Origin of the sequence: Bacillus sp. DJP31 (genome assembly GCF_049310945.1) — a bacterium.
GTDB lineage: Bacteria > Bacillota > Bacilli > Bacillales > SA4 > Bacillus_BS.
Genome location: NZ_JBMERO010000015.1, coordinates 1 through 57,671 on the forward strand (window position 1 = coordinate 1; position 57,671 = coordinate 57,671).

General features: G+C 36.7%; 50 protein-coding genes and 2 riboswitches (1 of these 52 running past the window's edge). Of the genes, 12 read left to right on the forward strand and 38 right to left on the reverse strand.

Translation table 11 applies throughout. The features are described from left to right. Positions 1–574: 574 nt before the first annotated feature. The 14 genes from ACOI1C_RS14290 to ACOI1C_RS14355 form a co-directional block, all read right to left on the reverse strand. A complete protein-coding gene (locus ACOI1C_RS14290) occupies positions 575–1,822 on the reverse strand; it encodes a flagellin (RefSeq protein ID WP_422511176.1) in 1,248 nt (415 codons plus the stop codon). 192 nt (positions 1,823–2,014) lie between these two features. Further along, positions 2,015–2,230 carry a carbon storage regulator CsrA gene (gene csrA / locus ACOI1C_RS14295; RefSeq protein WP_422511177.1) on the reverse strand — a complete coding sequence of 72 codons (216 nt, stop codon included), beginning with the start codon at positions 2,228–2,230 and terminating at the stop codon, positions 2,015–2,017. 2 nt (positions 2,231–2,232) lie between these two features. Beyond that, a complete protein-coding gene (gene fliW, locus ACOI1C_RS14300) occupies positions 2,233–2,679 on the reverse strand; it encodes a flagellar assembly protein FliW (RefSeq protein WP_422511178.1) in 447 nt (148 codons plus the stop codon). Positions 2,680–2,692: 13 nt separating this feature from the next. Continuing rightward, positions 2,693–3,283: a DUF6470 family protein gene (locus ACOI1C_RS14305; protein WP_422511179.1), complete on the reverse strand. Its 591-nt coding sequence runs from the start codon at positions 3,281–3,283 to the stop codon at positions 2,693–2,695. Positions 3,284–3,344: 61 nt separating this feature from the next. After that, positions 3,345–4,427, reverse strand: coding sequence for a flagellar hook-associated protein FlgL (gene flgL / locus ACOI1C_RS14310; RefSeq protein ID WP_422511180.1), 1,083 nt, complete (start codon positions 4,425–4,427; stop codon positions 3,345–3,347). A gap of 9 nt (positions 4,428–4,436) precedes the next feature. After that, positions 4,437–5,981, reverse strand: coding sequence for a flagellar hook-associated protein FlgK (flgK, locus tag ACOI1C_RS14315; RefSeq protein WP_422511181.1), 1,545 nt, complete (start codon positions 5,979–5,981; stop codon positions 4,437–4,439). A gap of 18 nt (positions 5,982–5,999) precedes the next feature. Beyond that, positions 6,000–6,494: a flagellar protein FlgN gene (locus ACOI1C_RS14320; RefSeq protein ID WP_422511182.1), complete on the reverse strand. Its 495-nt coding sequence runs from the start codon at positions 6,492–6,494 to the stop codon at positions 6,000–6,002. 183 nt (positions 6,495–6,677) lie between these two features. Further along, on the reverse strand, positions 6,678–6,941 hold the full coding sequence (flgM, locus tag ACOI1C_RS14325) for a flagellar biosynthesis anti-sigma factor FlgM (RefSeq protein ID WP_422511183.1): 264 nt from the start codon (positions 6,939–6,941) through the stop codon (positions 6,678–6,680). A 94-nt stretch (positions 6,942–7,035) separates the two neighbouring features. After that, entirely contained in the window at positions 7,036–7,437 is a 402-nt protein-coding gene (locus tag ACOI1C_RS14330) for a TIGR03826 family flagellar region protein (protein ID WP_422511184.1), read from the reverse strand. An 82-nt stretch (positions 7,438–7,519) separates the two neighbouring features. Next, entirely contained in the window at positions 7,520–8,203 is a 684-nt protein-coding gene (locus ACOI1C_RS14335) for a ComF family protein (RefSeq protein ID WP_422511185.1), read from the reverse strand. Then, a complete protein-coding gene (locus tag ACOI1C_RS14340; RefSeq protein WP_422511186.1) occupies positions 8,196–9,692 on the reverse strand; it encodes a DEAD/DEAH box helicase in 1,497 nt (498 codons plus the stop codon). The genes ACOI1C_RS14335 and ACOI1C_RS14340 overlap by 8 nt, the downstream gene beginning before the upstream one ends. A gap of 296 nt (positions 9,693–9,988) precedes the next feature. Next, positions 9,989–10,831, reverse strand: coding sequence for a DegV family protein (locus ACOI1C_RS14345; RefSeq protein ID WP_422511187.1), 843 nt, complete (start codon positions 10,829–10,831; stop codon positions 9,989–9,991). Positions 10,832–11,790: 959 nt separating this feature from the next. Further along, on the reverse strand, positions 11,791–12,471 hold the full coding sequence (locus tag ACOI1C_RS14350) for a response regulator (RefSeq protein WP_422511188.1): 681 nt from the start codon (positions 12,469–12,471) through the stop codon (positions 11,791–11,793). 29 nt (positions 12,472–12,500) lie between these two features. Beyond that, positions 12,501–13,652 (reverse strand): sensor histidine kinase, encoded by a 1,152-nt coding sequence (locus tag ACOI1C_RS14355; RefSeq protein WP_422511189.1) that lies wholly within the window; start codon positions 13,650–13,652, stop codon positions 12,501–12,503. Between the two features lie 332 nt (positions 13,653–13,984). Between ACOI1C_RS14355 and ACOI1C_RS14360 the strand changes: the two genes are divergently transcribed. Further along, a complete protein-coding gene (locus tag ACOI1C_RS14360) occupies positions 13,985–14,620 on the forward strand; it encodes a YigZ family protein (protein WP_422511190.1) in 636 nt (211 codons plus the stop codon). A 47-nt stretch (positions 14,621–14,667) separates the two neighbouring features. Here the strand turns inward: ACOI1C_RS14360 and ACOI1C_RS14365 are convergent, their stop codons facing one another. Beyond that, the gene (locus ACOI1C_RS14365; RefSeq protein WP_422511191.1) at positions 14,668–15,732 is read right to left on the reverse strand and encodes a glycosyltransferase family 4 protein; all 1,065 of its coding nucleotides are present in this window, start codon (positions 15,730–15,732) and stop codon (positions 14,668–14,670) included. 141 nt (positions 15,733–15,873) lie between these two features. On the opposite strand from ACOI1C_RS14365, the gene ACOI1C_RS14370 reads away from it, so the two are divergent. Then, a complete protein-coding gene (locus tag ACOI1C_RS14370; protein WP_422511192.1) occupies positions 15,874–16,365 on the forward strand; it encodes a transposase in 492 nt (163 codons plus the stop codon). Further along, positions 16,328–16,591 (forward strand): transposase, encoded by a 264-nt coding sequence (locus ACOI1C_RS14375; RefSeq protein ID WP_422511193.1) that lies wholly within the window; start codon positions 16,328–16,330, stop codon positions 16,589–16,591. The genes ACOI1C_RS14370 and ACOI1C_RS14375 overlap by 38 nt, the downstream gene beginning before the upstream one ends. Positions 16,592–17,118: 527 nt before the next feature. On the opposite strand, the gene ACOI1C_RS14380 is transcribed toward ACOI1C_RS14375, so the two are convergent. Further along, positions 17,119–18,189 (reverse strand): acyltransferase family protein, encoded by a 1,071-nt coding sequence (locus tag ACOI1C_RS14380; protein ID WP_422511194.1) that lies wholly within the window; start codon positions 18,187–18,189, stop codon positions 17,119–17,121. Positions 18,190–18,634: 445 nt separating this feature from the next. Between ACOI1C_RS14380 and ACOI1C_RS14385 the strand changes: the two genes are divergently transcribed. Beyond that, positions 18,635–19,483 (forward strand): LCP family protein, encoded by an 849-nt coding sequence (locus ACOI1C_RS14385; RefSeq protein ID WP_422511195.1) that lies wholly within the window; start codon positions 18,635–18,637, stop codon positions 19,481–19,483. A 29-nt stretch (positions 19,484–19,512) separates the two neighbouring features. On the opposite strand, the gene ACOI1C_RS14390 is transcribed toward ACOI1C_RS14385, so the two are convergent. From ACOI1C_RS14390 to ACOI1C_RS14435, 10 genes are all read right to left on the reverse strand, one after another. Beyond that, on the reverse strand, positions 19,513–20,229 hold the full coding sequence (locus tag ACOI1C_RS14390; RefSeq protein WP_422511196.1) for a glycosyltransferase family 2 protein: 717 nt from the start codon (positions 20,227–20,229) through the stop codon (positions 19,513–19,515). A gap of 12 nt (positions 20,230–20,241) precedes the next feature. After that, complete coding sequence (locus ACOI1C_RS14395; RefSeq protein WP_422511197.1) at positions 20,242–21,276, reverse strand: lipopolysaccharide biosynthesis protein; 1,035 nt, start codon at positions 21,274–21,276, stop codon at positions 20,242–20,244. Continuing rightward, complete coding sequence (locus ACOI1C_RS14400) at positions 21,276–22,412, reverse strand: SDR family NAD(P)-dependent oxidoreductase (RefSeq protein WP_422511198.1); 1,137 nt, start codon at positions 22,410–22,412, stop codon at positions 21,276–21,278. The genes ACOI1C_RS14395 and ACOI1C_RS14400 overlap by 1 nt, the downstream gene beginning before the upstream one ends. A gap of 177 nt (positions 22,413–22,589) precedes the next feature. Further along, positions 22,590–24,041 carry an oligosaccharide flippase family protein gene (locus tag ACOI1C_RS14405; RefSeq protein ID WP_422511199.1) on the reverse strand — a complete coding sequence of 484 codons (1,452 nt, stop codon included), beginning with the start codon at positions 24,039–24,041 and terminating at the stop codon, positions 22,590–22,592. A 124-nt stretch (positions 24,042–24,165) separates the two neighbouring features. Next, positions 24,166–25,011, reverse strand: a complete 846-nt coding sequence (gene rfbD, locus ACOI1C_RS14410) for a dTDP-4-dehydrorhamnose reductase (RefSeq protein WP_422511200.1) — start codon at positions 25,009–25,011, stop codon at positions 24,166–24,168. Next, positions 25,011–26,033 carry a dTDP-glucose 4,6-dehydratase gene (gene rfbB, locus ACOI1C_RS14415; protein ID WP_422511201.1) on the reverse strand — a complete coding sequence of 341 codons (1,023 nt, stop codon included), beginning with the start codon at positions 26,031–26,033 and terminating at the stop codon, positions 25,011–25,013. The genes rfbD and rfbB overlap by 1 nt, the downstream gene beginning before the upstream one ends. Before the next feature lie 11 nt (positions 26,034–26,044). Then, on the reverse strand, positions 26,045–26,602 hold the full coding sequence (gene rfbC / locus ACOI1C_RS14420; protein ID WP_422511202.1) for a dTDP-4-dehydrorhamnose 3,5-epimerase: 558 nt from the start codon (positions 26,600–26,602) through the stop codon (positions 26,045–26,047). A gap of 20 nt (positions 26,603–26,622) precedes the next feature. Then, positions 26,623–27,495, reverse strand: a complete 873-nt coding sequence (rfbA, locus tag ACOI1C_RS14425; protein ID WP_422511203.1) for a glucose-1-phosphate thymidylyltransferase RfbA — start codon at positions 27,493–27,495, stop codon at positions 26,623–26,625. Between the two features lie 180 nt (positions 27,496–27,675). Next, positions 27,676–28,512 (reverse strand): glycosyltransferase, encoded by an 837-nt coding sequence (locus ACOI1C_RS14430; RefSeq protein WP_422511204.1) that lies wholly within the window; start codon positions 28,510–28,512, stop codon positions 27,676–27,678. Positions 28,513–28,524: 12 nt separating this feature from the next. Next, positions 28,525–29,883, reverse strand: coding sequence for an O-antigen ligase family protein (locus tag ACOI1C_RS14435; protein ID WP_422511205.1), 1,359 nt, complete (start codon positions 29,881–29,883; stop codon positions 28,525–28,527). Between the two features lie 470 nt (positions 29,884–30,353). Between ACOI1C_RS14435 and ACOI1C_RS14440 the strand changes: the two genes are divergently transcribed. Then, a complete protein-coding gene (locus ACOI1C_RS14440; RefSeq protein ID WP_422511206.1) occupies positions 30,354–31,337 on the forward strand; it encodes an LCP family protein in 984 nt (327 codons plus the stop codon). A 197-nt stretch (positions 31,338–31,534) separates the two neighbouring features. Here the strand turns inward: ACOI1C_RS14440 and ACOI1C_RS14445 are convergent, their stop codons facing one another. Next, positions 31,535–38,143: a PA14 domain-containing protein gene (locus ACOI1C_RS14445; protein WP_422511207.1), complete on the reverse strand. Its 6,609-nt coding sequence runs from the start codon at positions 38,141–38,143 to the stop codon at positions 31,535–31,537. A gap of 530 nt (positions 38,144–38,673) precedes the next feature. On the opposite strand from ACOI1C_RS14445, the gene ACOI1C_RS14450 reads away from it, so the two are divergent. The 4 genes from ACOI1C_RS14450 to ACOI1C_RS14465 are packed head-to-tail and all read left to right on the forward strand — an operon-like array spanning position 38,674 to position 42,181. Then, complete coding sequence (locus tag ACOI1C_RS14450; RefSeq protein ID WP_422511249.1) at positions 38,674–39,378, forward strand: glycosyltransferase family 2 protein; 705 nt, start codon at positions 38,674–38,676, stop codon at positions 39,376–39,378. Between the two features lie 29 nt (positions 39,379–39,407). Continuing rightward, a complete protein-coding gene (locus ACOI1C_RS14455) occupies positions 39,408–39,776 on the forward strand; it encodes a DUF2304 domain-containing protein (RefSeq protein ID WP_422511208.1) in 369 nt (122 codons plus the stop codon). Positions 39,777–39,786: 10 nt separating this feature from the next. Continuing rightward, entirely contained in the window at positions 39,787–40,134 is a 348-nt protein-coding gene (locus tag ACOI1C_RS14460) for an EamA family transporter (protein ID WP_422511209.1), read from the forward strand. Positions 40,135–40,150: 16 nt separating this feature from the next. Beyond that, positions 40,151–42,181, forward strand: a complete 2,031-nt coding sequence (locus tag ACOI1C_RS14465) for a DUF2142 domain-containing protein (protein ID WP_422511210.1) — start codon at positions 40,151–40,153, stop codon at positions 42,179–42,181. 92 nt (positions 42,182–42,273) lie between these two features. Here the strand turns inward: ACOI1C_RS14465 and ACOI1C_RS14470 are convergent, their stop codons facing one another. From ACOI1C_RS14470 to galU, 3 genes are all read right to left on the reverse strand, one after another. Then, on the reverse strand, positions 42,274–43,269 hold the full coding sequence (locus ACOI1C_RS14470; protein WP_422511211.1) for an LCP family protein: 996 nt from the start codon (positions 43,267–43,269) through the stop codon (positions 42,274–42,276). 213 nt (positions 43,270–43,482) lie between these two features. Continuing rightward, positions 43,483–44,823, reverse strand: coding sequence for a UDP-glucose dehydrogenase family protein (locus tag ACOI1C_RS14475; protein ID WP_422511212.1), 1,341 nt, complete (start codon positions 44,821–44,823; stop codon positions 43,483–43,485). Between the two features lie 281 nt (positions 44,824–45,104). Beyond that, a complete protein-coding gene (galU, locus tag ACOI1C_RS14480; RefSeq protein WP_422511213.1) occupies positions 45,105–45,995 on the reverse strand; it encodes a UTP--glucose-1-phosphate uridylyltransferase GalU in 891 nt (296 codons plus the stop codon). A 314-nt stretch (positions 45,996–46,309) separates the two neighbouring features. Between galU and ACOI1C_RS14485 the strand changes: the two genes are divergently transcribed. Together ACOI1C_RS14485 and ACOI1C_RS14490 are read left to right on the forward strand one after the other, a co-directional pair. Further along, positions 46,310–47,251: a LytR family transcriptional regulator gene (locus ACOI1C_RS14485; protein ID WP_422511214.1), complete on the forward strand. Its 942-nt coding sequence runs from the start codon at positions 46,310–46,312 to the stop codon at positions 47,249–47,251. A 230-nt stretch (positions 47,252–47,481) separates the two neighbouring features. Then, positions 47,482–47,874, forward strand: coding sequence for a VanZ family protein (locus tag ACOI1C_RS14490; RefSeq protein ID WP_422511215.1), 393 nt, complete (start codon positions 47,482–47,484; stop codon positions 47,872–47,874). Positions 47,875–48,257: 383 nt separating this feature from the next. Then, positions 48,258–48,340: riboswitch (cyclic di-GMP riboswitch) on the forward strand. A gap of 560 nt (positions 48,341–48,900) precedes the next feature. Here the strand turns inward: ACOI1C_RS14490 and ACOI1C_RS14495 are convergent. The 3 genes from ACOI1C_RS14495 to ACOI1C_RS14505 all read right to left on the reverse strand — a co-directional run bounded on the left by ACOI1C_RS14495 (position 48,901) and on the right by ACOI1C_RS14505 (position 53,016). Next, entirely contained in the window at positions 48,901–49,482 is a 582-nt protein-coding gene (locus ACOI1C_RS14495) for a hypothetical protein (protein WP_422511216.1), read from the reverse strand. A 146-nt stretch (positions 49,483–49,628) separates the two neighbouring features. Then, entirely contained in the window at positions 49,629–49,781 is a 153-nt protein-coding gene (locus tag ACOI1C_RS14500; protein WP_422511217.1) for a hypothetical protein, read from the reverse strand. A 53-nt stretch (positions 49,782–49,834) separates the two neighbouring features. Then, positions 49,835–49,919, reverse strand: a riboswitch (cyclic di-GMP riboswitch). Between the two features lie 664 nt (positions 49,920–50,583). Further along, positions 50,584–53,016, reverse strand: a complete 2,433-nt coding sequence (locus ACOI1C_RS14505; protein WP_422511218.1) for an N-acetylmuramoyl-L-alanine amidase — start codon at positions 53,014–53,016, stop codon at positions 50,584–50,586. A gap of 299 nt (positions 53,017–53,315) precedes the next feature. On the opposite strand from ACOI1C_RS14505, the gene ACOI1C_RS14510 reads away from it, so the two are divergent. After that, on the forward strand, positions 53,316–53,618 hold the full coding sequence (locus ACOI1C_RS14510) for a hypothetical protein (protein WP_422511219.1): 303 nt from the start codon (positions 53,316–53,318) through the stop codon (positions 53,616–53,618). Positions 53,619–53,919: 301 nt separating this feature from the next. On the opposite strand, the gene ACOI1C_RS14515 is transcribed toward ACOI1C_RS14510, so the two are convergent. The 5 genes from ACOI1C_RS14515 to ACOI1C_RS14535 all read right to left on the reverse strand — a co-directional run. Beyond that, complete coding sequence (locus ACOI1C_RS14515; protein WP_422511220.1) at positions 53,920–55,032, reverse strand: plasmid pRiA4b ORF-3 family protein; 1,113 nt, start codon at positions 55,030–55,032, stop codon at positions 53,920–53,922. Positions 55,033–55,421: 389 nt separating this feature from the next. Continuing rightward, positions 55,422–55,826: a hypothetical protein gene (locus ACOI1C_RS14520; protein ID WP_422511221.1), complete on the reverse strand. Its 405-nt coding sequence runs from the start codon at positions 55,824–55,826 to the stop codon at positions 55,422–55,424. A gap of 991 nt (positions 55,827–56,817) precedes the next feature. Continuing rightward, on the reverse strand, positions 56,818–57,030 hold the full coding sequence (locus ACOI1C_RS14525) for a hypothetical protein (RefSeq protein ID WP_422511222.1): 213 nt from the start codon (positions 57,028–57,030) through the stop codon (positions 56,818–56,820). A 31-nt stretch (positions 57,031–57,061) separates the two neighbouring features. Continuing rightward, a complete protein-coding gene (locus ACOI1C_RS14530; protein ID WP_422511223.1) occupies positions 57,062–57,190 on the reverse strand; it encodes a hypothetical protein in 129 nt (42 codons plus the stop codon). A gap of 224 nt (positions 57,191–57,414) precedes the next feature. Beyond that, positions 57,415–57,671: the 3' end of a chromate transporter gene (locus ACOI1C_RS14535; protein WP_422511224.1), read on the reverse strand. It continues 274 nt past the right edge of the window; the window shows 257 of its 531 coding nt (coding positions 275–531); the start codon falls outside the window, past its right edge; it ends in the stop codon at positions 57,415–57,417.

Below are 57,671 nucleotides of genomic sequence, written 5' to 3' on the forward strand. Positions count from 1 at the left end.
ACTCATATAAATCAGCAGCAAAGTATAATACAAACTCCTTAAATAAATCGTAAATCAACTTCTTCCATAGTCCATCATAATCAACCAAACCGTACTCACTCGACTTCTCCAGAACCCAGTTCGTTACCACTATTTTATCACACCTTTTCTCAATATTATACATTCATTATAACACGAACAGAACAAATGTTCCTTAGATATTTCGGATTTTATTTGCTACTTCAGCTAAACCTAGCAGACTTTGAGTGTTGCAGGTACTGACCAAAATACTAGACGGTGCCTGGGGGGGATTTGCCAATTTAGGGTGATTGGCACCTACCTAATATACTAAAAAGAAGCAATAGAACCGTCCCCATGCTTCCCCCGTGGAACAATTTTGTGAAACAAGATTAATCGGGTGGTGACAGGCACGGGGAGTCAACTTTTCCATTGATTTGGTAAAAGCGTTAGCTATCCTCTTCAAGGAAGCATGCGAACCGTCCCCGTGCTTCCTCCGTGCTTCCTTACATAGTGAAAAATACAATAAGAAAAGACTCTAGCAAAGAAGCCAGAGTCCCTTTCAAATAATCTAAAATTAACGAAGAAGTTGTAGAACCCCTTGTGGTTGTTGGTTAGCTTGAGCCAACATTGCTTGTGCTGCTTGTGCAAGAATAGAATTCTTAGTTTGTGTCATCATTTCTTTCGCCATGTCAACGTCACGAACACGTGATTCTGCAGCAGTTAAGTTTTCAGAAGATGTGTTCAAGTTGTTGATTGTGTGCTCTAAACGGTTTTGAGTTGCACCTAATTTAGAACGCTCAGCAGATACTTTTTGGATAGCACTGTCGATTACCTTAGCAGCTACGTTAGCTTGACCTTGGTTGCCGACTTTTATGTCTTTAAGACCAAGTGCCGCTGTACCCATGTCTTTAAAAGCCAATTGAATGTTTTGTCCTGTGTTTGAACCAATCTGGAATGTAGCTTGGCCATCGGTATTAACATTAGCAGCAGCTGTTGTTTCAGTGAAGCTTGACAATGCATTTGTTGCTGCTGCACGGACAGCACCATTGGAATCCTTAACAGTAATTGTCAAACCATTGATTGCCCCACCATGTCCAGCCACCGAAGCAGTAAAACCAAGGTTCTTATTTGCATCTGCTGCAAGAGCAGTGTTAGCATCGTCACTTGAGCCTTCTGTAGTACCAAGTGCTGCAACAGTCAAAGAACCTGCTGCGAAAGAGTTTGTTACGGTTGTGCCATCTTTTACGTAAGAAATTGTAATTGTATCTGTTGCTGTAATTCCTAGGTTATTGCCGTTTTTATCGGTTAATGCTGTTAAAGTATCAGACAGTGCACTTGCAGTAGCTGTTTTTACTTCTGTATTGCTACTTACGTTAGCCACTGCAGATGCTTGACCTTTATCCATTGAACCGTCCAAAAGGTTTTTAGTGTTGAATTGAGTTGTATTACGGATACGATCAATTTCTTTTCCTAATTGATCAACTTCATCTTGAATATTTTTTCTATCTCCATCGGTATTTGTATCATTAGCAGATTGTACTGATAGTTCACGCATACGTTGAAGAATATCATGGGTTTCGTTTAATGCACCTTCAGCAGTTGAAATCATTGAAATTCCATCTTGAGCGTTTTTAGACGCTTGGTCTAATCCGCGAATTTGTCCACGCATTTTTTCAGAGATTGCTAATCCAGCTGCATCGTCTCCAGCTTTGTTAATACGAAGACCTGAAGATAACTTTTCCATAGATTTTGATTGTGCAGTAGATGCACTGTTCAACTGACGATGTGTGTTAAGTGCTGCGATGTTGTGATTAATTCTCATTTTTAAAATCCTCCCTGATAGTTGGGGTCCACATCCTTGTGGTCCACTTATTTTTTTTGTAAGTTGTTGCTTACATATCTTATATCGACATGCTTCTACAATGTTTAATAGAGTTTTATACTTTTTTGCAAAAAAAGATCTACTTTTTTTAAAAGTAGATCTTAAAAGGGTATAGAAGGTATTTTCGCCTTATTACCGTTTAAGCTTTTCTAACAGATTACTAGGTAGCTTAGCTGCCACTTCATTTTCCGCTTTAATCGTCAGGAAGATTTCCTTCCTATGTATATCAACATTCCTAGGGGCACTTATCCCAATTTTAATTTGGTCACCTTCTATTGAAAGAACCTTTATCTCAATGTCTTCACCAATTTGAATAGCCTCATTTGTTTTTCTTGATAGAATAAGCATTCTTATCTCTCCTCTCTCAAAGAGGAATACTCATTTAATAGGTGTCTCGAATTGTATTTGTAATCGTTAAGTATCACTTGCCTACCTAGTCTTTTATTTTTATTAACAATGACTGGTGCCTGAAGATTTACTGTAGTTTGTTCAAAAGGCTCCTTTATAGAAAGAATATTGAATACAATACTGTCGTTCTTGTCCTCAAGCTGTAGTTTCTCCACAATAGATTCCGACAAATCAAACTCATAGTTAGGAAAAGTTAAAAATGGTTCAATGACAACAAAACCTAGATCTCTTTCTTCAAGGGATTGCAATATTAAAAATGGACTTTCCGTATCTAACGGCAAAAGAATAAATTTCTTATTTTCTTCAAAGCCAGGAAGTCCGTTTTCAAAGACAACAATTTCAGTTTCATTTACTTCAATATTACCATGATATTTCGTTTCATAATTCATCTTTTCACCACTTCTATATGTATTGTTCATAGTTTATACCAACATGCTTGAGATTAGCAAAATCAATATCCAAATTATTTTTATTGGTTAAGGAAACCTCTACATTACCTGGTGAATAGTTCATATTTGGTTTATTTGTCTGAACTTGAATGATCGGCTTTTTTTGTTGAACATCTATATTGACCTTAGCTGGTGTAAATTGAATTTTTACACTTCCAGCAGAAGGAACCCAGCCAATATTGAAATCATATTCTTTTGACCTACCGTTTTGCTCGGCAATCAAAGCAATGGCATTTCCGCCATTTTCAATCATCATGAGCTGGTCCCCTTCCGAAGACCTTCTAGCAACCCCTTCAAGGAACGAATTATACCCTAAACTAGCAGCTTCTTCTACCCTCTTAAAGATACTTTTTAGATCAACATCTTCACGAGCTTTTGTTTGATCAATGGATAGCCTTGACGGTTCAGTTGTTATTTTCATATCCGCTTTGGGCTGCTCAATGGATAAATTGGCAGGGTGCTGTTCTATCGACAAAGTAGCATTGTTTGTTTTCAATCCTATTTGAGCAAAAGTTGATTGAAGTCGAATTTGCGGGATCTGCACTATAAACCCTCCTTTCTTTTGAAAAAAAGCTATCTTTCAACTGAAAGATAGCCGGAAACATTTAACGTAGAAAATCTAGTAGAGAAGGCTGAATAACTTTTGCACCAACACCTAATGCTGCACGATGAACCGTTTCCTGAATCTTCAGATCTGTAATTACACGTTCAATATCAGCGTCTTCATTATTAGAAAGCATCTTATTTGCGATTACTTCTTGAGTACTTAAGCGGTCTTCTATTAACTCCACTCGGTTATAACGAGCACCAATTAATGCACGTTCCGAAACAATGTTCGTCAAGTGACTATCAATGGTTTCAAGTGATTTCCCGATCTCTGAACCAGTAGAATTATTCTCTAATTTCGAAATAATATTCTTTAAATCAGAAAAGAATGTAGCACTAAAGGTATTCGTTGGATTACTATTAACAACAATGTTAACACCTTTAGAAAGCTCAATCTTCACTTCTTGAAAGTCTGTTGGAACAGCGGACTGTTTCGACACTATTAGATCAGATGTGTTAATTGCAGTATCAGCAAAAGTTGCACCTGGAGTACCCGCAGGATCTGTTATCTCAATTGTGTCTGTCCCATATGAGAAGAGTAAGTCACCGTTACCGCTGTTTATATATTCTCGCCCTTTATACGTCACAACAAATTCTTTACCATCTGCAGGCAAACTTGAGATAGGCAAGTTTATATCTGCAACCTTAACAGGAGCACTAGTCGTATCTGATCCATTAAAGATAAATTTATTTCCAACCTTGGTATTGGCAATAGACTCCAAGTGATTGGCTAACTCTTTGATTTCAACGGCAATCGCCTCACGCTGGTTTCCTTCATACGTATCATTACTAGCCTGAACAACCAGCTCACGTATACGTTGAACTGCAGAAGTCCCTTTATCATAAGCAGCATCGGTGTTCTCTACCCAGTTATACGCCTCTGAAAGGTTACGCTGATATTGTTCTATCTCAGTTAAATCTGTTCGGTAGTTCATACCTTTCATCGCAATAACAGGATCATCTGAAGGTCTACTGATCTTTTTACCAGTAGAAAGTTGCTCTTGGTATTTATCCAAACGTGAATAGCTACTACTTAAGTTTCTAAGCATACTGTTTGCAAGCATAGACTGTGTTACGCGCATTTAAAACACCTACCTTCCGCCAGTTCCTAGACCGTTTATTATTTTATCGAGCATTTCATCTATTATTGTGATGTTTCGAGCTGATGCATTGTATGCATGCTGAAACTTGATCATATTGGTCATCTCTTCATCTATAGATACAGCACTCACTGATTGACGTCTTTGTTCAACTGAGTCTCTTAGTACTCCACTGTTGTTTGATAGACGATTAGCTTCTTGGCTATTTACCGCCATATCTCCAATGACACCTTCGTAATAAGCATTAATACTTGTCGGAACACCATTGATGGTTAAATTATCTTTTACATCCGCTAAAAGTAGGGCATTCCCACTGTCACCAGGTTTTTTTGTTGCAGCGGCTGCAATCTTTTCTTTTGTTAATGTTGGATCAATAATCATATTTTTGGCATTGATTTCAGTACCATTTCCGAAAGAGAAGAACCCTCCGCCAGGAACTCCACTTAAATCAAACCCTGCTTTATGCTGAGTAGTAAATGCTTCACCGAAGCTTTTTGCCAATAGATCAAGTTCATCCAGCATTTTTGGATATAATCCTGATTCAGTTGTTGCAGTGTCCATATAACCAAATGAATCTATTAAACTACGAAGCTTTCCGTTCGTATTAAAACTATTAATATCTATTGTATTAGTACCTAAAGTAATACTCTTCACTAAACCTGTGCCTGTGTCGTAATTTGTCCCTTGAATGGCTAAAGGCACCGAGCCCATGCTTATCCCGTCAATGATTCCTGGCTTACCAGCAAGCTCGTTAGCCTTCACTAGATCACCAATAGAATTACCTGACTTATCAACTAATTCTACTTTTAGAATTCCTTCTGCACTACTACTAGGTTTACCACCGCTCGTAAGTCTAGTCACTTTAATATCTACTAAACCAGAAAGCTCATCAATTAATCGATCGCGCTCATCGTATAAGTCATTGGGTACATAACCATGAGGTTCGATTTCAGAGATTTGCTTGTTTACATTATTGATCTGATCAGATAATGAATTCACTTGACCAACGGTTACATTTATTTGGTCTTTAAAATCACCTTGGATCGCTGATAAAGAATTAGATAAGAAGTTGAACGTTTCCGCAACTGCACGTCCTCGTTCTAAAACAACTGAACGTGCACCGGGGTCTTCTGGTTGAGTGGAAAGGTCTTGTAGAGACTGCCAAAATCGGTCAAGTGTAATGGATAATCCGCTATCCGATGGTTCATTCATGATTTCTTCCATCTTTTCAAGCGCTTCACTACGAGATGACCAATAACCAGTCTTTGCATTTTCATTTCGATATTGCTTGTCTAAAAAACTTTCTCGAATACGCTCGATTGAACCCGCTTCAACACCTGTTCCCATTTGCCCAGGAATCATTGGACTGTTCATGGAAGCAGCAGGATAAGGCTCCGTCTGTTTAAAATCTACCCGTTGTCTAGTATATCCCGGCGTATTGGCATTTGAAATATTATGACCCGTCACATAGAGGGCGGATTGCTGAGCGACCATGCCTCTTCTAGCTGTTTCTAATCCTTGAAATGTAGAACGCATAATTAATTCCTCCGTCTCCTATGCTTTCGAGTCAAATACAGAACGCTTTACAGGTTCAGTTTGACCTTTATTCGTTGGTTTATTGTAGTTAATGGTTTGTGGTTGTGGCATGAATAAATCGAGTGAAGAATTCACAAACTGCAATGACGAATAGATTAATTCTTGGTTTAACCTGTTTACCTGCTTCAATTCTTCTAAAAGTAGGGTCAGCTGATCTTTTATAAAAAGCAGTTTACTACTTTCAGTTGAGGGAATGACGTTTACTACATCCGTTAAGCTTGGTTCATCCCCCTGAATAGGGTATCCACTCAATAGCTTGACAACAGTAATCTTCCGCTCGTCCTCAAGCTTATTGATCGCCATCACATGTTTATTCTCGTCTTTTATAATAGAGGAAAGAGCCCCAATGTCGCCTCGCTTAATAACCTCTGTTTTTCGGTTCTCAAGTTCAAATAGACTTTTGTGTAGAGAAACCATTTTTCGTAAACAATCTATAAGCTTTTCAGCTGACATATCCACTCACCTCACTTCAAAAGTGTATGAGCCCCGGTTAGCCTCAGGCATAGCAAATGTTCTGAAGCGAAGAAAAGGGTGCATTTCCCTTTTATTTGATTCAGGTTATTTGACCTCGAGGGGCTGGGCTCTGGAACTAGACTCAAAGAAAAATTTAGGACTTGAGTCAACCCCAATCCTAAATTAGTTTTTTGAAAAATATTGAAGTACGCTCTTCGCTACTGAATCTGCATGTACCTGGTACGTCCCAGCTTCAATCTGCTTTTTCAAAGCTTCTACCTTTTCTAAACGCTCTGTAGCAACCTTGGATGTTACCTGCATTTCTTTTGCAGCAGACGAGATTTCAACCTTGTCCGTTCTTGCAGCTGCTTTTTCGCCACCTTGAACTTTGTTTAGGTGCTTTTTATATGGATTAACATTTAATGAACCGATGTTATTGATTTTCATGGTATATACATCCTTTCTCCCTTCCGATAATACATCTATACTTATAGTATCGGAAGAAAAGGGAAAAAGTTTACATCATAAGTAGAATTATTTTCTATCTTTTAGATGAATAATAAGTCCCCATCTTGGATTTCTTTTCTCTCTCTTCTTCTTTTTGAGCTTCACGAAGGTCACTCTTTATTCCTTTAGCACAGTTCTCACAAACTCGACCTTGGCGGATCAGCGTTTTGCATTTTTCGCATGGATATCCCAGGTTAGGGAATTGGGCAAGCTTTAATTTTCCATTACGAATCCAACGAATGACGAGGGTTTCTTCTACTTCTGTTTCATCACAAACTTCAACTAAGGTTGCCGTACGATTTTCCTTCTTTCGGATATAATCATAAACCTTATCAAATAACTTCATTTCTTCTTTATAACAAGCTGGGCACACTTCTTGTGTCGGTGTTTGGACAAATAATTTATCACAGTTCGGACAATTTGCTAACTCTCCCATTGTAAAACCCCTCTACTTTCTCTTATGTATCCATTATATCGACAAAATACGACTTTGATAAAGAGAAAATGTTTGGGAATGTTTAGCTTCTGATGACAGTTAAGGAGGATATTTGGGATGCACCATGTTCTAAAAGAACTTTTGCTGCGTTACGGATGGTGCTTCCTGTCGTATAGAGGTCATCAACAAGGAGAATATGCTTGCCGTATACATTGATCTGAGGCAAGACTTCAAAAGTAGTATTACTTTCTATTCTTTCTTTTCGACTTTTTTTACTTTGCTTGATTTCATGTTTCTTTGTCATGAGCGGAGTCACTTTTTTCCCAAGCAGTTCGGCAAGTAGTTGAGTCTGATTGAACCCTCTTTCATATAGACGTTCGTCACTCAGTGGAATGGGACAAATTAAGTCTACCTTAGAATATTCTTTTCGATAAAGTCGGCTTAACTCGTGACGGAATACTTTAACTAACTCGACATCTCCTCTAAATTTAAACTGATTCAAAATCTCCTTCATTCCTTCATTGTAAATATAAACGGATCGATTTTTCATCATTTTATCAGTCCAAAAGGGAATCCGCCTCCATTTCTGACAGTCTTCACAAATGGAAGGCTCCTCCATCATTCTTCCACAATCATTACACAAAGGACCTGTTATTTTCTCAAGATCTTTTTCACATCTACCACATAGAGGTGCATCCTCCATTGTTAAAAATGCCATCCACCCAATTTTCACTACTGGCTCAAAGCACATTAAGCATTTACTCACCTTGACCTCCAGTCAGCAGTCCACGTTCGCTCGCCTGCTTATTCATACTTAGAATTTGCTTTCTAGCCGCTACCATGGCATCGGTTTTCCCATAATGGAAGAACAAGATTTCACCAGAAGGGTCTGCCGAACTTCGGCCTACTCTTCCTGATATTTGCACTAAGGCGCTTTCGGTGAACACGGGGTCATCTGCTCCTAGAACGGCTACATCCGTCTTAGGAACGGTTACCCCTCTCTCTAAAATAGTCGTTGTAAGCAGAATCGGAATCTCACCCTTTCGAAATAATTGTACTTTTTCTTTTCTGAATGAATCTTTTGAGTGCACGCCTTCGATATTTGGGTATTTAGCTTTAAGTAAAGGGAGGATTTCTTCAAGAAGTTGAATGGAAGGGATAAAAAGAAAAGATTGCCTTTTGGCTTCAAGTTTTTCTGTTATCCAGGTTGATATAGGGGGAGGCACTTGTTTCTTAACCACACTCTTTTTCCAGTTTCCACACCATTTGAATTCTGGGACCGGTAAGGGAAAACCGTGATAGCGAGCTGGGATTGTAACGGCGGACAGCGTTTTCTTCTCCACCTTTCTTCTCCATTCCTTGTCTGGTGTAGCTGTCAGATAGATAGTAGAGGACCGTTCCCTCTTCACCTGCTCAACGGCTCTTTTTAACATCGGTTCAAATGAAAAGGGAAAGGCATCGACTTCATCGATTACCACCATATCAAAGGCTTTGTGGAACCGGAGTAGCTGGTGAGTTGTGGCCACGGTAAGGGGAGTTAACTGCCTTTCGTCTTCACTTCCCCCATACAAGGCTGTGATGTTTACTTCCGGAAAGGCTTGCTTCAATCTTGGTACTAGCTCGATGACGACATCCGTTCGGGGCGTGGCGATACACGTATACTTACCCGTTGCCAAGGCTGTTGCGATTCCTTCAAACAGCACTTCAGTTTTCCCAGCCCCACAGACTGCCCAGATAAGCCGATCACTCTTTTCCTCAACCGACCTCACCAGCTCATCTGAAGCTAGCTGTTGTCCTTTCGACAATTGCCCACGCCATTCGAGTGGATCTTCATATATAAACTTATCAACCGGTCCTGCCCAACTGACAAGTGGGGTACACTGACTCACTCTCCCCATGGTTATACACTTTCTACAATACACACATTTCTTTTGGCACCTTGCACAAAGAAAGGAACCAAACAAATCGTCCTTTTCATTGCCACAACGTCCGCAATGAAAACTAGCTTTTTCTTTATGAACACCGTAATGATAACGAACATATCCATTTTCAAAATGAACTTGGATGTCTTCAATTGGATAGGGAATTTCATCTAATAGGAGTTTTCTACCTTGAAGGGTTTTCTGGAGGTCTTTTGAGTAGGTGAAAGAGAGGTTTACTGGAATTTTAGGAATGGAAAGTTCACAAATGGGTTTGGCTTCTTTTTCGTAAGATAGAGTGGGATAAATAATAGTTTCTTTTTGTATGAATAACATTTTTGCTCCTTTTTTAAAAATTGATAGTGGAATTTGTTTGGTAAGTTATTATTTGGAGGGATATTTCGATAAATTGGACAAATTGGTTGGTAAATCGTAGAGGAATCGAACAGCAAGTTGATTTTATCAGCGCCTAACAGAATATATCGGCGATTATCTATTTTTATCAGCGATTATCCGATTATATCAGCTATTAGTGAGATAGATCGGCGATAAAACAAAATCACCCATATCCATGTATCTTTCTAACAAAAACACACGCGACCACACCATCAAGCCGCGTGCCTATTAATCATTTATTTCTTATACCAACCTAATCCAATCGCACCCTCACCTAGATGGGTGCCAATAACCGGTCCAAAATGACTGACCATCACTTCAGCATTCGGGTATTCTATTTCAAGATCAGCCTTCAGTTCATTCGCTTCCTCTAAACGGTTCGCATGAATCACAACGGCTTTGACGAGAGTACCATGATTTGCATCCTTTTTGAACAATTCAAAAATACGCTTAATTGCTTTTTTACGAGTACGAATTTTCTCAAATGGCACAATTTTCTTGTCAACAAAATGCAGAAGTGGCTTCACCTGAAGAAGGCTACCAACAAAGGCTTGAGCACTGCTCAAGCGACCGCCTCGCTGCAAATGATCGAGATCATCCACCATAAAATATGCTCTTAGTGATTTCTTCATCTCAACAAGTCTATCCATAATCTCTGAAGGGCCCTTCCCCTCCTGAGCAAGTTTAGCTGCTTCGAGAACATAAAATCCTTGAGGCATACAGCTGATTTCTGAGTCAAAGGGGAGAACCTCGATACCTTCAACCATTTCCCCAGCTGAAACAGCCCCTTGATACGTCCCGCTGATCCCACTTGAAAGATGAATACTAATGACCGCATCATAATCCTTTGAGAGTTTTTCAAATAATTCAACAAACATCCCAATTGCAGGTTGTGAGGTTTTAGGCAACGCACGGCCACCCTTTACTTCCTCGTAAAAGGCTTCCGTTGTTAATTCTAGTTCTTCCTGATAGGACTCATTTCCAAAAACAACATTCAATGGGAGCATATGTATATTCAATTCTTCACGTAATTCCTTCGATATATAGGCCGTACTGTCCGTTACAACGGCTGTTCTCATTTATTGTACCTTCCTTATTTAAGCATGTAAGTTTCTTATTTCATTTTACATGAATTGAAACCAGGATGCATTACTATTTGACTTTAACTCGAAAATAGCATTTTACGGCTCTTTTAAGTCATTATGGAGAAATAGTAATTTACATCTTCAATTTAAACAAACGTTTGTTTAGCACCTACTCAAAACTCAACTATATCAAGTTATTTTAGCGACACGATAAAAATAACTTTTTTCTAGGCATGAAAATTAATATACTAGAAAATTATAGCCCTTTTCGACATAAAAACAATACAACACTTTTTGAAAATAGTGAATTTCTCATGTAATTTAAACAAACGTTTGTTTAACGCCTCAACGAAACTCAGCAATAGCAAGTTATTTTAGCGACACTATGAAATGAACTTTTTTCATACCTACAAAATAAATATCCTAGAATATAGACATAATACGACAAATAATTGCTTTTGAAGAGATAGATATTTTTCAACAATAGTAAATTCATCACCTGTTTTAAACAAACGTTTGATTAACACCGCATCAAAACTCAGGACTATCAGCTTATTTAAGCGACACCTTGAAATGAACTTTTTCTTTAAGGTGAAAATTAGTATTCCAGGAAAATACCACAGCCTACATAAAATACTTAGATATCCTATCCGAATCTAGTTTGTTTTAGAAGATTAAAACTAGTCTGATCTCCTAAAACATCACTCACGGAAAAATATCACCACGCAAACCTTCTACCCCATATTTCAAAATACTAATTTTCACGAGTAATTTAAACAAGCGTTTGTTTAGGTCATACTCAAAACACAGCTATATCAACGCATTTTAGCGACACCATAAAAATAACTTTTTTCTGCTTGCAAAATTAAGTATCTTACTATACGAAATCTATCTTTATCCTTAAAACAAAAAAAGACAACCAGCAAAAAGCTGAACGTCTCCCTTACTTCTATTTATCGCACATCTACCCAGCCGTTTTTGATCGCAACGACTACAGCCTGTGTCCGGTCATTCACATTCATCTTGGTTAAAATGTTACTCACATGGTTTTTAACCGTCTTTTCGCTTATGAATAAGGACTCACCGATACCACGGTTGCTTTTTCCGTCTGCGAGAAGCTGTAGAACTTCGCATTCGCGTCTAGTTAACAGATGTAATGGGCGTCTAATTTCAATTTCCTTTTTAATCGCCTTACTATGACTTGTAGCTAGGCGGCGATATTCCTTCACAAGGTTGTGGGTGACTTTTGGGTGTAAATACGACCCACCGTCTGACACTACCTTTACCGCTTCTACTAGTTGATCTGCATCCATTTCTTTCAGCAAATACCCTTGCGCTCCTGTTTTGAGTGCATGGGTCACATAATTTTCATCATCGTGGATAGATAGGATGATTACCTTTGTGTCTGGATATTCAGCAATTAATTGTCCGGTTGCCTCGATACCATTAAGTGTTGGCATGTTAATATCCATAATGACAACATCTGGCCTATGTTCCCCAACTATTGACAAGGCTTCCTTCCCATCATCACCTTCTGCGACCACTTCAAAGTTAGATTCAAAATCCAAGATTTTTTTTACTCCTTCACGGAATAACTGATGGTCATCAATGATTACAATACTTGTTTTCTTCATCTTTTTCGCCTCCCAGAGCGCTTTTCCAACTAAGCATTCAACGGGACTCTAAACATGACTACCGTTCCTACAGTAAGTTTAGAGTCAATCGTGAGTTCACCGTCAAGAATCTCAATTCGTTCTCTCATGCCCATTAAACCAAAGGATTTATCTCTTTTCTCGTTTACGTTAAACCCTTTTCCATTATCTTTTATGACAACAACAATTTGATCACGCCCGATTTCAAGCTTGACTTGCACCTCAGATGCCGCAGCGTGTTTGCTGGCATTTTGCACCGATTCCTGAACTAATCGAAACAGTGCGACTTCAAGCTTTGGTGGTAGTCTCTTATCTAGACCTATATGTACAAAACGAATGGCAGCGCCTTTATTATAATCTTCGATCGTATCCAGGTATTTTTTGAGTGTTGGTACTAAGCCCAAATCATCGAGTGCCATTGGACGAAGGTCATAAATAATTCTCCGCACTTCATAGAGGGCATTTCTGACCATCTTTCGTAAGTTCCGAATCTCCTCGATTGCTTCTTCTCCACCTCGTTCACGGTGAATCTTCTCAATTAGATCCGATCTCATCATCACATTGGCGAGCATTTGAGCTGGACCATCATGAATCTCCCGAGACAATCGACGGCGTTCCTCTTCCTGGGCTTCAATAATTCGCAATCCGAAGTCTTGCTTTTGCTTGGCATCCTCAAGTATATCACCAACCGCCCTCAAGTCACTATCCAGATAGTTAAGGACAACCGATATTTGTCCAATCAGAGCCTCTGCTCGTTCGATGGTTTCTTGTAAACCAATTAAACGTCTCTCTATGTCGTCACGCCGGTCACGAAGCTGCTTCTCCTTCTGACGGATAACCGTTAGCTCCATTTGCAATTTATGAGCTTTTTCATAAGCCTCACGTATTTCATCCTCAGAGTAGCTCTTAAAATGCTTACTCACCTCAGCAAGTCTAGTTCTTGCAAACCTAGCTTGTCCTTCCAGTTTATCGCCTTCATCAATCGTAGATAACACCTGGACTTTTATTTCCTTAAGCTCCTCTGATAAAGATTCAAAATCCTGACGAGATTGCTCTCCAATCCGAAAAATCTCACCTTTACTGGACTCAACAGTATCTACCATTTTTTCTAATATTTGATCGAGCATCTTGCTATCAAGTTTTTGCTTCTTTTTTGCAGGCATATACTATTCCTCCAAATTAACAGTACAATAAAGAATGCACAGATTTCTAGCAACTTCGTACCTATTTCTATATATGTATATTATAGGACAAATGATCTATAAAAGGCTAATGTTTATAGTAATATTCTATCCATAAATAGTTCGTAACCAATCAAGCTATTATGTCCATAACACATTAGACCTCATAAATACTTTTTTACAGGAAAAAATTTAATAATTGAATGAAGAATCATGTCGAATTATAATAGAAAGAGTATGTTCTTTTATGGCTAAAGAAGTAATACTATATATATCGTTTACCCTAAGCTAAAAAGAGATAGGGGCTGAGTCACATGCTTTTAAGCTACAAGACAATAAAAGGCTATGGTGAACACGAAATTATCATACAAAAATCCAGATTCATCTGTTATGTAGATCGAGCAACCACAGAGGAAGAAGCACAAGCATTTATTGCGAAGATCAAAAAGCTACAGAGAGACGCGAGTCACAATTGCTCGGCTTATTTGATTGGTGAAAATAATCAAATCCAAAAAGCAAACGATGACGGTGAGCCAAGTGGGACGGCTGGTGTACCTATTTTAGAGGTTCTAAAGAAAAGAGATCTAAAGGACATGGTTGTTGTCATTACAAGATATTTTGGCGGGATTAAGCTAGGTGCTGGTGGGCTGATCCGGGCGTATGGAACGGCTACTTCTGAAGGTATAAATCATGTTGGAATAGTTGAACGTAAGCTTATGAGGGTAATGAGTGTAACCGTTGATTATGCTTGGGTTGGGAAGATTGAGAATGAGCTTAGAGCGGCAGCTTATCAGGTGAAGAACATTCATTATACGGAACATGTCGAATTTGAGATATATGTTGAGGAAGGTCGGACTGAGTCGTTTCGTGAGTGGATTGTGGAGATGACGAATGGGCAGGGTAATATTTCGCTAGGTGATCTTGAATACCTAGAGAATAAAAAGATATAGTTACTAAAAACACCACTATAATACTTAAGTGGTGTTTTCTTCTTGTCTTATTTATTCCTAGAAGTTATAGGTCGTAAACCATTAATAAAGTTTAGTAATGGCTTATAGTCCTCACCAATCAATCCGATTTTTTCCACGATAATTTCAACAGCAATTAATATTGTAACAAGAAGCAGTAAAGCAACCCATATAGAAGCAATTGAGAAAATAAATGCTGATAATCCAAAAATAGCACTCATTGCATAAATTATTAATACTGTTTGACGATGCGAATACCCAATTCTTAACAAACAATGATGTAAGTGTGATTTATCAGGTGCAGAAAGCGGCTTTTTATTGACAATTCTTCGCACTATTGCGAAGAGAGTATCCGATATTGGAACACCCAAGATAACAACTGGAATGATTAGAGAGATAAAAGTAACGTTCTTAAATCCTAATAACGCGAGTACACCTATCATATATCCTAAGAATAATGCTCCTGAATCACCCATGAATATTTTAGCTGGAAAAAAGTTAAATACAAGGAATCCAGCAGTAGATATAGCTAATATTAAGGCCACTACCATTACATATGGCTGTCCAAAGAGTAATGCCATTCCTGCAATTGTTAGTAGAGCTATTGAGGAAACACCAGCTGCTAATCCATCTAGACCATCAATTAAGTTGATAGCATTCGTTACGCCAATTATCCAAATAATTGTTATTGGGATACTTAGCAATCCAAATTCTAGCTTAGCATCGAATGGCAGGTTAATGAATTCAACACTTATTCCCCCATACGTTACAACTACGATAGCCGCAATAAGTTGCCCTAATAACTTAATTTTGGGTGTGATCTCTTTAATATCATCTAACATACCTGTTAGAAGGATAATTAAGCCTCCTAATAATATGGCCAAATGATGAGGGTTGTCAGGTTGTTTTATGATCAATAGACCGATAATAAAACTTAAAAAGATGGCTAGCCCACCCAACCGCGGCATGATATTTTGATGTACTTTTCTATTATTTGGTTTGTCTGTAGCACCGATTTTAAAGGCAAGCATCTTAACAACCGGAGTTAGTATGACAGTCATAAAAAAGCATATAATCAATGTTAGAAATAACATATGTTCCTCCAAAGTTATAAGGATTATCCTTAGTTTGTCTTATAGTGATGATATATAATAAGTTATTTTTATGAAAAAATTGGGAATTTTCTTTTTGTAGAATTCTATCAAGTTATAGCATTTTCAGTATTATTTTGGAACTTGAACTTTTTAGGTTGCAAATCACTAATACTTATAATAAATGGTTATGCTAATTTAATCTATATATTTTTTTGTAAATTATTCTTTTACCCAGATTATTCATGCAAAACAATAAAAAAGCGGGAAGTCTTTATCAGTCTAAGGGCCTCTCAAGGCATTACAAAGACAATAGAAGAGAAAATCAACGTTATTGATTCTACCTTTCATCACACACATACCAACCACTCCGTCATCATGCAGAAAGTTTATCAACATCTTGCAGGTTATCATACGGACGATGCGGCTGATGATCTACAAGTTGAACCTACGATGCTACGTGTTTTTTCAAAAGATCGCTTAGCCTCTCAACCAACCATTTTTCGGGTTAATTCAAAAGTAGACGAAGATACCGTGAGTCAATTTCAAGAAGTCATCCAATCCTTATTTGACCGAGTACAGCTCGTAAAACCGAGTGATGGTTTTATCTTTGATCTCGATTCTGCTAATTTCTAGACCACAGGAAACCAAGAAAAATTTAACATACAATGGCCATTACCAAACCATGGGCTACCATCCATTGTTCTTATTTGATCGACTAACTGGAGATTGTATAAAAGTCGTTTTAAGAAGTGGTTCCGCTCGCTCTATGACATTTAAACTATGCAGTAGTTGCTTATACAAAGGTGCATTTTGGCAAACATTATCGAATATTCAACAACTCCAAGTCAGAATAAAGTAGATCGTTTACTACTATCCTATTTTTTTAAAAATAGTGTTCAACCAAGGGGGAAGTATGTCCATTTTTGCTTGATTAGTTCATCTGATAAGGAAATTTATATATCCATTTAATGAAGGTGAAGGATAAATCAAAAATAAAAAAATATGTAAGTGGAATTCACTATCCCTGCATTTTGTGGAGTATTTTTGGTCGAAATAGCTGTTCCCTGAATAATTTGGGTTTTAATAATTCTCATTTGTTTCTCTCGATTCGGAGTTATATTATAATGACGTTTTTCTTAGAGAAAAGGTTTCAGTATGATATAAATTCGTATTGCCTTCAAAAATTGTGACCGCATTAGTCACGTTTACAGATTAAATCCTTACTGAATGTTTAAACATTAAAAGGAAAATCTCATCTATCCAACCATATAATTCAATTTCAGGCAATTTTTAGCTCCCTGTCTCCCATAAGGTATTGGGAGCAGGGAGCTAAAATTCTTAACTGGAAGAATCTAAACAAGATTTGTAACGGATTCAAAGGATCAATTAGGCACCTGCACTAACATTTCCAGATAATTTTCGACCTTTTCCTTTAAAGGTGAAATTCTTATATTTGAGTGCTCTCTTTTCGATGGCATACCATGACAAAATTGCAAAGATTAGAGTAATTGGAAAAGAGAATAGGAAATTTCCCAACGGAGTTATCTGATCATTAAAAAGATATACGACCACTTGTTGAACCGGGAAAGCATAAATGTAGATTCCATAAGAGAAATCGCCAAATTTCCCGAAGTTATGCATGCGTAATCTTGTTTCAAATGCTAAATAAAATAGAAGATAAGCTCCGAAAATTGTAAACGAGTAGACAAAGTAACCTAATTGGGCTGTCAATAATAATGTGACAAATGATACCAATGCCAACCAACCATTTAATTTAATCTGACTTCTAAAAAGGTAAAAAACCATTCCAGCGCTAAAATATCGAAATAGGTCTGTATAAAGCCCACCCTTGCCTAAAAAGTAAAGGACAGTACTTAGGAAAAAGCACAACAAAACAAATCTTTTATCAAGCAGTCTTGTAACACCCAAAACAACAACTACGATATAAAAGAAAAACTCATACCATAAAGTCCACAAAGAACCGTTTACTGCACCTGGCCAAATATTTGATTCGAAAACCCCTGGTAGGTCATACTGAACCCAGTACAAAGTAATTGTCTTTAAATAATCATACGTTTCACGGTTTTTGAAATAATCTATCAAGCTTAAGTCCGTAAGAATTGGACCTACTATAAATGTAGATAGAAGCACACAAAATACAAGCCCTGGAAATATTCTTAAGGTTCTGGCTTTAATGTAGTAGATCGGGTCCTTTGATCTTTCAAAACTTTGGGTAATAAGAAACCCACTGATTACGAAGAATATACTAACCGCAAATTCCCCAAATGTCATTTGTCCCTTAGTGAAAATCGCAAATGGTTCTGAACCGTTATTACCGGTTGTTAAAGGGTAGGCATGCGAAAACAGAACCAAGGAAGCCGCGATAAACCGTATAATATCTAAATTATTTTTGCGTGAATTAATACATTCTTCTATATAATTCCCTTTTAGAAACAATCAGCATTCCCCCAATTATATTTATAGGCTAAGATAGTTTCATAGTTGCCTCATTTTCCCTTAAGAAAATGGTTACTTGATAGGCGTTCTTTAGAGATTAATTCGTATCATTCGATAAACTTTTAATCCTCTACAACACCAAAAAAATTATAGCACGACCTTGTCGAAAATTGTATCACTTTATTTTCCATATATTATTTATAGTTGATATTATGTAGACTGGGGATTATAATTTTTGTTATGTACAATTTTATTCATCATAGTTTAATAAACTCAATAAAGAAGGGATTGTTACGCAATCGATAGATATCAAAGAACAGAGATAAAAAGGCAAAAAAAACAACGGTTTTTTCGCATTTTATTTCTTAGCCTCTCTATATTGATTGTCAGCGCTAGTGTATATTTTTATAATGTTTACTCAGACATAGCAAATGCTGTCGATAAAATGCATAAACCCATAGAACGAGATTCCGATAAAAGGGAGGATAAAGTCGAATTTGACCGAAAAGACCCTCTATCCATCCTTTTGGTTGGAGTAGACAAAAGAAAAGGGGATAGCGGCCGAACAGACTCCATGATTGTGGCAACTATAAACCCTGATACAAACACAACTAAACTCTTGAGTATACCACGAGATATGAAGACGAATTTAATTAGTAACAGTGACCCAAATAAAAACAGAACGAATAAAATCAATGCTGCTTATGCTTACGGTGGTATTGAAATGACAATTGATACCGTAGAAAACTTTCTTAACGTCCCTGTTGATTATTATGTAGAGGTCAATATGGAAGGCTTTAAGGATATAGTAGACGCAGTTGGCGGTATTGATGTAAACAATAAATACGAATTTGAATTAGACGGGACTACACTTCTAGAAGGTCCTCAACACTTAGATGGAGAAGAAGCTCTTCAATACGCTAGAATGCGAAATGAAGATCCACTTGGTGACTTTGGTCGTCAAGAAAGACAAAAAGAGGTTATCTCAAAAGTAGTTTCCAAGGGTGCAGGATTCTCTTCGTTAACCAATTATCATGGAATATTAGAAGCACTTCAGGAAAACGTTCTGACCGACTTAACTTTTAACGATATGATTGGCATTCAAGCTGAATACAAAAATGCAGTGAAAAGTATCCAAAAGCTCAAAGTAGAAGGAGAAGGAAAATCGATTCCGAAAGACGGTTGGTACTTTTTCGTTACGGATCAAACACGTCAGGCCCTTTCTGATGATCTGCGAGCACATTTAGGACTTCCAACTGCAACTGTTGCAAAAATCAATCTAAGCCAAAAATAAAAAGACCTCGCAAGAAGGTCTTTTTATTTTTACCTATGTTTCAGAAAAGAATGAAGGAGCAAACTCGAAATTTGGAACCTCCAAACAAGTTTCTCTTTCAAAGAAGACGTATTTTCAACAGTCGTCACAGTCGATTCGTGTCTCCGGTAATAGATAAGTTTCTCCGGAATTAGTAGGGCTGTCTTATTCATATCGGCGACCAATCCAATCCACATATCATGCATAGGTACATTTCTCGGAATAGGTAATATTTTCTCCTTAAGTTCTCTTCTAAAAGACATCGCACATCCAATATAACTATTCTTTACTATATTCTTAAAAACACCTGTACGACTTCCTCTAAACTCATAAAAAGATTCAATAGTCGTGTTCATATTACTATCAACGACCGTGATATCAGACATAATCATTTGGACGTTTGGATGTTTCTTGTAATAAGAAATTACCGTCTCAACCTTCTCAGGTTTCCAAGCATCGTCTTGATCACTTAAGAAAATAATGTCGTTTTTGGTGCGCATCATTGCATTTTCAAAATTAGAAGTGACCCCTTTTTCATCATTCATATACAACTTAACTCGGTTGTCAACTTTCATATACTCTTCTACAATAGAAATCGACTGATCTGTCGAGTGGTCATCTGATATGATTAATTCATCGTCGCTACCTAATTGAGAGAGTATGCTATCCACTTGCTGTCTAATATATTTCTCTCCATTATAAGTGGCCATTGCAACAGAAACATTCATTATATTCCTCCACTATCTTTCCACTAAAAAGTGATATCCTTCTTCCCCAGTTAAACCAAGTATATCTATTACAAAGTAGTCAATAGAGTATCTTGCTTTTAATTTTTCATTCACTTTTACGTAAGATGTCGTCATAAATTCTTTAGGTACATTCACTTGATTTCGATCTATTATACAAATATTATTGGGATGATAAAAATCATATTTCTTAATTTCTTTATTTGTAGTGATCATTTTCTTATCCGCTCCGAGCATCTCAATCGTTCTCATAGTTAGACCCGTCTGTTTTGGATGTTGTATATCGACAACTGCTCTTGATTGTTTTAATTTTGCTGTTAATTGTTCACTAGGCATACCAGTGAATGAGAATTCTGCTATTTTACTATCATCTAAATCACTAGAAAAAAGTTTTCTTTGGTAGTACATTAACTTACTAGGAATATACATAAAATAGAAGACAGATAAGTTTTTTACTGAAAACTGATCTTTCACTTCTTTTAAAATCTTATACCTGTCGCTGTGTACCGTACCGACAAAAAATAAATCGTAAACGGTTGTAAGTTTTTCTGTTGCAATCAGTTCATACTCTTTATCAAAAAACAATGGCCGGAAGGTTAAACCAAATTGTTCACAGTCCTTTTTATCAAAGGAAAAAACTTCATCAAAAAATTCTAGTTTTTCTAAAGTATTCACCTTATTTGCAACAGAATCCCAAAGCATTAGTGCCATTCTAGCATTGGGGTTCATCTCTTTGATCGCTTTTAAAAATAATATTGGTGTTGCTTCAGCTTGGCAAATGAAGATATAGTCATAATTCTTATCTTTAATTTTTAAAGTTATTTCTTCATAATACTTATTTACTTGCAAGGTAACGAGGTTTCGATTGATTCTTAATAATGCCTTTGAAACAACCGAATTAGAAGGGCGCTCGTCGAAATAATCTACTTCTGCCCCCAATGATTCCATTGATTTCAATATTTTTATATGATAATTAAAAAATAATGGGCATAAAAATAAAATCTTTTTATTTTTCAAAGTCGATTCCATTACTTATATAACCCTTTTTTCTTCATTTCTTCGATTGATTTTTGATAGTTATCTTCAACCACTTCTTGTTGATTAACCCAATCAACAAATTTAGTAATTCCTTCTTCAAAGCTTACTTTCGGGCTGAAGCCTAATTTATCATGAATTTTAGTCAGATCTGCATAGTTATGTCTAATGTCACCTAAACGATAGTTTCCACTGATTTCAATCTCTGTATCCGATTGATACTTTTTCTTTAATAAAGTTGCCACTTCTAATACGTTTGTACATACTCCTGTACCCACATTAAAGCTTTCAAAATTAGCTTCTTCTTTTTCAATTCCCAAAATCGTTGCGTCTACGATATCGTCAATATAGACAAAGTCTCTCGACTCTTTACCATCTTCAAAGATATTAATGTTATTCCCATTTTTAATAATCGTTGAGAAGATCGATAGTATTCCTGTATAAGGGTTTTTTAAGGATTGACCAGGACCGTATACATTTTGATAGCGATAGCCAACAACAGGAATATTTATTGATTTACCAACTACCATACACATATCTTCTTGCATTTGTTTCGTAATTCCATAAATAGAGGTTGGGTGAATTTTCGTTTCTTCAGTCGTTGCCATTAACTCCACATTACAATTACAGATTGGGCATTTCACTTCAAAATCTGCTTTACTCATATCTGCTTCTGTTCTTGCGACCGGGTAGACTGTACCGTGTTCAGAACAGTGGTACATTCCTTCTCCATAGATTGCTCTAGAGGCTGCGATAACAATTTTCTTCACTTGATGCTCTTCATTCGTTAAAATATGTAATAAATTTGAGGTTCCTTTTACATTCACATCGATATATTTATTAATTTCATACATAGATTGACCAGTGCCTGTTTCGGCTGCTAAGTGAACAACTACATCTATACCTTTTAACGCTTGTCTCCAGTCTTCATTATTGATAACGTCCCCATTAATAAAATTCACTTTATCTCTAATTTTCAAGAATAACTCCGATTTAGTACCATCTTCTCCGTGAATTTGTGGAGATAAATTATCTAGAACCGTTACTGTATATCCTTTATCGAGTAGTTTTAGAGCTAGATTACTACCAATAAATCCTGCTCCACCCGTAATTAGTATATTATTTGACATGTTATATTCCTTCTTTCTATATTAAAGGGCTAAAGTATTTATCTTTATATAATTTTTCTCGTACACCTAAGTTTACTCCCTATTATACAAAATGAACTGAAGAAGTTCAAACATCATTCATTATTGGGAGACTAGTGAAGTAAGGCTTTTAGTGAAAACCACTCTTTATTCGGGGGGCTATTTACCTAATTTTCTCTTAATTTTATCTATAGTCATAACAAGTACTTCATCTTTAGTTAAAAATAAAATGAATCCATAAAGAATGGAACAACTACTAATAATAAGAATAACTACTAGTATCGGATTTGAAATGAACTCACGCACAATTACTGATAAGGGAATGAACAAAATGGCATAGATTAAATATTTCATTTTGCTTAGTTCAAATAACTTAAAGTTAACTTTTAAACCAATTCTTATATAAGCATACTCTGTTAATATGAGTATTAAATGAGCGAGTGTCGTTGTAAGAATTGCATTTGTCGGTGTAAGAATATCTAGTTGGAGCAAGATGATATTAAAAATCAGATTAATAAATCCACATAAGAACATCAGCCTTACTAATATATTTTCTCTCTTTTTTACATAAATGATTTGATTCGCTAGTATTGAATCAATCCCTAGCAAAATCATATAGAATGAGAATACATTTAACACTGGAATGGCATCAATAAAATCATTTCCTCCATAAATATAGATCGCAAAATCAGAAAGAACATACATCCCTATTGAAGCAGGGAACAAGAATGCAAAATAGATTTTCGAGGTTTTATTAAGAAGGGCAACATAAGATTCATCATCATTTGCATGTAACAAATAAGATAGTCTCGGGATGGTAACCTGAACAATACTTAAGAGTAAAGCACCTATTATTCCAACAATTTGTTGAGGAATAACATAATAGGAAACATATTTTGCACTATAATATTCCCCTAACATAAACCTATCTAGCAAAGTATACAGCACGTTAGCATTTGAAAAGATAACCACAATAAAAAGTGGTCTTAAATGGCGCACAATACGTAAGTTTTTAAAATTAAATTTTACCGTTCTCTTAATATAGAAGAAACTGATAATATTGTTTAAAAATGTAGCGACAATTAACAAGATGGCATATTCACTATAATCCTCTGCACTATTAACAAAAATAAAGATCAAGATTACATAAATACTTCTCACAATAATTGTCTTAAATGTAATAAAGTCATAATTTTCCATTGCCTCATTAACCCATTCAACATAGAAAATATTGATGATGAAGTTAAAGGAGAAAATTAATAATATAGGGAAAATAACGTTATCACCGTATCCTAAGAAGCTAATCGACAAGAAGATAAATAATGTCGTTATGCTAGTAACTAAGCTTATGATAAACAAACTGGTGAATAGCTGATTAACTTTGTCCTTGTTATCTCTTATTCTGCTCATTTCACGTAAACCATATTGATAGACACCAAAACAGGCAAAAATAAAGAAATAAGCATAAATAGACTCTACGAATTGTACTTTTCCAATGGAGTCTGCACCTAACATCCTGTTTACATAGGGACCTACTAGTATAGGAAGCACTAAATTAAACATATTCAATAAGACTTTATATAAAACATTTTTAACGAGGGATTTTTGCATGATCGTGCCTTTCTACTTTTGATTGCTTAGGAATGAGGTTCTACTCATGTAATCATTCTACCTATTATCATACACATCTATGGAAAAAGAACTGATAGTCACTATCAGTTCTCATCTTTTGCTTTTAAAAATTTTCTTCATCTAGGTAGACAGCCAATGCATCCTGCCAATTACGAAGAGGTGTAAAACCTTCTTTATTTATTCTATCCTTACTAAGAACTGAATACTTTGGTCTAGCAGCCGGTCTTGGGAATTGTTCGGTTGTTAACGGATTTACCTTCACGTCAAGACGAGCTTGCTTAAAGATTTCCACTGCAAATTCATACCATGAACAAACACCTTCGTTTGATGCATGATACGTCCCGTACTTCTCCGACTCCATTAATTCAACTAAAAATCTAGCCAAATCAACTGTGTAAGTTGGAGAGCCAACTTGGTCATGTACTACTCCAACTTCACCACGTTCTTTGCCTAAGCGAAGCATAGTTTTGACGAAATTGTTGCCGTACACACCGTACACCCAAGCGGTTCGAACAATGAAGAAACGTTCTAAATGTTCCTGTAAGAACTCTTCCCCAGCTAGTTTTGTTTCACCATAGACACCAAGTGGACTTGTAGGATGGTCAACCTCGTATGGAACGCTTGCTTCCCCATTAAACACATAATCTGTGCTTACATACACCATTTTTGAACCTACTTGATTTGCTGCCTGTGCTAAATATTTTGTACCTAAGGCATTCACAAGATGAGCTGCTTCTTGATCTTCCTCAGCTTTATCGACATTTGTATAGGCCGCACAATGTATAATGGCATCTGGTTTCACTTGTTCCATAAATGCATAGACAGCTTCTTTGCTTGTAATATCCAATTGACTTCTATCTGCAGCAATAACCACATGCTTCTGTTCTGTTAAGACTTTAACGACATCTTGTCCCAATTGACCGTTCGCGCCGGTTACAACAACCTTCATTATTCTACCTCTACTTTGTCACCATATTGAGATTTAAAATATTCTTGATAATCTCCAGATATGATGTTTTTCCACCAATCCTGATTTTCAAGATACCAATTAATGGTTTGTTCAATTCCTGTATCAAAGTTATACTTCGGTTCCCATCCAAGCTCTGTCCGTAGCTTAGTAGCATCAATAGCGTAACGACGGTCATGCCCGAGGCGGTCTGTCACATACTTGATAAGCGATTCAGGTTTGTCTAATTGTTTTAAGATGGTTTTAACAATCTCAATGTTCGTTCGTTCATTGTTTCCACCCACATTGTAAACTTCTCCATCCTTCCCTTTATGAAGGACTAGATCGATAGCTTGGCAATGATCTTCAACGTGTAACCAATCACGTACATTTAGCCCATCACCATATACAGGAAGTTCTTTGTCTTGTAGTGCATTAATGATAATAAGTGGGATTAGCTTTTCAGGGAAATGAAACGGGCCATAGTTATTTGAACAACGAGTAATATTTACAGGTAAACCGAATGTCTCATGATAAGCACGAACAAGTAAGTCTGAGCCTGCTTTGCTTGCACTATAAGGACTATTTGCGGCTAATGGCGTTTCCTCTGAAAAGTAGCCTGTTTCACCAAGCGTTCCATATACCTCATCTGTCGATACTTGTAGGTACTTTTTCACTCCAATTTCTTTAGCTGCATCTAAAAGGGCCAAAGTTCCTTGTATATTTGTCTTCACAAAAATATCTGGGTTTGTAATGCTTCTATCAACATGCGACTCGGCAGCAAAATTTAAAACATAATCAAACTTCTCTTTTTGAAAGAGTTCATTTACAAAATCTCGATCTGCAATGTCACCCTTTATAAAAGTGTAGTTGGACGCATTTTCAATGTCTTTTAAATTCTCTAAGTTTCCTGCATATGTTAAATAGTCTAAGTTAACAATCTGATACTGTGGATATTTAGTAACCATATAGCGAACAAAGTTACTTCCTATAAATCCTGCTCCACCTGTTACGAGTAATTTCATGGTTGTTCCTCCTACTTGTCGTATACAAAGTTATGATTAATTTCTGCTAAAACCGGAAGTTTTGCGTCTTTGTCAGAAAGGATCGGGTTTGCTGTCGGCCAATCAATTCCTAGGGTTGGGTCATTCCAAATAATACCTGCATCATGTTCTGGTGAATAATACTCATCCACTTTATAGGCAACTGTTGTATCTGGTACTAGTGTGCAGAATCCGTGTGCAAATCCTTGTGGGACTAATAACTGCCGTTTGTTGTGTTCACTTAAGATGACACCAATCCAAGCTCCATATGTTGGTGAACCCTTTCGAATGTCAACGGCTACATCATAGATTGCACCCGTAATACAACGCACTAATTTAGTTTGTGCCTTTGGATTTAATTGAAAATGCAATCCTCTCAATGTGCCAACTGGAACCGAAAGAGACTGATTATCCTGGATAAAATCTAGGTTTAAGCCTAATTTTTCAAATACGTCTTTGTTATAGCTCTCCATAAAGTAACCTCTATGGTCACCAAATACTTTAGGCTCAAGTATCACAACATCTTCAACTTTAGTTTTAATAATGTTCAACGTTTCCACCTCAGTAGTATTTATTTTGCCTGGTTAGCAATCTTGATTAAATATTGCCCATATTGATTCTTTTTAAGAGGTTCTGCAAGCTCCAATAGCTTCTCTTTTGTAATATAGCCCATATTAAAGGAAATTTCTTCTAAACATGCAATTTTTAAGGTTTGACGTTTTTCGATTGTCTCAATAAATTGAGATGCTTCAAGTAATGATTCATGTGTACCCGTATCAAGCCACGCAAATCCACGACCTAGCAATTCAACGTTCAATACACCCATGTCTAAATATTTCTGATTTACATCTGTAATTTCAAGTTCTCCTCTATGAGAAGGTTCGATATTCTTTGCAATTTCAACAACACTGTTATCATAAAAATAGAGACCTGTTACGGCATAATTCGATTTAGGAACATCCGGCTTCTCTTCAATGGAGACTGCCTTACCTTCTTCATCAAATTCTACTACTCCAAAACGCTCAGGGTCATTAACATAATAACCAAATACGGTGGCCCCTTCTTTACGTGCAGCTGCATTTCTCAACAAATTCGTTAAACCATGACCATAGAAAATGTTGTCTCCCAATACTAAAGCAACGGAATCTTTTCCAATAAATTCTTCCCCAATGATGAAAGCCTGTGCTAGTCCACCTGGATATGGCTGTGCTTCGTATGTAAGGTGTATTCCCAAGTCAGATCCATTACCAAAGATTTGTTCAAAACGACCAATGTCTTGTGGTGTGGATATAATTAAGATCTCTTTGATTCCAGCAAGCATTAATACGGAAAGTGGATAATAAATCATTGGTTTGTCATAGACCGGCAATAATTGCTTTGAAACTACTTTTGTAAGCGGATAAAGCCGAGTTCCGCTTCCCCCAGCTAGTATAATTCCCTTCATTCGTACATCAAGCTCCTTGCTATAATATAGTATTCTAAACGGTCACCCCATGATATGTAAGCATAGATAGCAACTCATTAATTGTTGCTATCCACATTATAGATTCTTTTCTGTCGTATTAACACCGTATATAAACTATTGTAACCAATTGTTAACATTTTCTTAATGGTTCTATCCACTCTAGGCCGAAAAGAGTCGACGTAAAGTATATAAGGCTATCTTCTTATTTTTCACCAATACAACTTGTTTAAGTAAACGTTTCTGTAATTGTTGCTTAAAGGCTTTATATAAATCTTTCTTGTAATTCTTATAATAATGAAATTCTGAGTTAAGAATACTCTGATACCGTTTTAAAGATACTTGATTATAATCCATAACCGATAATTCATGCTCTAACGAAACATCAACCACTAGTACAAACTGCCCTCTTAAATAGATCTCATTAAATAGCCAATGATCTAAATAATCTAACGGAAATTCTTCGTTAAACCCATTAATCCCATTTAGAAAAGAAACACGAATAAGTGCACCGGAATTAATAGCCATTACCGGACGTGTTTGTATGCCTACATTGGGTCGTTCCTCGGCTAAGGGCCGTAAGGAATGACTATATACCGGTGAAATCATCACATGATTACAATTAATTTTCGGAACAACGGCCACAACACTTTGTTCAACATCTAGTCTTTTTATTTTATGAATATAGTCTGCGGTGAGTTCTGTATCATGATCTAAAAGCAATAGCCATTCACTGTTGTTTTTTCTTGCGCATTCTAATGCATAATTATAAGCAGTTGCTATGCCTAGATTTTTAGAGTCATGAACATATGAGACAACAAAACCACTATTGTTAAGTGGAGTCACAACCTTTTGTTCTACTGGGCTGTTATCATAAATAATCACCTCAACTTCACCTAATCCTAATGAATTATCTACTAGGTGTTTCTTTAACGTTTGAAAGGTTACACAATCTTCAATTTTCATTTGGTATAGAACCAAAACAGCAGTAAGTTTCATAATGAGTTCTCTTTATCTCCCTTTGGATTTAGTTTGTTCTTTTCTCTGCTGAGATATGATTAACAAGATTAAGAAAAAGCTAATACCTATTGGATTATTAATAAATGGATTAATATTAGTCAATAATAAAATTCCCATAAATGCAGCAAGTATAGATATTTCTATGTTGGTTAACTTCGAGCCTCGCTTGTGCACGTAGTAAAAATTATAAAAAACAAGTAAACATAAAAACAACCATATGCCGAGTCCTACCAACCCTTGTTCAACCAAGATATCCAAGAAGCTCATTTCAATTCCAGTCACTCTCCCACCTATTTCAGTACCATAACCAGTACCTATGAATAAGTTTGAGGGTTGATCAAAAAGGATGCGCTTAGAATCGACTATAAATTCCATGCGTGCATTTACACTAACATCATTAACCTCTGTCTTATGTTTTGAAGAGCGGTTAGAATGCTTAGTATCATTATAACTGCTGTCAGTAGTGGTTTCTTGTTCGAATCTATCCAATGTCATATTCTCGTATAAAACTGGCACTGAAATAATGACCACTACTAAAATTAGAAACTTTTTTATAAATTGTCTTGAATGTACTAGGGTCTTTGTCTTCTCAACCATACCTTTAATCGGGTCGGTAATGATTTTAATATCAGTCAAGATGATTATTAAGATACTAACTACAAACGCAATGAGAAATCCTCTTGTTTCTGACCAAAGAGCCGAAATGGAACAAAGTATGATATTAGCTATATCAACTTTCAGATAGCTCTTGTTTAATACTGAATTAAGTGAAATGATGAGACCTATCAATACGAAGAAGTGACTCTTGTAAAAAACACTATTACTAGGTCTGAAGAATAAGTCGTCATTCATAATCAGGTTCATAAAATTATAAAAAGGCACAAAGTTGTTACTAAATACAGTTTTCCCTAAGAAGCTAACTGTAATAGTAAAGATAGCCACAACAAGAGCACTATACTTCAAGATTGTGATGATTTTCTCTAATGAGAATCTTTTCTCAGAAATGTAATAAGCCAACGGAAAATATAAAATAAAATAAGTGACTCTAAAGAGATCGGTAATGATGTCAGATAGAGCATGCCCATTCATAATGCCGATTATCGCACTTACTCCAAACCAGCCTAACAGTATATAAATACCTATTGTTATTGCGTTAAATCGAAGAAATGTATTAATTTCTCTGTTTAAAAAATCCCTATTCTTTAATATTCGTAAAATAAACGATAGCAATAAAAGTATAAATAATACCTGACGAATTGATAAAACACCAAAATCTATAAGCCTTCCGCCACCACCAACAAATATCTCGATAAAAAACACTGTAAGTAGTGTCTTCTCAAATTTATTCATGACATCCTCCCCCAGATATCCAATACTTTGTATAGGTAAGTGATAAAGTTAATTTCACCACCGTATTTTTTTAATAGTAAAGATCACCATGCATCTAAATCTTAAAGGTATAAGTTACTAAACAAACAGCATATCTTTACATTGTTGTCATAAGCATATATTCACCCACATATTCTCATTATTTTATTTTTAAAGAAAATTACCATAGTAACGCACATTTATTTTTATTTGTAAAATATTAAATATGATTACTATTTTTTTTCAATTGACGAATGATAGTTATTGATACATACATTTACAACCTATCCATATAAGATTGCTTCGTTAACCGACTTTTACTTTTGTTTACTAACAAAGATTAATTATAGCATTTTTATGTCAGTTTTTGTATACCCATGTTCTTTTTTGTAGTGCTTATACTATTTTGGCTTCATGCACCAAATAGTCATTTTTTAAAGGAGTAAATAAATATGACCAATACAAGATCGAATAAATTAGAAAAGAAAAGGAAAAGTAAATGGTTCCGTGTAATTTTGACTGGCCTTGTAGTGTTTTTTCTATTTCTAGGCCTATTCGTATATAAATTTTATAGTGATATCGTTAAAGCTGTTGATACAATGCATAAACCAATCTCAAGAGATGTATCGGATAAACGGGAGGAACAAGTTGAGTTTGAGGTAGAAGATCCTATCTCAATATTGCTAGTTGGTGTTGATAAGCGTGACGGAGATTCAGGGAGAACAGACTCCATGCTAGTAATGACTATTAATCCTGAGAAGGAGTCAACCAAAATACTAAGTATCCCACGTGATACTAGAACTAGGTTGATCGACAAAGAGAAACCTAAAAATTCCAAGTATGACAAAATCAACCATGCCTATGCCTTTGGGGGGATTGAAATGTCCATTGATACTGTTGAAGAATTCTTGAATGTACCAATTGATTACTATGTTCAAATAAGCATGGAAGGATTTAAAGATATAGTTGATGCAGTGGGTGGGATTGATGTAGTAAACGAACATTCATTTGAATTAGATGGAACCTATTTATCTAAAGGCCCACATCATTTAGACGGTGAAGAAGCATTACAATACGCTAGAATGAGAAAAGAAGATCCCCTAGGAGATTTTGGTCGCCAAGCAAGGCAAAGAGAAGTAATTTCAAAGGTAATTGGGAAAGGCGCATCTATTTCTTCTGTAGCAAATTACGAGGATATACTAATCGCTTTACAAAATAACATTGAAACAAATCTAACTCTAGATCAAATGGTTGATATACAGTTTGACTACAAACCTGCTGCTGAAAACATCGAGAAATTAGAAATCGAGGGTGAAGTTGAGAATCGCGGTAAATCCTACGTTATTGTAGAGGATACGATCAGACAGGCTTTGTCAGATGAGTTACGTACCCATTTAGGGATACCTACTTCTGCAGTATCAAAATTTTCAAAGTAAATGCTTATTAATTGCCCAAGTAAGGATGCGAAAATTCGTCTGTTTTCTTGGGTATTTTTATTCAGAATAAAATTCAGTTAAGAAACAATTCAAACTTAATTTTTCTTGTAAAGCTAACCTAAATAAAAAGATACCCTCAATGGCAATATCCATTTGAGGGTATCTTTTATCTTAAAAACTATTAATCTAGCATTTTATCACCATGTAATATTTAAATGTTCTCCATATAACCATCCAACTTGTCCGTTAACGTTGACTCTATACCATTTATCAAAGTAAGGATAAGGATATCCAGTTCGTACATCCGTATTATATCCAATGACTCTAACTGGAGTACCTGGTGCTAAAGAGCTAATGAATGTTGAAGAAGTCACATAAGGCAATGACCTCAGCTTTAGACCATCATTATTGACTACGGCATTAATTTCTCTGTCAAAATTAATGATAACATCTGTTGGATAGGGTAATCCAACTGGAATGTCTCTAACTAGTGAAGCAGGTTTTTCATTTGACGCTTGTAAGATAACCGCATCTTTGTAGTACTTGCCATCAAATGTTTTTATATCTGCCATTATTCTAGCAATCTTATTTGCCCATTCTGGATCCGTCGCATATCTAACATTCATTCCCGGTAGATTGGGATTGTTATAGTATGCTCCGCCTTCTGTTAAATAGTCGTATCTAATTTGATAGGCTACCCTTGTAATACTAGCCTCTTTAGTTGGAAAATAGTATCCACATGTAAATGGACAAACATCGTAAGCACCATACCCATATAAATTATTCTTAAAATTGATTAAGTTTGAACCACCCCAACCAGTTTCAAGAATGGAATGTGCCACTAAATATTGTGCATTTACACCATACTTTTCTTGAACATTTATGAAAGTTTGTGCAAGAGCCCTAAGTGGACTATCTGATCTATTTTTTCTATCAAAAAAGCTCTCTATCTCGGCAGCAGTAATTTTCGCTCTTGTTCTTAAATCTATTTCCAAATAAGAGGTTGCTTCTAGTGGAGTTAGGGTCACTTTTAAGTTGGCTACATACGCAGAATCAAAATATTTTACCTTGATTTCATGCTGACCATTTAAAGTAACGTTAACCCTGTTCACTTTTGGACCATTTGTCCATGAATCAATTATCACCTTTCCGTCTACAAGCACCTGAATGCCATCATCAGAATTGGTATCTATCTGATAGGTTCCTGCATCATAATGTGCTTTTTTTACAAATTCAGCGGAAAAGTTATCTGCAGGGATTAAAGTGTGAGGTTGACCTACACCCCAATCAAAATTCAATTCTTGTATCAGGTTTTGAGCTCCATTACCACCTAAAACAATTGGATTACCTTGTAAACTAGTATTTGGATATAAATAACCTACCCAGCTATCTGTTTTCATAACATCCGCAAGTGGCTGTAAAAAGAAATCTATATGACTACTCTCAGTTTGCTCAAAGTATCTAACCTCTATCCAGTGAACATTCTTTTCATTAGGATCCGAAACATTTCTGTCGTTAATGGAAATCTTTAGATCATCCATAGAACTTCCTGTTGTCCAGCGATCTAATACAAGCTTTCCATCCACGTACACTTGGATCCCATCATCAGCTTTTGATCTTATTACATACTCACCAGCAGGTATTCTTTTAGCCGTTCGATAGATTGCTGAGAAATTATCTGCAGCAATAACATTAGGAACTGGAGAACCACTGCTATTATTTTCAGATAGAGCTTTGTATTGTCCAACAGGTTGAAGCATCTTTGTTACAATCGGCTTTCCACTTAAACTAGCATTAGGATAATAATAGGATACCCATGTATCAAAAGGTGCAACATGTGATAAAACTTGAGCATCCCCAGTTTTTTCATAATAGCTAGTAAGTATCTTATGATAGCCTGGTTGTGTATTTAACATAAGTGAGGTATCCAATACACCTCCTGAATCTGTCCATCTATTAATCTTCAATTCATCATTCACTTTTACCTTAATTCCATCATCTGCAAAAGTTTGAATGAAATAATCTCCACCTACTAAATATTGAGATTGATCAAATAGTGCTTCAAATCCATCAACTGGAAATCCTATAGGCCCGCCTAACCTCCAAGTATATTCAAGCTGTTGATTGGATTGGAAATAAACTTTGTTCGGGCTAATAAATTCATAATCAAATGAAAGAGTAGCATTACCCACATTCTCATAATATTCTACTACAATGGTGTGTTTTCCACTTTCTACATAAGCAGTTTGCCTCTTCGTGATTGACACACTATTTTGCCAACCATTTATTAGTAACTGCCCATCGAGAAATACTCGGATTCCATCGTCTCCACTTGCATTAAACAAGTAGGTACCCGCATTAAGAGTAACTTCCTTTGTATAGCGTGCTGTAAATTGGTCACCCTTTACCTCTTTGTGTGGTGATCCAAGTCCCCAGCCCCAGCTAAAATTAATATCTGATATTGGCTGAGCCGAATTCTTCCCACCCATTACAAATGGGATTCCTTCAAAATTCTGGTTAGGGAAAATTTCTCCCACCCACGAATTATCAATGGCGGATTGGAAGGATTCAAGTTTGAATTCTACTTTTCCATTACCTGTGTTCTCTAGATATTCTACTTCAATCCAATGAATATCCTTTTCTTCGGCACTGGCGGAATTTCTATCCGAAATTCGGATTTTTACTCCATCCTCAAGCATAGATCCGTTCGTCCAACGATCAACAACCATTTTACCATCGACATAAACACGAACCCCATCATCTACCTTTGTCCTCAAAATATACTCTCCAGCTTGTAATCGCTTAGCTGTCGTATATCGTGCTGAGAAGTTATCGCTTGGTATTGTCTTAGGTTCTGGGCTACCTGAACCAAAATCTTCAACTAAGCTATGTTCCCCAACTGGCTGAATAATTTTAGCTGTTGTTGGCATACCTGTTAAGCTGTTATTCGGATAATAGTAAGCAAGCCATGAATCAAGAGGTACAAGATGTGAAAAGACCGCGGCTCCTGCGACTTTCTCGAAATAATGAGTTTTTACTGTATGCTGACGACCTCCGTCTACATCTAACCACAATGCGCGATCAGTGGTGCCTGTATACTCACTCCAACGATTTATCGGCCATTGACCATTGACCTCCATCTTGACTCCGTCATCTGCGAAGGTTTGAATGAAGTAATCTCCGCTAGAATAGGTTCCAGATTGATCAAATACACCCATAAAATAGTCAGCTGGAATGCCGGTTCCCGGGCTGCCCCAGCCCCAATTTTTTTGAACATCTTTCCCTGTTACAGTTGGCATTTGTGCCATCTTTTTATAATCAAAAGCTAGTTTAGCTGCCCCGACTTGTTCGATATATTCCACCACGACCTTGTGACTTCCACTACTTATTGGAACGATCTCATGTTTGGGTTTAAAATCATTACTAGTCCAAGCATCTAGTACAACCTTGTTATCTACTAGAACCCTCACTGCATCATCACCTTGCGCTGTGAAAAGATAGTTCCCAGCCTCTAGGTTTATTTTCTTCGTATAACGGGCTGTAAAATGATCACCCTTTACTTCTGTATGCGGTGAACCAAGACCCCATCCCCAATCAAAATTGATACTAGCAATCGGTTCTGAAGCATTCTTTCCACCCATTGCATATGGAATTCCTTCAAAATTAGTATTTGGGTATATCTCACCAACCCATGCATCTTCGGTTGCAGATTGAAAAGACTCAAGATAGAATTCAACTTGTCCACTTCCGATATCCTCACGATACTCTACTTCGATCCAGTGAATATCCTTCTCTCCAGCTTTTGCATCTGCCAGATCTGAAATTTGAATTTTCACTCCTTGCTCGATCATAGAACCGTTCGTCCAACGATCAATCACCTTTTTCCCATCTACATAAACACGAATCCCATTGTCAGCCTTTGTTCGCAAAATATACTCTCCAGCTTGCACTCGCTTTGCTGTTGTATATCGAGCAGTAAAATGATCACTTGGTATTCCTTCTGCCGGAGCACCATATCCATAATTTTGTACCAACTTCTTTTGTGTCCCAACTGGCTGAATTATTTTAGCTGTTGTTGGCATACCTGTTAAGCTGTTATTCGGATAATAGTAAGCAAGCCATGAATCAAGAGGTGCAACATGTGAAAAGACCGCGGCTCCTGCGACTTTCTCGAAATAATGAGTTTTTACTGTATGCTGACGACCTCCGTCTACATCTAACCACAATGCGCGATCAGTGGTGCCTGTATACTCACTCCAACGATTTATCGGCCATTGACCATTGACCTCCATCTTGACTCCGTCATCTGCGAAGGTTTGAATGAAGTAATCTCCGCTAGAATAGGTTCCAGATTGATCAAATACACCCATAAAATAGTCAGCTGGAATGCCGGTTCCCGGGCTGCCCCAGCCCCAATTTTTTTGAACATCTTTCCCTGTTACAGTTGGCATTTGTGCCATCTTTTTATAATCAAAAGCTAGTTTAGCTGCCCCGACTTGTTCGATATATTCCACCACGACCTTGTGACTTCCACTACTTATTGGAACGATCTCATGTTTGGGTTTAAAATCATTACTAGTCCAAGCATCTAGTACAACCTTGTTATCTACTAGAACCCTCACTGCATCATCACCTTGCGCTGTGAAAAGATAGTTCCCAGCCTCTAGGTTTATTTTCTTCGTATAACGGGCTGTAAAATGATCACCCTTTACTTCTGTATGCGGTGAACCAAGACCCCATCCCCAATCAAAATTGATACTAGCAATCGGTTCTGAAGCATTCTTTCCACCCATTGCATATGGAATTCCTTCAAAATTAGTATTTGGGTATATCTCACCAACCCATGCATCTTCGGTTGCAGATTGAAAAGACTCAAGATAGAATTCAACTTGTCCACTTCCGATATCCTCACGATACTCTACTTCGATCCAGTGAATATCCTTCTCTCCAGCTTTTGCATCTGCCAGATCTGAAATTTGAATTTTCACTCCTTGCTCGATCATAGAACCGTTCGTCCAACGATCAATCACCTTTTTCCCATCTACATAAACACGAATCCCATTGTCAGCCTTTGTTCGCAAAATATACTCTCCAGCTTGCACTCGCTTTGCTGTTGTATATCGAGCAGTAAAATGATCACTTGGTATTCCTTCTGCCGGAGCACCATATCCATAATTTTGTACCAACTTCTTTTGTGTCCCAACTGGCTGAATTATTTTAGCTGTTGTTGGCATACCTGTTAAGCTGTTATTCGGATAATAGTAAGCAAGCCATGAATCAAGAGGTGCAACATGTGAAAAGACCGCGGCTCCTGCGACTTTCTCGAAATAATGAGTTTTTACTGTATGCTGACGACCTCCGTCTACATCTAACCACAATGCGCGATCAGTGGTGCCTGTATACTCACTCCAACGATTTATCGGCCATTGACCATTGACCTCCATCTTGACTCCGTCATCTGCGAAGGTTTGAATGAAGTAATCTCCGCTAGAATAGGTTCCAGATTGATCAAATACACCCATAAAATAGTCAGCTGGAATGCCGGTTCCCGGGCTGCCCCAGCCCCAATTTTTTTGAACATCTTTCCCTGTTACAGTTGGCATTTGTGCCATCTTTTTATAATCAAAAGCTAGTTTAGCTGCCCCGACTTGTTCGATATATTCCACCACGACCTTGTGACTTCCACTACTTATTGGAACGATCTCATGTTTGGGTTTAAAATCATTACTAGTCCAAGCATCTAGTACAACCTTGTTATCTACTAGAACCCTCACTGCATCATCACCTTGCGCTGTGAAAAGATAGTTCCCAGCCTCTAGGTTTATTTTCTTCGTATAACGGGCTGTAAAATGATCACCCTTTACTTCTGTATGCGGTGAACCAAGACCCCATCCCCAATCAAAATTGATACTAGCAATCGGTTCTGAAGCATTCTTTCCACCCATTGCATATGGAATTCCTTCAAAATTAGTATTTGGGTATATCTCACCAACCCATGCATCTTCGGTTGCAGATTGAAAAGACTCAAGATAGAATTCAACTTGTCCACTTCCGATATCCTCACGATACTCTACTTCGATCCAGTGAATATCCTTCTCTCCAGCTTTTGCATCTGCCAGATCTGAAATTTGAATTTTCACTCCTTGCTCGATCATAGAACCGTTCGTCCAACGATCAATCACCTTTTTCCCATCTACATAAACACGAATCCCATTGTCAGCCTTTGTTCGCAAAATATACTCTCCAGCTTGCACTCGCTTTGCTGTTGTATATCGAGCAGTAAAATGATCACTTGGTATTCCTTCTGCCGGAGCACCATATCCATAATTTTGTACCAACTTCTTTTGTGTCCCAACTGGCTGAATTATTTTAGCTGTTGTTGGCATACCTGTTAAGCTGTTATTCGGATAATAGTAAGCAAGCCATGAATCGAGTGGAACGATATGAGAGGATACTGCAGCTATAGCCACATTTTCTAAGTAATGGGTTTTTATGGTATGCTGCCCCTCAGTCACTCCTAACCACAAAGCCCGATCGACAGTCCCTGTATACCCACTCCATCGGTCAATAAGGTATTTTCCATCTACCTCTACTTTGACACCATCATCAGCAAAGGATTGAATGAAATAATCTCCTCGCTTATACTGACCTGATTGATCAAAGAGAGCCGTAAAGTGATCTGCAGGCAAACCATTCCCTGGACTTCCCCACCCCCAATTGTATTGAACTTCTTTACTTGGTTTCGGTTGGAATACTGTATTTACTTCTGCGGAAGTTGCCTGATTTGTCAATAACATAAACAACATGAGTGGCGCCACAATTTTTGAAAACTTCAAATACAAAATTCAATCAATCCCTTCTCTGTGGTATAAATAAAGATTTTTTATAGTAGTTAATTAATAAATTAATAGTTATAAATAATTTAATAGTTATATATCTAGAAAAAAACAACAGAGTTAGTCCTATCAATAACATAATATCATACAAAACGACAAAATCCCCACCATCTTTTTACCTATTTCGGATACTTTTGACATAATTCTACTTAAATAGATTCGTAATCTATCAAGTTATTTTTCATACGATTGATAATTTCCACTTAGGAGATGAGATCTTTTGCATAAAGGATACGCAGAAAAGAATTTAAGAAAATAAGAGGATTTTACTAAGGAGAAAAATCAAACTCCAAATTTCGGATAATCTGACTTATTAGTATATGCTAAGACTAAGACAGAACCATATGGTAAAATGCTATAGTAATATGTATGATAGGAACGATAATGTTTTCATAAATTATACAACTTGTTTTACAGTAAAAGCAGATTGAATAGGAGGCATTTCGGTGAAGATTCTAGCCATTGTTCCTGCATTTAATGAAGAGCAGAGCATCCAACACTTAGTTAAACTATTTGAGAAAGTAGATAAGGTAGATGTAATTATTATAAATGATTGTTCAAAGGACCGAACATCAAAGGTATGCATAGAATTGGGTCTTAATGTAATAGATCTTCCTTCAAACTTAGGAATAGGCGGCGCAGTCCAAACTGGCTATAAATATGCTGAGAAGCATGGTTATGATATTGCTATACAAGTCGATGGTGATGGTCAGCATAATCCTGCCTATATTAAGGAACTGATTAAGCCAATTGTTGACGGAAAGGCTGATCTTGTCATAGGTTCTAGATATCTGAATAAAGAAGGATTTCAATCCACATTTATTAGGCGCGTTGGAATCCATTACTTTAGTTTTCTAATTAAAATTCTAAATAATAAGAGGATTACTGATCCTACTTCAGGATTTAGAGCTTGCAATCGTCAGGTCATTGAACTTTTTAGCAAGAGATATCCTCATGATTATCCGGAGCCTGAATCTATTGTTTATTTATTAAGAAACAATTATTCTGTTGAAGAAGTACCCGTTGTTATGCTAGAAAGAACAGGCGGAGAATCAAGTATAAATGCAATAAAATCTGTATATTACATGATTAAAGTTTCACTAGCCATTTTAATTGATAACTTAAGAAAAATTGGTCTAACTTAAAATCCCGAGCAAGTAAAGAGGAGTATTCTATGATCACTGCCCAACTTCAGATTATCCTGGTTATCGCATCAATTATCACGTTCATGGCCATTATTAATATGATTCGAAAATATAATTTGGAGCTAAAATATTCATTGCTCTGGTTGTTCTTTTGCACGATCAATGTCTTGCTTGCAGCCTTTTCTAACATTGCTGTATTGATAGCTGAATTATTAAGTATAAAGGAACCAGTGAATGCCATCTTCCTTTTATCCTTTGTCTTTCAATTCTGTCTTATTTTTAGCCTTACTCTAACCATTTCTGGAATTTCTAATAAACTTACTCAACTTGTCCAAGAAGTAGGTATATTGAAAAAAGAGGTTGAAAAAATGCAGAATTCAAGTTCGGTTGAGAAATGAGGGAATTAAAATGAAAATTGCTCTTATCATTCTAAATATCCTCTGTCTTGTAGGCGGCCAAACCGTGTGGAAAATCGGTTTGGAAAACTTACAACTTAGCGGAAATATTTTTCAAAAGCTGATCCAATTCTTCTTTTCTCCATTTATTTTCCTAGGATTTGTCCTCTATATCGTTGCAACTGGGATATGGATGTACCTTTTATCAAAATTACCTCTGAGTTTTCTGTATCCCCTGCAAAGTCTTGCCTATGTTATTGCCCTGTTCATTGCACTCTTTATTTTTAAGGAGCATATCCCGATTTCTAGGTGGGTGGGTACAGGAGTAATATTGATAGGTGTTTACTTAGTTGTAAAATGAAGGAGTTTTAGTTGAAATGGATAGGTTAAGAAATTTATTACATACTGAATTGAAAAATTCCTGGTTACCTTTGGTTATTGTTACAGTCGTGTTTTTATTATTTTCTTTATATATTTATGAAAATAGAGGGATCTTCATTGCTCCGAGAGAGGTAGAAAATACAGTCCTAAGCTTGAATAGGAGTGAAGACACACTTGGTGAAATAGTAGGAAATATGAAGATTTCTCAAACATTTATCTCCACTCAGAAGGAATTTTCAAGAATTCAAATTCCTTTTAAGACATACAACAGGCAGAACACAGGTATCATCTCGGTTGAATTACATGATATGGAAAAGAACAATTTGATCTTTAAACAAGATATTCACCTATCTGATTTACTAGAGGGAATAGATCTTAACTTAGATTTCCGTCAAGTAGAAAATGCAATGGAAAAAGAATATCAAATTAATATAGTAAGTCAAGATCTGGTTAGCGGAAATTCAGTTACTGTTTGGAAGAGCTCAACAGATTACTATAAATTTGGTGGATTAACTATAGACGGTTTTACGGAACCGGGTGATTTACATTTTAAAGTAATCGATGTAGAAGCTAAAAAAATAAAGCCAATACTAAGCAAAGTTGTTTTTGTTTCATTGGGTTTAACAATACTTTTTATTTTTGTCCTAACTTCTATTGCTATTAGAAGATACAAGGACCAGATTCACAAGGTATTTCTTGTAACTTCAATTCCTGTAGGGCTGATCTTAACATTGATTGTACCCCCATTCGACCACTTAGATGAGCTTGAACATTACTATCGTTCATTTGAGGTTTCTGAAGGTAAGTTTACTAATCAAGTAACTGAGCAAGGGTTAGGAAATTACTTACCACTAAGCTTAATGAATACTGTTCAGGAAGTAAGATTTATTCACCAAGAGGGGTATAGATATACTGATGTAAAAGATGCACTCCACAATAAAATAAATCCAGATGATCGTATTTTTATCCGCAACTATGCAAGTTCCTATGCTCCTATAATCTACATTCCTCAAGCTCTTGGAATGATAGTTGGAAGAGTAATCTTTGACTCTCCTATCATGATGATGTTTTTAGGAAGGATAATTAACTTTTTAACCTACGTGGCTATAGCTTATATTGCAATAATGATTGTTCCAGTAAAGAAGAAATTGTTTTATTTGGTAGCATTGATGCCTATGGCTATTATACAGGCTACCTCCTTATCAGCAGACGCAATTACTAATTCATCAGCCTTATTGTTTGTTTCATACATTTTATATTTAGCATATGGAGAAATTGATAGTATTAAGAGTAAACATATAGCAATTTGTATACTAATCGGCTTGTTCGTCGGACTATCAAAGATCGTCTACCTTCCAATTATATTGCTCTTTTTAATCATTCCTCTAGTAAAGTTCGAAGATAAGAAGGACTTTATGAAGAAGGCAATCATTATTTTAATTGGGTGTACCCTTCCTTTCCTTGTTTGGAACGTTTTAAATATCTCAAATTTATCAGTTCCAGACTTGAGAGTGAACCCTGGTGTTTCTCCAAAAAATCAGGTGCTTTTTATCCTTACACACCCTTTCCATTACATAAAATACTTTATTGACACACTCTTGTTGCAGGGACCTTCTCAAATTTTATCGATGGTAGGTAAAGTAGCTACCAATTACTTTTATCCCGCTCCTTCAATAGTCATTTATACATTTATATTTATGTTGTTTTTCTTCGGAATAACAAATGATGAATCAGAGTTATCAATAAAATATCGATTGAAGGATCGGCTTATCTTCTTATTCACCTTTTTTTCTGTTACTTTTCTAATTTTCACCGCTCTTTACGTAGGATTCACAACTGTTGGTGGTCCAATAATTTTAGGCGTACAAGGGAGATATTTTATACCTATTGCGGTTTTGTTCTTTTTTAGTCTATCTACAAGAAAGATTGTTATTTATGATAAAAATATTAATTTCCTGATTAATACAATGATTCACTGTGGAATGTTTGCATTATTACTTCAATATATCTTTGAAATCAATAAATAACCATTGAGAGGGTCACACTAAAATGTGTATCCTTTTTTTGTAAATAAAGAACCTTCTAATTTAAGCAAGAAGGTTTTTAAATTTTATCATCACTATTCATTTTTAGTTTCTTCCGTAGCTTTTTCCTGTGCATCTAGAGTCGATCCATTTAAGAAATCCTTTAATGCCTTACTATTTTTCTCTTTATCTATTTCAATAACAGAACCAGCATGTTCATAATCAGCCATTTCATATGAGTTATCTACTGGAATCCTTAGTGTCTTTATATCATCGGGAGGATTCAATATAAAATCTCTCGCAATGGCTAATCGATCCATTGTGTCCATATTCGTTTCAACATAAGGCTGGATCGTTCCAGTTAATTTCGGAAGTTTGGTGATACCATAGAGTCCTAATAATTCACTCTTCAATGTATTGATAACCTGCTGTTGTCGCCTTACACGTCCAAAATCTCCTTCAGCATCGTGCCTAAAACGTGCATACTCAAGAAGTTCCTTCCCATTTAGACGCTGAAGTCCGGACTGAAGCTCTACATGAAGAAAAGATGACATTTTCTTCTCTACATCAATTTCAATTCCTCCAGGTGCAAGCGTATCAACCATTTTCTCAAAACCTTGAAAGTCCACTACTGCATAGTACTCAATATCAATATCAAAATTTTGTTTGATTGTTTTCCTTAATAGTTCTGGTCCACCTAAAAAGTAAGCCGTATTGATTTTGTAGTTTTGTTTTCCCGGAATTTCTGCATAGATGTCTCTCATTATTGAGACGATTTTTGATTCACCATTTTTAGGATTGTACTGGGCAATCATAATAGTATCTGTCCTTGACTGTTCTTCCCCGCGTGAATCTACTCCTAATAATAGGACGTTAATGCGACCCATCTCATCCTTTATCCCTTTAAACTCTACTTTTTCATTCTTTATATTCACAACTTCTGACTCACCAGCTTCATTCAATCCTTCATAATACTGGTAAACACTGTAGGCAATTACTAAAATAACTAGAGAGAAGATAAAAAGAAGTGATTTCCACAATAATTTCTTACTTTTCTTTTTATCGTTTCTTTTTTCAATTCTTGAACTCATTTGTCACCCTTCTTTACTTACAAATTTCCTCTAATATAGAATTCTATCACAAAACTAAAAAGAGTAGTTAAAGTACATTTCCCCTAATTCATGTTCATCTTATAGAAACTTTAACTAATTAAATCAGATCACCGATTTTCGCGCTGTTATATTCACTTTTTGAGAGTGAATATATATCATGATACTTTTCCTAACCAAAACTAAAAAGAAGCACTAACCTTCTGTAGTTAACTGCTTCTGCGTATGAGGTAATAGATGAGCCGGTCTACCGATAGACACATAAGAAATACTAGTAGCTTCTACTTTCTCTAGAGGATAACAGTTTCTACCATCAAAGATAATAGGTGTGTTCATCCACTGTTGATAGTTTGACAACGGTAACTCTTTAATAGAAGACCATTCTGTAACAATAAATGCCATATCAGCACCCTTTAAAGATTCTTCTAATGAGGAAGAATACGAAATGACGTCTCCCAGAATGACTCTTGCATTATCAATGGCAATAGGATCATATGCTATAACATCCGCCCCGTCCTGCACCAACTGCCTTGCTATTACGAGGGACGCCGCTTCTCGAACGTCATCTGTATTCGGCTTAAATGCCAACCCTAATAAGGCAACCCTCTTCCCCTTTAAGGTACCAAAGTACTCCCTTGCTTTTTCTACTAGCATAGCTTGCTGGCGATTGTTCACCTTGATGACCGATTCTAGCAACTCGAACTTATGCTCCACATTACCCGCAATCTGTACCAGTGCTTTTGTATCCTTTGGAAAACACGAACCACCATAACCAATTCCAGCATGTAGAAATTGAGTTCCAATTCGCTTATCCTGTCCAATTCCAGAGGCCACATCATCAATGTTCGCACCTAATTTTTCGCAAATATTTGCGATTTCATTGATAAAACTAATTTTCGTCGCAAGAAAGGCATTTGAAGCATATTTAATCATTTCAGCACTGTAGATGTCTGTCTTCATGACAGGAATACCAAACGGTCTATTAATCTCTTCAATCACTGCTGCAGCTTCTTCACTCTCTGCTCCAATGATAATTCGATCCCCATGGAATGTATCATGAATAGCAGAGCTTTCACGAAGGAATTCAGGATTGGAGACAATCTCCACCTTATATTCGGGTGATTTGTTCGACTCCACGATATGTTTAATTCGATCATTCGTGCCAACGGGTACCGTACTCTTCGTTACAACAATAACATCCTGTCGAATATGTCTAGCAATATGTGTGGCAACCTCATCAATATACGAAAGATTAGCAGATCCATCCTCGTTTTCAGGGGTACCCACAGCAATATAAATAACATTCGCTTGACTGTAGGCTTCAACCATATCTGTCGTAAAATGAAGCTTACCTTCCTCAATGTTATGTAGCATAAGCTCTTGTAACCCTGGCTCATAAATAGGGGAAATACCAGCTTGCATCTTCATCACTTTTTCATGATCGATATCTAAGCACGTTACATTTTGACCGATTTCAGCTAAGCAAACTCCTGTAACCAAACCAACATAACCAGTCCCCGCGACAGTAATATTCAAGCCACTACACCCTTTCAATAGGAAATTTATGTATACCTTTTATATACTTGACTGACCTTTACTAGAAACCATAGGTGATTAGCCCTTTATTCTTGCAGAAAGGGTTGAAGTATATCCCTTCTTCTATCATATTATATAGATAGTTAATTATAATGATAATGTTGTAAAATTTTTGTTAATTAAAAGAGACAAAGGGACAGGTATCATGTCACTCAAAAAAAAAGCAAAAAAATGGGACATGGTACCTGTCCCCATGTCCTCTTTCACCTGTTGCCAGATCACTAATTCTTCATAATTCCTTTTTCACTAATAAGTTTCTCTAAATAGGCAAGCACATCGTCGCGAAGATCATTTCTTGTTAGTGCAAAATCAATGGTTGCTTTGATAAATCCGAATTTATCTCCAACATCATAACGGATTCCCTCAAAGTTATAGGCAAGTACAGCCTGCATTTCATTTAAAGTTCGTATGGCGTCAGTTAACTGAATTTCTCCACCCGCTCCTGGAGCCTGGTTGCCAAGAATATCGAAAATCTCGGGTCGTAAAATATAACGCCCCATGATGGCAAAATTAGAAGGTGCATCTGCTAGTGACGGCTTCTCTACAAGTGTCTCAACATTTAAGAGATTATCTTCAAGCTGACTTCCTTTATAACCAACAATTCCATATTTAGAAACATCTCCATCTGGAACCTGCTGAACACCCACCACACTCGTTTGATAACGATTAAAAACATCCATTAGTTGCAATAAGCAAGGCTTTTCGGATTGTACAATATCGTCACCAAGCATGACTGCAAATGGTTCGTTACCAATAAATCTACGCGCACAATAAATCGCATGCCCTAAACCTTTTGGCTCTTTTTGACGAATATAATGAATGTTTGCGAGATTAGAAATGGCTTGTACTTCCTCTAGAATATCCCATTTTTCTTTTCCAGCTAATGTTTCTTCTAGCTCATAGGACTTATCAAAATGGTCCTCAATGGCACGCTTACCACGCCCACTAACGATCATAATATCTTCAATTCCAGAAGCAACGGCTTCCTCGACAATGTATTGAATCGTTGGTTTATCAACAATTGGTAGCATTTCTTTTGGTTGTGCCTTTGTTGCTGGAAGGAACCTTGTCCCAAGTCCAGCTGCTGGAATTATGGCTTTACGTACTTTCATTTTTCCATCCCCTTTGTTTCTATATAATCAACGAAAAAATTGTTCTTCTTACATCATATTACAAATCAGGCTATTTTTCATACCGATTTTGTAAATTTACTGTAAAAACCTTAATTCCCTCGTTGCAACCATATATAATAGAGTTATCTAAATGAATAGTTTGAAACTTAATTCATCACAATCTCGTCTAAAGAATTAGTTAGTATAATTTGCTAGAAAAACATGGATTGACTGGGTTAGATAAGACTGTTAAATTGTAGGTTGTACCGTTTTATAAAAAACAATAAATTTCACTATAGATTGGACTTGAAAAAATGGAAGAGCAAAGAATAAACACAAAGAAAAAATCAAAAAAGTGGCTATGGATTACTCTTAGTATCGTTGGAGCCATCCTACTAGGAACCTCTGCGTATGTGTATTCTATCTATTATTCTGTCGAAAGTGCAGCAAAAGAAATGTATGAGGCACCTACTAAGAAAAAGTCAGAGAAGCGCATAGAGCAAGTTGAGTTTACCCAGAAGGATCCTATATCGGTCTTGATTATGGGAGTTGATGAACGAACAAACGACGTTGGTCGATCGGACACCCTAATTGCGATGACCGTTAACCCCGAAAAGCAATCGATGCAGATGGTCAGCATTCCGCGTGACACTCGTACAGAAATTATTGGTAAAGGGTTCGACGATAAAATTAATCATGCCTACGCCTTTGGGGGAACTGACATGGCTATTGATACGGTTGAGAATTTCTTAGATATTCCGATTGATTACTATATAAAAGTGAACATGGAGAGTTTTAAAGAAATAGTAGATGCAGTAGGTGGAGTAACGGTTACGAATCCCTTCTCATTTACTGAAGGTGGATATACCTTTAATGAAGGACAAATAAACCTTAACGGGGAGCAAGCTCTATCGTATTCTAGAATGCGTTACCAAGATCCAAGAGGTGATTTTGGCCGACAGGACCGTCAAAAGCAAATTATTATGGGGGTTATCCAAAAAGGAGCTAGCTTCTCCTCTCTTGGAAAGCACGGTGAAATCCTAAATGTTCTTGGGGAAAATATAAAAACCAATCTTTCTTTTGATCAAATGATTGATATCCAAGCAAACTATCAAGAGGCACGACATAATCTTGAACAGTTTCAGGTAAATGGAAGTGGAGCAACGATCAATAAGATTTATTATTATGTGGTACCAGAGGAAGAAAGAATCAATCTATCCACAAAATTAAAAGACCATTTAGCATTAACTAATTGAACGATAAAGCCTACTATGGCTTTGTCGTTTTTTTCATTTAAGTTTTTACAGAAGTCAAACGCAGCTTGCACATAATAACACAGAACTATGCTTTTTAGTTTAGATGTTTATCTACTCTTTTCAAAGACCATAATTGACGATAAAGGTATAAATCAATGAGTCAGTTTCCTTACAAAAGGATTTGACGAGAGTGATGAACCCTAACAGGAGATAAAGGTGCGTGGATCATCGTGGATAGCATCAATATTGATTTAATTATAGGCATTGATAAGCAAATGCACTTTTTTGGATTTTTAATCATTTCATTTTTAATCGGAATAATGGTGCTTACCTTGACTCCAATAGGCTATTCAAGACGAAACTTAAGTTTGGTTTGGTTTTTCCTCATATTAATCGGCATCATTGAGGAATACAGGCAGTTTTCAGATCCGGATCGGAGTACCGAATTTCTTGATGGGATCGCAAACATAATGGGGGTAAGCTGTGGGTTATTACTACCTTTCCTACTTGTTTCATTTTATAAACAAAAAGGAAGGACTCGTGGGTTAATCGTTCTGTATGTGACACTTATTATTGTTTTATCGATTGGATTATGGGAGATGAATCAGAGGCCATTCCTTTAGATGAATGTTTAAAACGGTATGACAATGCATCTCTACATGTTGGAATACAGCCTCTTACCGTTTATATTCTACTTCTTCAGAAAGAATATTTTTCTTGATTAGTTCAATTAAGTCTCTTTCAGACAACAAGGGAGAACTACCTATGCTCTCCTGCAATTTCAACAAGATCTGGAGAAATTGATCTTTTCGTAGTAAAGGTTTTGATATAGTACTAGTTTTCATCATTTTCTTCCTTTAATAGTATGTAGTAACTAGTATTCTACCATTAAATTGGAATATAACTAGTTATTTTATACAAAAAACTTTATTTAATTTTTTTTATTAATGTAATTCTAGCGACAAATTGCGACATTTTTTTCTAATTCCGTATGCTATTCTTTCTATAAGTGAAAAGGCAAATCTATTGAAAAGTAGTGTCGCAAAGCTAGAGGGGCTAAGTCGTTAGATATGCCAGCCAGCTACCCCAACTATTTATTAAGGGGGATAAATTAGTATGCCTTACTTTACATTTAAAGAAATATGGACTCCTTTAACCTTTTTCCGTGTCCGCCTTTTCAAGTGTATTGAAACTGGACGTGTTTTCGTGAAAATCGGGAATGGTAATCGTAAACAGCTTTTTTAGTAGGATAAAAAGTCTTAAGAAGTTCCAAAGAGGAACTTTTTTTTTATGTTTCCTCATAAAATGTCGAGAGATAAACAGTCATCTTCCTTTTCCGACAATCTACGTCAATGACAGTTTTGGAAGAATAGATTAGTATTAACACTAAGTTAAGCGCTTACACAATAAATTGGAGGGCTTTTTATGCATGATAATGAAGGAAAATTTATGAAAGGATTTCTCTTTAGCACAACTTTGAGTATTCCCATTTGGCTTTCGTTGTTTGGTTGGGTTAAAATAATATTTATCTTAATCGATAGGCCTTACTTATATATAGTAAGTGCCATGCGGAGCAACTCTACTTTTTATTAATTCCTTATGTTGAATTCAGATCTGAACTGTATTTATCACTAAAGTCTCATACAAATTCACATTCCTTCCAAAGCTTCCTTCAATAGCTCTGATTTTCTTTTTTCTTTTACGCTTATATACTTTTCCCTTACTCGCTCGGCGTACAATAGACTTAACCCGTTTGATTTCAAATCCCTTTCAAGGGCTCCATATAGTTTGTTGAAGGCTATATCCATTTTATTCTCTAGCGAAATGGCTGCTGAATAATACTTCATGTATAAGTCGATTGTAGAATGATTTCCCTCGCTTTGTGTGTTTTTATCATACTCTTGATAAGCTTCTTCCACTAACCTATTAAGTTCAGTGGTAGCCTGTGTCTCTAGTGCTATTATTGAATCACGATACTTTTCCACAATGGGAAGAGCATGATCCTCTTCCAACTCTCTGATAACAACTTCATCTGATTCCAGCTGATTTTTTGAACTTACTTTAGGATAACTACTCTTGACACTATCCTCGAGACCCAATTCTCTGTCTAAGGTACTAGCTCGTTGTTCCTCTAGTTCTGGTATCTCTTTGATAAAAGTAAAATAAAGCAAGAAATATCCTGCACCCAAAATCAAAATTACGATCATGATGAACAATCTCAACTTTTTCATCGAGCATCATTCTCCCTGTTTTTCCTAGTCTCATCAGTGTTTCCATTTATTATTGTCTTAAACAGGGATAGGTACTTGTTGTATCTCTTTATCTCTTCTCACCAGATCAAATAAGGCCAATCCACTTGAATGGATTGGCCTCGATTTTATATTGAATGCTTTATACCTTGATAATTCTTATAATGAAAGTCTAGTTTCCTTTTTAACTTCACTTTTACTTCTTCATTTAAACACTCAGCTACTAAAAGCTCATATTCTATATAATTGAACTTGTGCCAATAATAAATCAACGTTTTCATCACATGAGAACTCCTTCAAACAAAGCGATTTTCACTAAATCGTAGGAGTTGTATTCGACAGCTGGCTGACCTTGTCTATTGACTTTAGTCCCTATAGCTTTGCGTCACCATCTTTCAACAGTTTTGCCATTTCGTACGATCGCGATACTTTTATATTAAAAGTTTCCACCTTGCCATACAAGGTGCTTTATACTCATAACGCATGATTTTATATGATACATATTGACTATTTAATTATTTTTTTAGAGTAAAACGGCTTTGGGATATTAATATATAAGAAGATATCTGGAAGTGTGAATGGTTTTGGTAGATTTAAATTGCTTCATAGACAATGCCTCCGAACTGTTTGTGTTTTCTAGAATATATCTATCAACTCAACATTCATTCGAACTTTTCCCCTCTTCTTACCTGAGAGGGGTTATTTTAATGGTCTAGCTGGTGCTATAACATACAATTGTATCTCTAACTAGAAAGTAATAATTCTGCGATTTTAAGCATATCAGGTTTAATTTTTCAAAGTAATCCGCAAAACTATCACTATTTCATCATCCCTCTGATTATATCGCAATTATTACAGATAGGTCTCTTAAAACCATCATTTCTGTTGGGTCTCCTTTAGAACAGACGTTTAAACCAATTTGAAAGGATGGAACCTTCCCCGTTTTACATAGGTAAACAAAACATTTTTTACATAATATAGAAAAAAAGGCACATCTAGCTAAAATATGCTAGTTGTGCCTTTTTCCTATTGTTCCCTATAAGAACCGTCCATTCGCAGCTCTTAAACAAATTGTAAAACGAATTAATATACGTTAAAGTATTCATCAATTCCGTCCGCAATTGATTGGGCTAATGTACTTTGATAAGAGTCTGAAACTAGGTTTTGACGTTCGCTTGAGTTGTTAATAAAACCAAGCTCTAGTAAAGTTGCAGGCATAGCTGATTCACGAACAACTGCTAATGCTTGTCCTGCCGTTCCCCGATCTTTCGCACCTGTATTGTCAACCATATTATTCTGAATCAGGTTTGTAAGTGTCACACTCTTTGCTATTCTTTCTGGATTATTATGCATATCACCATTGATTTTAGAAGGGTAATCTACATTATATCTATAGTAGAATGACTCAATTCCAGCAACAGTCGTTGCTCCCCCTTCTGTTGAGTTATGATGAATACTAATGAAAATATCTGCATCTAAATGATTGGCCATTTGAGGTCGATCTATCAATGATACGTAGGTATCGTTATCACGAGACATATAAACTTGATATCCACGACCTACTAATAATGATTGGACCTTTTTTGCTACAGCTAAATTCAAGTCTGCTTCTTCATAACCACCAGCAATTGCACCAGGATCATGTCCACCATGTCCGGGGTCTAAAAATACTCTCAAAGGTGGCATGAAAGCTTTTTTTTCACTAACTGACTCTCCCCGACCTTTAGGAACTAACTTAATTTCTATTGCTTCTAATCGTTTTGAACGTCCTTCTGTGCCAGCTTTCATCCCGTTTTTCGCCCAACCTAACCAGCCATAATCTTGAGCGTGAACACGATAATAAACGTCGTAATATTTGGCCATTTCACCAGTTAAATCTACTCTAATTGCTTCCATCCGTTTACTCTGTCCTATTGTACCAGATACTTTACCATTGGAAACAGGATCTAACCAGCCATTATCTTGTATATGCGTTGAAAATGTAATATCTCCACTATAAGGGGCATCTTCTAGACTAATCATAATGGCTTCTAAACGTTTTGCTTGGCCTACGGTTCCGCTCATCACTCCGTCTGCTACATTATCCAACCAACTGTATGTTTCAACATTCGTCGAATAAACAACAGTTGGTCTTGTAACAAATGGTTTATTGGTTGCACCAGGAGCTATTCCACCTTTTTTGACAAATACGATCTCAATTGCTTCCAATCGTTTAGAAAGTCCTTCTGTACCAGATGATTCTCCATTCTTTGCCCAACCTAACCAACCATAATGTTGAGAGTGAACACGATAGTAAACATCGTAATGCTTTGCCATTTCTCCAGTTAAACTTACTCTAATTGCTTCCATCCGTTTGCTTTGTCCCGATGTACCAGATACTTTACCGTTAGAAACAGGATTTAACCAACCATAATCTTCTACATGGGTTGAAAATGTAATATCTCCACTATAAGGGGCATTTTGTAAATCAATCATAATGGCTTCTAACCGTTTCGCTTGGCCTACGGTTCCGCTCATCGCTCCATCTGCTACAAAATCCAACCAACTGTAATCTTCAACATGGGTCGAATAAGCAACAGTTGGTCCTGTAATGAATGGTTTATTGAATGAATCAGGAGCTAATTTACCCCTTTCGACTAAAACAATTTCAATTGCTTCCAATTGTTTAGCTAGTCCTTCTGTACCAGCAGATTCACCATTTTTTGCCCAGCCTAACCAACCGTAATCTTGTGTATGAACGCGATAATATACATCATAATGATCAGCTTGAATTCCGAGTAGTTGGATTTTAATCGCTTCTAAGCGTTTACCTTCCCCAGTAGTTCCACTCTCTATACCATCAGAAACATAATCTAACCAACCATAGTCTTGAACATGTGTGGAATATTCTATACCTAGTTCTTCTATATGATCAACTGATATTTTAATACCTTCAATGCGTTTTGCTTGTCCTTCTGTACCTGACATTTCTCCATTAGATACAGAGTTTAGCCAACCCATGTCTTGTATATTCGTAGCATAATTGACAGAAGGTGTTACGACCTCACTACCAATGGTCGTGTCCTCGGAAGATTGAAGTACAGATGATGAATCGAAAACCGAGTTATCGTTTTCAGCAACACCTGTCATTAGTTCATTATTATCAAGAGATTTTATTTCTTCAACTTTAAAGGAATTAGATACAACTAATTTGTATCGAAAATTCTCGCTTTCCATCTCAACCAATTGAGTCAGTTCATCTGTAACAGTAAGAGTGATGTCTTTTGTTTGAATAGAAGAATCCGTATCGATTTCATATTGACCATTAACAGATGATTTCGATTCGTCTGTCCAACTAGCTAAAGTCAGTTTTACATTTTCATTCACTACGATTTCATGTTTTTCACCATTATAATGAATAATGTAATAACTAGAATCCTCTTCGCTACCAACTCCATAAGTAATACTTCCGTTTGAAAAACATCCCAGACCCACTAATAGCAAGCTGCAAAATAGGGAAAAAGCTCTTCTTCTCATCATCATACTCCTATAATAAATTTTAATAGTCTTCTTCAAAAACTTGTAATTATTAGTATACAATACTGCTATTCTAGCATAAAAATTAGTAGAAAGATTGAGAAGTTATTACTATTTCTTACAAAAAACTACAATGTACCAGGGGGACAGGTTCACTGGCACAAATAATCTCTAGAAACGGACCATGGTACCTGTCCCCATGGTTCCCCCCTAAACTACCGATACACCCATATGAACTAAAAGTTCACCTGTTCTAAGATATACCTACCAACTACGTTGACATTATTGGAGGTAGTACGATGAAAAAAAGAAAAAACAGACAAAACGTTCGAATCTATGGATTTAAGTTTCCACAAGCACTTCTTGAAGATATGCGAAACTTTCAATCTCAAAATAACATCCAAATTCCAGCTAGTGCCTATGCTGCGGTCCTTTCCTTGTTGAAACAAGTTCACAGGGAAAAGACAACAAAGGGTGAAGTGCAGGAATTCAGTCTTCCAGCTTATGCAACTGAATGTAGCCTTCCCTATTCCACGCTATATGTTGGATTTAAGTTTTTAATGAAGCATGTACCAGGGGGACAGGTTCACTGGCACAAATAATCTCTAGAAACGGGCCATGGTACCTGTCCCCATGGTTCCATTTGTCAAAACTTCTATAAACTTGGATAGTAATTTAACACTGTGATTTAAACAAACGTTTGATTAATCCATACTCCCAATGCTTTAATGACGGGGTTTATTGTTGAGAGTTTTAAATCAACATTGTTACGATTCACTTAATTATTTTACTACCATAATACTATCGTCTTTTCAACTATCCGTTGTATAGTCAGGGGCATCATTACTTTTTTTGAAAAGATTAGGGCTTTTAAGAAAAACCGAGGTGACAGGCAGGTAAAATTCACTCTACCCTCAGTCTCCTATTAACCTCTATAAGATCAAATTCCCGATATCCCTGCTTCTTTCCCCATTTCACCATATGCTCGAAGTCCGGGTGGGTTTTATCACCCATAATCTGAAGGAATTCTTCGTAACCTGGTTCTCCGCCTACATCTTCTGGCGGGGCATTTCCTTCACCATATAGGCAGGTAGGATAGTTGAATTCGTAATTTTCTATGACTCTTTCTACTTTAATTTCATGCTCCCAGCCATCTCCAAAATCATAGTTATAAACGATTTTAGCTGGAAGATAGTCGGACAGCTTGATCCCTTTTTCCATTTCCATCGGAATATCGTCTTGGTAGCTAAGGGCTTCTTCATCACTCACTAGATGCATAATCGGTTTTTCTTTCTTGATCGAAATGACATTGTCACCTGTGTAAATTGGATAAATATAAAACTCGTGTAGATGGGTATTTTGCCATTGAAAAGCAATTTGTAATACTCTATGTAATTTGTCAAAAGTGGTATGTGTCGGAACGATGATACTTCGCCAAACTGAGTAATTCTCAAGGCACAACGTTACTTTTAGCTCTATGGCTTCAGAGCGAAAGATGGGTTGACCTGCTAATTCCTCTAAGTCCTTATACATTTCTTCATTTGGATTTATATAGCTATTCTTTCCGTCTCCTACTAAAATACCGCTAACCTTAAAGCTCATTTCTACTTGAAAAATAACTTCTTGGTCAGTTAAGTCTTCAAAATAATACACATATCCACATGCTTTGTTCATTCTTGCGACAAATGTTCTGTCCTTAGTTTTAGAGAAGACAACTGGATTAGAGCGTTGGATAAACTGCTCTATGACCTCATCCTTGATATACACCGCTTTAAATGTTTCACGGATGGCTTGCAGGATGAGCGCATCGACATTTTTCATGTCCTTTGCCTTTAAACCATAGAGGACAATCGCATATCGATTTTTATCATTCACCAAAACGAGAGCCTTCCTCCGACCTAACTTTACTATATTGGCATGCCAAGAAAACAATGAATCTTCCTCTATCGGTGCTATCGTTGGATCAGCAGTTACCTTAAGTTCATCTAGTAGTTTTTTTGTACATTGGATTAGCATATGTATCAGCTCCTTCAATTAGTTTAAATGTTGTAATAGGGCCAGAAGGTCAGGTTCCTGGGCCCAAATAATCTTTAGGCACTGGGTCATGGTGCCTGTCCCCTTGGCTCTCCCCTCCAGGAGCCAGGGGGACAGGTTCACTGGCACAAATAATCTCTAGAAACGGGCCACGGTACCTGTCCCCGTGGTTCTAGACATGGATAGGTGTCGGCCTGTCCATGTGTCCTTATACAGCGCAAGGGGCAGCGCATGGGGGACAGGTACGTTGTCCCAACTAAACTCTAAAAATGGGTCATGGTGCCTGTCCCCTTGGCCGCTTCTGTCCCACTGCTTTTCCCTCTCTCCTTACTCAGTCATATCTAGAGCCAGGGAGAGCCAGGGGGACAGGTTCACTGGCACAAATAATCTCTAGAAACGGGCCACGGTACCTGTCCCCGTGGTTCCTCGATTCGGAATCCAAATTCGTTTCTCTCTACCCATACTTTCACCTCATCTCTGATTTCTGGTTTATTTTGGACTGTTGTCTTCTTAACGTCAGTGCTTCCCACAGACCTTCGTTGGTAAGCGCTGGACTTCCCATCAAGGTCTGCAATCGTCCGAGCTAATCGGATCCGTTTAACTTGAACACGATTACTCCAATTCTCCTTGCTAGACAATTGTCTGATTATCAGCTGCTGACTATTAGTAAGAGGAGTAGATTCTAAGATCCTTTCAAAAGACACCTTCATCGCATATAATGCCGCGGCCACCCGATCTCTCGATTCCTTGACCGATGCATCTGGCAAGCCAACCATACTAAACCATTATTTACCAGGTATAATTTGAACTTCAACCTCTACCCTATAGCACACCATTCCCTTTAGTCCAATACTTGTAAAAATCGTCGTCATTCACCAACCTCCTTATTTTTAGATAAAATTACTACATACCTTGAGTTATGTCCATTCGTTAAAAACTAGATATGGAAAATGGAAATATTTCTTTTTTACACAAACACGGTTAAAAAACAGGAATTCAAGGAAGTTACAGCAGCAAAAATTGATTCTATATCTAAATTGAAGCAAAAAGAAGCGTCCCTTCGCTTCCGAAGATTTGAACCTACATGATAATGAGAATATACTAAAAGAGAGAAGTGCTAGTAACACTTCTCCCTGCAACCTCGACCGTCAAGGTGGTGGTTGTCAAAATTATTTTAATTTCTGAAAACCACCCTTTAGCTTGCGACAGCGTAGGGTGGTTTTATTATGTTCTATTACGTTTTTCCCGAAAGAAGTATGCTACTAATTTGCGAATAATTCCTTTGAAGATCACCCGTATATCCTCAAGAAATGTAACCATCATCATCTTCGACAAATTCCGGGTGGTGACAGGCACGCAAAACGATCTTCGACAAATTCCGGGTGGTGACAGGCACGTAAAACGACAATAATGTTCAATAAAAGTCAGTAATGGTTTTCTGTATATTTATTTACAGCATAAGTGCCATTTTAAATTTTTTTGAAAGTTACCACCTTAAAACTAATCTTATAATGAATATTTTACCATAAAACCCTTTTATTTGTGTTTTACAGGTACCATATAAACTTACACACTAACCTATAATAATTAACTTCTTAAATCTACTTGTGCAGCAGAATAACCTGCTCAATCATTTTGGTTAAGTGTACTCTCTTCTACTAAATTTTTGGTTCGTTTTATTACTAATTCCACTCCATAAAACACAAAAAATGGCCCATCTCCCTGTATGGAGATGAGCCTGATTAGTTATCTTTCATCTATTAAATTTTACTCAACAAAACCATTATCCTTACTAACCTGATAATGAAACACTTCTCTAGTTCCTCCCTTTTCCGGAGCTTTAAATCTATCTAGTTTACCTTGTTTCATTAATGGTCTCAAAATAACTTGGAAGATGTGCGAATCAGAAATGACCATCCTCTCATTCATAAAATCTACAATCTCTTTAAGTGCTTTTGGTTCCTTACAAAATACTAGCATCTCTGCCACCTCAGGCCCATCTAAAATTGCTTTATGTTTTTCCTTTGTTTTCTGCTTCTTTTTCTGTCTTTGTTGCCATCTTCAACAGCACTGTACAAGGTTTGGTTTCGTGTTTCCACAAAGCTGTTCTTTCTCGTTTCTCTTCCTCTGTTAATTCCAACCTCTTAATCCAATGCAAGACGTCATTCTTAAAATTAGAATCGGCATGAATTTGGTTTAAGAAGCGAATGAAGTTCCATTCCAAATAATCCTGGCGAATACGACGCGTATCGCATCGTTCAGTTCTATATCTCTGATCATGGCCGACAACACACCCAAAAGTGAGGCTCTAAAGGTTCTTTCCGATTGTTGACAAAAGGGACATGGTACCTGACCCCTTTCCCACTATGCTAAAAATATCGCTCCATACCCCAATGCCCCAACAATGACATAAGCGGGATGGAATTTGAATTTCACTAGTAATAAGTAACTGGCCACAATGAGGAATATCGTTTGAAGAATTCCTGCATCCACATAGGAAGTAGCAAAAAAGCTATAAGTCATGACACCAAGTAGTACGCAAATGGCCGGTCTAACATAGCTAGACATTCGCTTCACTTGTGGTGAATCTTTGTATTTATATAATAGGGCGAGAAGTGCGA

Coding starts and splice junctions, on each gene's coding strand:
- rfbB (WP_422511201.1), bottom strand. CDS start 26,033: ATGAAATTACTCGTAACAGGTGGAGCAGGATTTATAGGAAGTAACTTT.
- ACOI1C_RS14445 (WP_422511207.1), bottom strand. CDS start 38,143: ATGTTGTTTATGTTATTGACAAATCAGGCAACTTCCGCAGAAGTAAAT.
- ACOI1C_RS14460 (WP_422511209.1), top strand. CDS start 39,787: ATGAAAATTGCTCTTATCATTCTAAATATCCTCTGTCTTGTAGGCGGC.
- rfbD (WP_422511200.1), bottom strand. CDS start 25,011: ATGAAGGTTGTTGTAACCGGCGCGAACGGTCAATTGGGACAAGATGTC.
- ACOI1C_RS14365 (WP_422511191.1), bottom strand. CDS start 15,732: ATGTTATTTCTAACATTGATTATATGCTTTTTTATGACTGTCATACTA.
- ACOI1C_RS14455 (WP_422511208.1), top strand. CDS start 39,408: ATGATCACTGCCCAACTTCAGATTATCCTGGTTATCGCATCAATTATC.
- ACOI1C_RS14350 (WP_422511188.1), bottom strand. CDS start 12,471: ATGAAGAAAACAAGTATTGTAATCATTGATGACCATCAGTTATTCCGT.
- rfbA (WP_422511203.1), bottom strand. CDS start 27,495: ATGAAGGGAATTATACTAGCTGGGGGAAGCGGAACTCGGCTTTATCCG.
- ACOI1C_RS14505 (WP_422511218.1), bottom strand. CDS start 53,016: ATGAGAAGAAGAGCTTTTTCCCTATTTTGCAGCTTGCTATTAGTGGGT.
- ACOI1C_RS14525 (WP_422511222.1), bottom strand. CDS start 57,030: ATGCTAGTATTTTGTAAGGAACCAAAAGCACTTAAAGAGATTGTAGAT.
- galU (WP_422511213.1), bottom strand. CDS start 45,995: ATGAAAGTACGTAAAGCCATAATTCCAGCAGCTGGACTTGGGACAAGG.
- ACOI1C_RS14435 (WP_422511205.1), bottom strand. CDS start 29,883: ATGAATAAATTTGAGAAGACACTACTTACAGTGTTTTTTATCGAGATA.
- flgK (WP_422511181.1), bottom strand. CDS start 5,981: ATGCGTTCTACATTTCAAGGATTAGAAACAGCTAGAAGAGGCATGGTC.
- ACOI1C_RS14340 (WP_422511186.1), bottom strand. CDS start 9,692: ATGTTATTCATACAAAAAGAAACTATTATTTATCCCACTCTATCTTAC.
- ACOI1C_RS14290 (WP_422511176.1), bottom strand. CDS start 1,822: ATGAGAATTAATCACAACATCGCAGCACTTAACACACATCGTCAGTTG.
- ACOI1C_RS14485 (WP_422511214.1), top strand. CDS start 46,310: ATGGAAGAGCAAAGAATAAACACAAAGAAAAAATCAAAAAAGTGGCTA.
- ACOI1C_RS14520 (WP_422511221.1), bottom strand. CDS start 55,826: ATGGTTGGCTTGCCAGATGCATCGGTCAAGGAATCGAGAGATCGGGTG.
- ACOI1C_RS14355 (WP_422511189.1), bottom strand. CDS start 13,652: ATGCCTGCAAAAAAGAAGCAAAAACTTGATAGCAAGATGCTCGATCAA.
- ACOI1C_RS14360 (WP_422511190.1), top strand. CDS start 13,985: ATGCTTTTAAGCTACAAGACAATAAAAGGCTATGGTGAACACGAAATT.
- ACOI1C_RS14320 (WP_422511182.1), bottom strand. CDS start 6,494: ATGTCAGCTGAAAAGCTTATAGATTGTTTACGAAAAATGGTTTCTCTA.
- ACOI1C_RS14345 (WP_422511187.1), bottom strand. CDS start 10,831: ATGAGAACAGCCGTTGTAACGGACAGTACGGCCTATATATCGAAGGAA.
- ACOI1C_RS14405 (WP_422511199.1), bottom strand. CDS start 24,041: ATGCAAAAATCCCTCGTTAAAAATGTTTTATATAAAGTCTTATTGAAT.
- ACOI1C_RS14430 (WP_422511204.1), bottom strand. CDS start 28,512: ATGAAACTTACTGCTGTTTTGGTTCTATACCAAATGAAAATTGAAGAT.
- ACOI1C_RS14495 (WP_422511216.1), bottom strand. CDS start 49,482: ATGAAAAAGTTGAGATTGTTCATCATGATCGTAATTTTGATTTTGGGT.
- ACOI1C_RS14390 (WP_422511196.1), bottom strand. CDS start 20,229: ATGAATGTTTCTGTTGCAATGGCCACTTATAATGGAGAGAAATATATT.
- ACOI1C_RS14465 (WP_422511210.1), top strand. CDS start 40,151: ATGGATAGGTTAAGAAATTTATTACATACTGAATTGAAAAATTCCTGG.
- ACOI1C_RS14470 (WP_422511211.1), bottom strand. CDS start 43,269: ATGAGTTCAAGAATTGAAAAAAGAAACGATAAAAAGAAAAGTAAGAAA.
- fliW (WP_422511178.1), bottom strand. CDS start 2,679: ATGAATTATGAAACGAAATATCATGGTAATATTGAAGTAAATGAAACT.
- flgM (WP_422511183.1), bottom strand. CDS start 6,941: ATGAAAATCAATAACATCGGTTCATTAAATGTTAATCCATATAAAAAG.
- ACOI1C_RS14500 (WP_422511217.1), bottom strand. CDS start 49,781: ATGAAAACGTTGATTTATTATTGGCACAAGTTCAATTATATAGAATAT.
- csrA (WP_422511177.1), bottom strand. CDS start 2,230: ATGCTTATTCTATCAAGAAAAACAAATGAGGCTATTCAAATTGGTGAA.
- ACOI1C_RS14385 (WP_422511195.1), top strand. CDS start 18,635: ATGCATAAACCCATAGAACGAGATTCCGATAAAAGGGAGGATAAAGTC.
- ACOI1C_RS14400 (WP_422511198.1), bottom strand. CDS start 22,412: ATGTCAAATAATATACTAATTACGGGTGGAGCAGGATTTATTGGTAGT.
- ACOI1C_RS14330 (WP_422511184.1), bottom strand. CDS start 7,437: ATGGGAGAGTTAGCAAATTGTCCGAACTGTGATAAATTATTTGTCCAA.
- ACOI1C_RS14395 (WP_422511197.1), bottom strand. CDS start 21,276: ATGGAATCGACTTTGAAAAATAAAAAGATTTTATTTTTATGCCCATTA.
- ACOI1C_RS14510 (WP_422511219.1), top strand. CDS start 53,316: ATGAAAAAAAGAAAAAACAGACAAAACGTTCGAATCTATGGATTTAAG.
- ACOI1C_RS14515 (WP_422511220.1), bottom strand. CDS start 55,032: ATGCTAATCCAATGTACAAAAAAACTACTAGATGAACTTAAGGTAACT.
- ACOI1C_RS14440 (WP_422511206.1), top strand. CDS start 30,354: ATGACCAATACAAGATCGAATAAATTAGAAAAGAAAAGGAAAAGTAAA.
- ACOI1C_RS14375 (WP_422511193.1), top strand. CDS start 16,328: ATGGTTTTATCTTTGATCTCGATTCTGCTAATTTCTAGACCACAGGAA.
- flgL (WP_422511180.1), bottom strand. CDS start 4,427: ATGCGCGTAACACAGTCTATGCTTGCAAACAGTATGCTTAGAAACTTA.